Annotated in this window: 51 protein-coding genes, 1 tRNA gene and 3 pseudogenes (1 of these 55 running past the window's edge); 39 read left to right on the top strand and 16 right to left on the bottom strand. The window is 43.2% G+C overall.

Annotation, left to right across the window (positions count from 1 at the left end):
* The 10 genes from VTH8203_RS08140 to VTH8203_RS08095 all read left to right on the top strand — a co-directional run.
* A protein-coding gene (locus VTH8203_RS08140) for an ABC transporter permease (RefSeq protein ID WP_096993219.1) crosses the window boundary here: on the top strand, positions 1–88 show its end. Its footprint begins 902 nt before the window's first position; the window shows 88 of its 990 coding nt (coding positions 903–990); the start codon falls outside the window, past its left edge; the stop codon is at positions 86–88.
* 13 nt (positions 89–101) lie between these two features.
* Positions 102–1040 (top strand): ABC transporter permease, encoded by a 939-nt coding sequence (locus VTH8203_RS08135; protein WP_096993218.1) that lies wholly within the window; start codon positions 102–104, stop codon positions 1038–1040.
* Positions 1033–2040, top strand: a complete 1008-nt coding sequence (locus VTH8203_RS08130; RefSeq protein WP_096993217.1) for an ABC transporter ATP-binding protein — start codon at positions 1033–1035, stop codon at positions 2038–2040. Before VTH8203_RS08135 ends, VTH8203_RS08130 begins: the two co-directional genes overlap by 8 nt.
* Positions 2041–2042: 2 nt before the next feature.
* The gene (locus VTH8203_RS08125) at positions 2043–3071 is read left to right on the top strand and encodes an ABC transporter ATP-binding protein (protein WP_096993216.1); all 1029 of its coding nucleotides are present in this window, start codon (positions 2043–2045) and stop codon (positions 3069–3071) included.
* A gap of 22 nt (positions 3072–3093) precedes the next feature.
* Entirely contained in the window at positions 3094–5661 is a 2568-nt protein-coding gene (locus VTH8203_RS08120) for a glycoside hydrolase family 3 protein (RefSeq protein ID WP_096993215.1), read from the top strand.
* 318 nt (positions 5662–5979) lie between these two features.
* On the top strand, positions 5980–6942 hold the full coding sequence (locus tag VTH8203_RS08115; RefSeq protein ID WP_096993214.1) for a sensor domain-containing diguanylate cyclase: 963 nt from the start codon (positions 5980–5982) through the stop codon (positions 6940–6942).
* A 174-nt stretch (positions 6943–7116) separates the two neighbouring features.
* Positions 7117–8937, top strand: coding sequence for an extracellular solute-binding protein (locus tag VTH8203_RS08110; RefSeq protein WP_096993213.1), 1821 nt, complete (start codon positions 7117–7119; stop codon positions 8935–8937).
* 9 nt (positions 8938–8946) lie between these two features.
* Positions 8947–10035: a microcin C ABC transporter permease YejB gene (locus VTH8203_RS08105; RefSeq protein WP_096993212.1), complete on the top strand. Its 1089-nt coding sequence runs from the start codon at positions 8947–8949 to the stop codon at positions 10033–10035.
* Entirely contained in the window at positions 10036–11058 is a 1023-nt protein-coding gene (locus VTH8203_RS08100; protein WP_096993211.1) for an ABC transporter permease, read from the top strand. It begins immediately after the preceding gene.
* 10 nt (positions 11059–11068) lie between these two features.
* Entirely contained in the window at positions 11069–12673 is a 1605-nt protein-coding gene (locus tag VTH8203_RS08095; RefSeq protein ID WP_096993210.1) for an ABC transporter ATP-binding protein, read from the top strand.
* 74 nt (positions 12674–12747) lie between these two features.
* Here VTH8203_RS08095 and VTH8203_RS08090 read toward each other — a convergent pair whose 3' ends face one another.
* On the bottom strand, positions 12748–13083 hold the full coding sequence (locus VTH8203_RS08090; RefSeq protein ID WP_096993209.1) for a hypothetical protein: 336 nt from the start codon (positions 13081–13083) through the stop codon (positions 12748–12750).
* Between the two features lie 210 nt (positions 13084–13293).
* Here VTH8203_RS08090 and VTH8203_RS08085 point away from each other — a divergent pair, with 210 nt between their 5' ends.
* Entirely contained in the window at positions 13294–15291 is a 1998-nt protein-coding gene (locus VTH8203_RS08085; protein WP_096993208.1) for a methyl-accepting chemotaxis protein, read from the top strand.
* Positions 15292–15367: 76 nt separating this feature from the next.
* Here VTH8203_RS08085 and VTH8203_RS08080 read toward each other — a convergent pair whose 3' ends face one another.
* Positions 15368–15835 carry a YjiG family protein gene (locus tag VTH8203_RS08080; RefSeq protein ID WP_006069530.1) on the bottom strand — a complete coding sequence of 156 codons (468 nt, stop codon included), beginning with the start codon at positions 15833–15835 and terminating at the stop codon, positions 15368–15370.
* The gene (locus tag VTH8203_RS08075) at positions 15832–16569 is read right to left on the bottom strand and encodes a nucleoside recognition domain-containing protein (protein ID WP_096993207.1); all 738 of its coding nucleotides are present in this window, start codon (positions 16567–16569) and stop codon (positions 15832–15834) included. Before VTH8203_RS08075 ends, VTH8203_RS08080 begins: the two co-directional genes overlap by 4 nt.
* 325 nt (positions 16570–16894) lie before the next feature.
* Here VTH8203_RS08075 and VTH8203_RS08070 point away from each other — a divergent pair, with 325 nt between their 5' ends.
* Genes VTH8203_RS08070 through VTH8203_RS08060 form a run of 3 tightly spaced genes read left to right on the top strand, consistent with a single transcriptional unit; the run spans position 16895 to position 18070 of the window.
* On the top strand, positions 16895–17131 hold the full coding sequence (locus tag VTH8203_RS08070) for a hypothetical protein (RefSeq protein ID WP_158296090.1): 237 nt from the start codon (positions 16895–16897) through the stop codon (positions 17129–17131).
* A 20-nt stretch (positions 17132–17151) separates the two neighbouring features.
* The gene (locus VTH8203_RS08065) at positions 17152–17565 is read left to right on the top strand and encodes a hypothetical protein (RefSeq protein ID WP_158296089.1); all 414 of its coding nucleotides are present in this window, start codon (positions 17152–17154) and stop codon (positions 17563–17565) included.
* Positions 17519–18070 (top strand): hypothetical protein, encoded by a 552-nt coding sequence (locus tag VTH8203_RS08060; RefSeq protein WP_158296088.1) that lies wholly within the window; start codon positions 17519–17521, stop codon positions 18068–18070. Before VTH8203_RS08065 ends, VTH8203_RS08060 begins: the two co-directional genes overlap by 47 nt.
* A 54-nt stretch (positions 18071–18124) precedes the next feature.
* Here the strand turns inward: VTH8203_RS08060 and VTH8203_RS08055 are convergent, their stop codons facing one another.
* The 3 genes from VTH8203_RS08055 to VTH8203_RS08045 form a co-directional block, all read right to left on the bottom strand.
* Positions 18125–19270, bottom strand: coding sequence for a ribosomal protein uL16 3-hydroxylase (locus VTH8203_RS08055; protein ID WP_096993203.1), 1146 nt, complete (start codon positions 19268–19270; stop codon positions 18125–18127).
* Between the two features lie 110 nt (positions 19271–19380).
* Positions 19381–20658 (bottom strand): NAD(P)/FAD-dependent oxidoreductase, encoded by a 1278-nt coding sequence (locus tag VTH8203_RS08050; protein ID WP_096993202.1) that lies wholly within the window; start codon positions 20656–20658, stop codon positions 19381–19383.
* A gap of 13 nt (positions 20659–20671) precedes the next feature.
* Complete coding sequence (locus VTH8203_RS08045) at positions 20672–22084, bottom strand: glutamine synthetase family protein (protein WP_096993228.1); 1413 nt, start codon at positions 22082–22084, stop codon at positions 20672–20674.
* A 236-nt stretch (positions 22085–22320) separates the two neighbouring features.
* On the opposite strand from VTH8203_RS08045, the gene VTH8203_RS08040 reads away from it, so the two are divergent.
* Genes VTH8203_RS08040 through VTH8203_RS08010 form a run of 7 tightly spaced genes read left to right on the top strand, consistent with a single transcriptional unit; the run spans position 22321 to position 29787 of the window.
* Positions 22321–23652: a glutamine synthetase family protein gene (locus VTH8203_RS08040; protein WP_096993201.1), complete on the top strand. Its 1332-nt coding sequence runs from the start codon at positions 22321–22323 to the stop codon at positions 23650–23652.
* A gap of 59 nt (positions 23653–23711) precedes the next feature.
* Entirely contained in the window at positions 23712–25076 is a 1365-nt protein-coding gene (locus VTH8203_RS08035; RefSeq protein ID WP_096993200.1) for an aspartate aminotransferase family protein, read from the top strand.
* Between the two features lie 58 nt (positions 25077–25134).
* Positions 25135–26244, top strand: coding sequence for an extracellular solute-binding protein (locus VTH8203_RS08030; protein ID WP_096993199.1), 1110 nt, complete (start codon positions 25135–25137; stop codon positions 26242–26244).
* A gap of 55 nt (positions 26245–26299) precedes the next feature.
* Positions 26300–27442, top strand: a complete 1143-nt coding sequence (potG, locus tag VTH8203_RS08025) for a putrescine ABC transporter ATP-binding subunit PotG (RefSeq protein ID WP_096993198.1) — start codon at positions 26300–26302, stop codon at positions 27440–27442.
* A complete protein-coding gene (gene potH, locus VTH8203_RS08020; protein ID WP_096993197.1) occupies positions 27439–28356 on the top strand; it encodes a putrescine ABC transporter permease PotH in 918 nt (305 codons plus the stop codon). Before potG ends, potH begins: the two co-directional genes overlap by 4 nt.
* Complete coding sequence (locus VTH8203_RS08015; protein ID WP_096993196.1) at positions 28353–29195, top strand: ABC transporter permease subunit; 843 nt, start codon at positions 28353–28355, stop codon at positions 29193–29195. The genes potH and VTH8203_RS08015 overlap by 4 nt, the downstream gene beginning before the upstream one ends.
* Positions 29196–29244: 49 nt before the next feature.
* Positions 29245–29787 (top strand): cupin domain-containing protein, encoded by a 543-nt coding sequence (locus tag VTH8203_RS08010; RefSeq protein WP_096993195.1) that lies wholly within the window; start codon positions 29245–29247, stop codon positions 29785–29787.
* Positions 29788–29850: 63 nt separating this feature from the next.
* On the opposite strand, the gene VTH8203_RS08005 is transcribed toward VTH8203_RS08010, so the two are convergent.
* Positions 29851–31338 (bottom strand): aldehyde dehydrogenase, encoded by a 1488-nt coding sequence (locus VTH8203_RS08005; protein ID WP_096993194.1) that lies wholly within the window; start codon positions 31336–31338, stop codon positions 29851–29853.
* 17 nt (positions 31339–31355) lie between these two features.
* Entirely contained in the window at positions 31356–31904 is a 549-nt protein-coding gene (locus VTH8203_RS08000; protein WP_096993193.1) for a cupin domain-containing protein, read from the bottom strand.
* A 235-nt stretch (positions 31905–32139) separates the two neighbouring features.
* Between VTH8203_RS08000 and aptA the strand changes: the two genes are divergently transcribed.
* Genes aptA through VTH8203_RS07985 form a run of 3 tightly spaced genes read left to right on the top strand, consistent with a single transcriptional unit; the run spans position 32140 to position 35747 of the window.
* Positions 32140–33498, top strand: a complete 1359-nt coding sequence (gene aptA / locus VTH8203_RS07995) for an omega-aminotransferase AptA (RefSeq protein ID WP_096993192.1) — start codon at positions 32140–32142, stop codon at positions 33496–33498.
* A 4-nt stretch (positions 33499–33502) separates the two neighbouring features.
* Positions 33503–34999, top strand: coding sequence for a CoA-acylating methylmalonate-semialdehyde dehydrogenase (locus VTH8203_RS07990; protein ID WP_096993191.1), 1497 nt, complete (start codon positions 33503–33505; stop codon positions 34997–34999).
* A 7-nt stretch (positions 35000–35006) separates the two neighbouring features.
* Positions 35007–35747, top strand: a complete 741-nt coding sequence (locus tag VTH8203_RS07985; RefSeq protein ID WP_096993190.1) for a type 1 glutamine amidotransferase — start codon at positions 35007–35009, stop codon at positions 35745–35747.
* Between the two features lie 86 nt (positions 35748–35833).
* Here VTH8203_RS07985 and VTH8203_RS07980 read toward each other — a convergent pair whose 3' ends face one another.
* The gene (locus VTH8203_RS07980; protein WP_096993189.1) at positions 35834–36193 is read right to left on the bottom strand and encodes a glutaredoxin family protein; all 360 of its coding nucleotides are present in this window, start codon (positions 36191–36193) and stop codon (positions 35834–35836) included.
* 107 nt (positions 36194–36300) lie between these two features.
* Positions 36301–37884: a nitric oxide reductase transcriptional regulator NorR gene (gene norR / locus VTH8203_RS07975; RefSeq protein WP_096993188.1), complete on the bottom strand. Its 1584-nt coding sequence runs from the start codon at positions 37882–37884 to the stop codon at positions 36301–36303.
* 302 nt (positions 37885–38186) lie between these two features.
* On the opposite strand from norR, the gene hmpA reads away from it, so the two are divergent.
* Complete coding sequence (gene hmpA / locus VTH8203_RS07970; protein ID WP_096993187.1) at positions 38187–39386, top strand: NO-inducible flavohemoprotein; 1200 nt, start codon at positions 38187–38189, stop codon at positions 39384–39386.
* Between the two features lie 10 nt (positions 39387–39396).
* Here the strand turns inward: hmpA and VTH8203_RS07965 are convergent, their stop codons facing one another.
* The 4 genes from VTH8203_RS07965 to VTH8203_RS07950 form a co-directional block, all read right to left on the bottom strand.
* The gene (locus VTH8203_RS07965) at positions 39397–39936 is read right to left on the bottom strand and encodes a hypothetical protein (protein ID WP_096993186.1); all 540 of its coding nucleotides are present in this window, start codon (positions 39934–39936) and stop codon (positions 39397–39399) included.
* The gene (locus VTH8203_RS07960; RefSeq protein ID WP_096993185.1) at positions 39933–40469 is read right to left on the bottom strand and encodes a YaeQ family protein; all 537 of its coding nucleotides are present in this window, start codon (positions 40467–40469) and stop codon (positions 39933–39935) included. Before VTH8203_RS07960 ends, VTH8203_RS07965 begins: the two co-directional genes overlap by 4 nt.
* Positions 40470–40613: 144 nt before the next feature.
* Positions 40614–40823 carry a cold-shock protein gene (locus VTH8203_RS07955; protein WP_006069560.1) on the bottom strand — a complete coding sequence of 70 codons (210 nt, stop codon included), beginning with the start codon at positions 40821–40823 and terminating at the stop codon, positions 40614–40616.
* A 434-nt stretch (positions 40824–41257) separates the two neighbouring features.
* Entirely contained in the window at positions 41258–42421 is a 1164-nt protein-coding gene (locus tag VTH8203_RS07950; protein WP_096993184.1) for a threonine/serine exporter family protein, read from the bottom strand.
* Between the two features lie 432 nt (positions 42422–42853).
* Between VTH8203_RS07950 and VTH8203_RS07945 the strand changes: the two genes are divergently transcribed.
* A tRNA-Gly gene (locus tag VTH8203_RS07945) sits at positions 42854–42928 on the top strand.
* Positions 42929–43125: 197 nt separating this feature from the next.
* Here the strand turns inward: VTH8203_RS07945 and VTH8203_RS07940 are convergent.
* The gene (locus VTH8203_RS07940) at positions 43126–43347 is read right to left on the bottom strand and encodes a helix-turn-helix domain-containing protein (protein WP_096993183.1); all 222 of its coding nucleotides are present in this window, start codon (positions 43345–43347) and stop codon (positions 43126–43128) included.
* Positions 43348–43480: 133 nt separating this feature from the next.
* Between VTH8203_RS07940 and VTH8203_RS07935 the strand changes: the two genes are divergently transcribed.
* Genes VTH8203_RS07935 through VTH8203_RS07925 form a run of 3 tightly spaced genes read left to right on the top strand, consistent with a single transcriptional unit; the run spans position 43481 to position 45190 of the window.
* Positions 43481–43693, top strand: coding sequence for a hypothetical protein (locus VTH8203_RS07935; protein WP_096993182.1), 213 nt, complete (start codon positions 43481–43483; stop codon positions 43691–43693).
* A gap of 10 nt (positions 43694–43703) precedes the next feature.
* Positions 43704–44879, top strand: coding sequence for a site-specific integrase (locus tag VTH8203_RS07930; RefSeq protein WP_096993181.1), 1176 nt, complete (start codon positions 43704–43706; stop codon positions 44877–44879).
* Complete coding sequence (locus VTH8203_RS07925) at positions 44879–45190, top strand: hypothetical protein (protein WP_096993180.1); 312 nt, start codon at positions 44879–44881, stop codon at positions 45188–45190. The genes VTH8203_RS07930 and VTH8203_RS07925 overlap by 1 nt, the downstream gene beginning before the upstream one ends.
* A 76-nt stretch (positions 45191–45266) precedes the next feature.
* On the opposite strand, the pseudogene VTH8203_RS07920 reads toward VTH8203_RS07925, so the two are convergent.
* A pseudogene (locus tag VTH8203_RS07920) lies at positions 45267–45377 on the bottom strand (IS3 family transposase); the annotation flags it as partial.
* A gap of 333 nt (positions 45378–45710) precedes the next feature.
* Between VTH8203_RS07920 and VTH8203_RS07915 the strand changes: the two are divergent.
* The 10 genes and pseudogenes from VTH8203_RS07915 to VTH8203_RS07865 all read left to right on the top strand — a co-directional run.
* Positions 45711–45935 (top strand): annotated as a pseudogene (locus tag VTH8203_RS07915) (IS66 family transposase); the annotation flags it as partial.
* A 304-nt stretch (positions 45936–46239) separates the two neighbouring features.
* Positions 46240–47310 (top strand): annotated as a pseudogene (locus VTH8203_RS07910) (ISAs1 family transposase); the annotation flags it as partial.
* A gap of 261 nt (positions 47311–47571) precedes the next feature.
* On the top strand, positions 47572–51549 hold the full coding sequence (locus VTH8203_RS07905) for a hypothetical protein (protein WP_096993179.1): 3978 nt from the start codon (positions 47572–47574) through the stop codon (positions 51547–51549).
* Positions 51550–52005: 456 nt separating this feature from the next.
* Complete coding sequence (locus tag VTH8203_RS07900; protein WP_096993178.1) at positions 52006–52320, top strand: hypothetical protein; 315 nt, start codon at positions 52006–52008, stop codon at positions 52318–52320.
* 172 nt (positions 52321–52492) lie between these two features.
* Complete coding sequence (locus tag VTH8203_RS07895; protein ID WP_096993177.1) at positions 52493–53254, top strand: RHS repeat-associated core domain-containing protein; 762 nt, start codon at positions 52493–52495, stop codon at positions 53252–53254.
* Between the two features lie 363 nt (positions 53255–53617).
* Entirely contained in the window at positions 53618–54070 is a 453-nt protein-coding gene (locus VTH8203_RS07890; protein ID WP_096993176.1) for a hypothetical protein, read from the top strand.
* Positions 54071–54083: 13 nt separating this feature from the next.
* The gene (locus VTH8203_RS24455; RefSeq protein ID WP_158296087.1) at positions 54084–54236 is read left to right on the top strand and encodes a hypothetical protein; all 153 of its coding nucleotides are present in this window, start codon (positions 54084–54086) and stop codon (positions 54234–54236) included.
* Positions 54199–54717, top strand: a complete 519-nt coding sequence (locus VTH8203_RS07885) for a hypothetical protein (protein WP_096993175.1) — start codon at positions 54199–54201, stop codon at positions 54715–54717. Before VTH8203_RS24455 ends, VTH8203_RS07885 begins: the two co-directional genes overlap by 38 nt.
* A gap of 676 nt (positions 54718–55393) precedes the next feature.
* Entirely contained in the window at positions 55394–56167 is a 774-nt protein-coding gene (locus VTH8203_RS07875) for a hypothetical protein (RefSeq protein ID WP_096993173.1), read from the top strand.
* Positions 56168–56521: 354 nt separating this feature from the next.
* Positions 56522–57304: a hypothetical protein gene (locus VTH8203_RS07865; RefSeq protein ID WP_096993171.1), complete on the top strand. Its 783-nt coding sequence runs from the start codon at positions 56522–56524 to the stop codon at positions 57302–57304.
* Positions 57305–57671 lie beyond the last annotated feature (367 nt).

Genomic DNA, 57671 nt, shown 5'->3' with positions numbered 1-57671 from the left:
CATGACTATCATGGTACTGGGCGCTAATTTTATCGCGGATTTACTACTGTTCGTGCTTGACCCACGTCTTCGCACTGAGTTGGGTTAAAGGAGTTAACAGCATGAAATACATAAAAATGGCTAAACAATTTTTCTTGGATAATCCAAAAGCGGCGGTTGGGATCTTCTTAGTCGCAACCGTGGTGTTGATGTGCGTGTTTGCGCCGCTTCTTACCGATGTGCTACCTGGTGCTCGTGTTGGTCGACCACACCAAGCACCAAACCCAGACAATATTTTAGGTACGACACGTATGGGGCGCGATGTCTGGTCTCAGCTCCTTTACGGTGGTCGTGTGTCGCTTATGGTTGGCTTTGTCGCTGGTACGTTTGTGATTGTTATGGCGATGGTTATCGGTATCGCTTCCGGCTACTTTGGTGGAGTAATTGATAACGTATTGTCATTCTTTACTAACCTAGTGATGGTAATTCCAAGCCTACCGTTAATGCTGGTATTGGCGGCGTTCCTCGACCAAGTTTCGCCTCTGGTTATCGCGATAATCATTGGTGCGACGTCATGGCCTTGGGGAGCACGAGTACTGCGTGCGCAGACCTTAGCGATTCGAAATAAGGACTTTGTTCACGCAGCAGAAGTGATGGGTGAGACCAAGCCTAGAATGCTGTTTGCTGAAATTATGCCAAACATGATGTCTATTCTAGCGAGTAGTTTTATTGGAACGGTTATCTACGCCATTATGACGCAAGCTACCTTGGAGTTTATTGGACTAGGCGATCCTCTTGCGGTGACATGGGGCGGCATGTTGTACAACGCCGATCAGACCTCTGCGATACGTATCGGTGCTTGGTGGGAAATTATGGCGCCTTCTGTTGCGCTTGCATCAGTAGCCATTGGTTTAGCTCTTATCAACTTCTCTATTGATGAGATATCAAATCCGAAATTGAAAGCTCAACGAATTATGGCGCGTTACCGTCGTGAAGAGAAAAAAGCAGCGAAAGAAGCTGCGAAGCAACAGCGCTTACAAATGGAGAATGCCAATGGTTAATTTCACACATACAGAAACATCGACGTTGGTAGATGTTCGAAATCTCTGTGTCGACTATGTGACCTTTGATGGCAAAGTTCGTGCGGTTAACAACGTGAGTTTTCATATTAACCGTGGCGAGATTTTGGGCTTGGCAGGTGAGTCAGGTTGCGGTAAATCAACCATTGCTTACTCACTAATGCGCTTACACAGGCCGCCAGCGTTGATCTCAGAAGGTGAAATCCTATTCGAAGGTCAAGATGTACTAAAAATGGACGACGATGAGTTAAGAAACTTCCGCTGGAAGGATACGTCGATGGTTTTTCAAAGCGCAATGAACTGTTTAAATCCAGTCAAAACCATTGAATATCAGTTCTTCGATATTTTTGACGCTCATGGTTTGGTATCGAGCCGAGAGGAGAGCATTGAGAAAGCGAAAGAGTTACTGCGTATCGTAGATATTCCAACAGAGCGTCTGTTTGATTATCCACACCAGTTTTCAGGGGGAATGCGTCAACGTGTCGTTATTGCGATGGCGTTAGCGCTCAATCCAAAGATACTTATTATGGATGAACCTACTACTGCACTTGATGTGGTGGTACAACGCGAAATCTTGCAGAAAGTGTATGAGCTTAAAGAACGTTTTGGTTTCTCAATTTTGTTTATTACCCATGACCTTAGTCTAATGGTGGAGCTGTGTGACCGTATTGGCATCATGTACTCGGGTCAATTAGTGGAACTGGCACCTTCGAAGGTCATATTGCAGCAGCCGAACCATCCTTACGCACATGGCTTGGGTGATTCCTTCCCAACACTAAAAGGTGAATTGCAAGAGATGAAAGGCATTCCGGGATCGCCTTTAGATCTTAAAAAAGTGCCACCAGGTTGTCGTTTTGCGCCTCGCTGCTTTAAAGCGACCACGCAATGCCGAACCCAAGAACCAAAGTTAGTTAGTTTAGGACAGTCGCGCTGGGTGGCTTGTCACACACCACTGCAACTTGAAACCGAAGGAGTGGCGTAATTATGAATGCAAGAAGTCCTCATATTGACCAAGCAGCTTTGAATGCAAAACATCCAGTTATTCTAGAAGCGAAAGATCTTTGTATCGATTTTCGTAAAAAAGGCGCATCGATTTTCTCGCCAAAACAGTACTTACGTGCGGTAAATGGGCTCAATTTCCAACTTCGTGAAGCGCGCTGTGTGGCCGTCGTTGGTGAGTCGGGGTGCGGTAAAAGTACCAGTGCCAAAATAGCCACCAAAATTCACAAGGCGACGGAAGGTGGAATTTACTATCACGGTACTAACATTGATGAGTTTACCTCCGGAGAAGAGCTAGATGCTTATCGACGCGATGTTCAAATGGTCTTCCAAGACCCGTTCAGTTCATTAAACCCATTGCACACGATTCGCTATCACTTGATGCGACCACTGCAGATCTATCATGGATTGAAGCCGGGTAAAGAGATGGAATACCGCTTGGTTAAAATTCTTACTCAGGTCGGCCTGACGCCACCAAAAGAAGTGTTGGATAAGTTTCCACATCAGTTGTCAGGCGGTCAGCGCCAACGGGTTTTCTTAGCGAAAACATTGGCTATCGGAGCGAAGGTGATTTTAGCGGATGAGCCCACCTCTATGTTGGATGTGTCAATTCGTATCGGTGTACTGAACCTAATGAATCGTATGAAGCATGAAATGGGCAAGTCGTTTATGTACATCACCCATGATATTGCGACAGCGCGCTATTTTGCTGAAGACACCATAGTGCTGTACTGCGGTCATATGGTGGAATGGGGGGATACAGAACAAATCACGCAAAACCCACAACACCCGTATACCCAGCTATTGCTTGCGGCCGTGCCGGATCCAAGCCGCAGTATTCACGACAAGCTGCCGACGCATCGTTCGATGGAAACGCCAATGTGGTCACCTGAAAAGAAAGGTTGTCCCTACGCAGGGCGTTGTCCACAGGCGAAAATGGAATGCTCGGAGTATTTACCAGAGCCAGTCGAGATTTCGTCCAATCATTTTACTCGTTGTCATTTATTCACATAGTTTTTGTATTTAGGAATTCACGATGTCTTATCAAACACCTTATTTTAAAGAATGGCCACAAATTAAATCGGCTATCGCCAAGGACACTGCGATAGAAAATGAAGTTGCCAATATTGTGGCTCAGATGACAATCGAAGAGAAACTGGGTCAGATGATCCAGCCAGATCTTCGTGGTGTCACGCCAGCAGAGGCAAAACAGTACAAGTTAGGGTCTATTTTGAATGGTGGCGGAGCGTGGCCAAACGAAAATAAGCACGCCAGCGCGCAAGATTGGAGCGACAAAGCCGATGAATTCTGGCATGCCATCGAAGAAGCTTATGCAGACAGACCATTTCGTATTCCATTTATGTGGGCGACCGATGCAGTACATGGTCACAATAACGTATTCAGTGCGACGGTGTTTCCACACAACATTGGTTTAGGCGCTGCACGCGACCCTGAGTTGATTCAACGAATTGGCAAAATTACTGCGATTGAAGTCGCAGCCACAGGCTTAGACTGGACATTTGCTCCAACAGTAGCAACGCCACGTGATTTACGTTGGGGACGTGTTTACGAAGGTTATTCTGAAGACCCTGAAATTACCTTCGCCTACGCCGCTAAAATGGTGACTGGCCTTCAGGGAACGGCAGACGATCTAAAGGGCGAGCACCATGTGATATCGAATGTAAAACACTGGGTTGGAGACGGTGGCACGCTTACCGGGGTAGACCGAGGCAAAAATGGTTACTCAGAAGATTTGCTCAGAAATATCCATGCTATGGGTTATTTCAGCGGTCTAGAAGCGGGTGCTCAAGTGGTCATGTCGTCATTCAATACTTGGGAAAATGAAGCGAATTATGATCACAATCCTGAAGTCGGTGAACGTTATAACTATAAGATTCATGGGAGCAAGTACCTTTTAAACGATGTGCTCAAAGGCAAAATGGGCTTTGATGGTTTAATTGTCACTGACTGGCATGGGCATGCAGAGGTCAGCAAATGTACCGATGGTGATGCAACGTATGCGATCAATGCGGGCAATGATGTATTGATGGTGCCAGTACATGAGCACTGGATTGCGGTGTACCACAAGGCGTTAGAAGACATTAAGTCAGGCGTCATTCCAATGACGCGCATCGACGATGCGGTGACTCGTATTCTCCGCGTCAAAATGCGTGCTGGTTTATGGCACAAGCCGTCACCCAAAAAGCGAGCGCTAGCAGGCAAGCAATCGTTACTCGGTGCGCCTGAGCATCGAGAGGTAGCACGAGAAGCGGTACGTAAATCCTTGGTGTTACTCAAAAACAAAGACCAGATATTGCCTCTAAACCCTAATCAAAAAGTATTGCTAACGGGCAGTGCAGCGGATGATCTTCAGAAGCAATCAGGCGGTTGGAACTTAACATGGCAGGGTGATGAGAACACGCTAGATGACTTCCCTGGGGCAACCACGTTCAAGATGGCGCTAATCAACGAACTCGTAAGTGACGTTGTCACTTATGACCCGCAGCTTGAGTCAACCATTCAAGCTGGTGATGTGGCGGTTGTTGTCATCGGAGAGGACCCTTACGCGGAAATGATGGGAGATATCAAAGCGTGGCAAACCTTAGAGTTTGGAAAACTTAAGCGTAGCTATAAGGCTGATGTCGAGAAGATTCACAAGTTGCATAAACTGGGCGCTAAAGTCATCACGGTATTCTACAGCGGTCGTCCTTTGTATTTAAATGAAGAGATAGCTAAGTCAGACGCCTTTGTCGCCGCTTGGCTTCCGGGCAGTGAAGGAAAGGGTATCACGGATGTCTTGATCGCGGACACTCAAGGTCGCCCTCGATATGATTTTCAGGGTAAGCTGTCATACAGTTGGCCAAACAAAAAACGCAGTGCGACGGTCAGCCGTATTCCGCAACATATTCCAGATTATCAGGTACCGGAATTGGAGCAGTCTCCATTGGGTGAGCACGCTCCGCTATTTGAATACGGTTATGGACTCAACTACTCAAATGCGCTTCAGCAGACCGACCTTGACCATCTTGAATTAGATAATTCGGGAGCACAGGGCGAAGGTGTTGCGGACAATGCCACTGAGATCTACGGTGTAAAATCGACGATTGGCGATTTCCAATTGAAAGTCGCAGACTTCAATCACTGGATTGGTAGTGATGTCTCGCGCAACAATCCGATGTCGTTAAAAACAATTGATACTAAGCCGTATAACTATCAGCAGCAGCAAGATGCGGTTGAGCTAACGTTTAAAGGTGGTTTTGCCGCAGCGTACATTCAAACGGGCGATGGTGGTATTGAGAACTTATCGGGTTATGGCTCTGCAAAAGGGACGTTGAGTTTTGAGGTTAAGGTGTCTAAAGCCCCTCAGCAGCCTGTTTATTTGTCATTGCAAAAATGGACAGAGAACAAGCTACCCGATGATATTGCCAAAGTTGATATTACCGACAAACTGCAATCTTTGGATCAGTTTGTCACAATTAATATCCCTACCTCTCTCTTTGTCGCTCAAGATGTGGATCTGGCATTTTTGGACACACCGTTCATGCTGTTTAGCGAGGGGGAGTTCAAAACCGTGCTTGCCAATGTACGTTGGCATAACGATTAACAAGAAATGTATTAATCTTTCATCAAAGGCTCTTAATCAGGCTGTCTCTTGTATAGAAATCCCTAAGCTACAGCTTAGGGATTTTTTTTGAGCTAGTTTTATATTTCATTATCTTTGACGTTCGTCCGGTTTTTCTCTCGCTATTTTGTACAAAACATAATCTGCATGGCTTTAAAACTGTGATGTTGGTTCAAAAGTGTGCGGCGCGTACCAAATTTAAACTTTCGGCTCAAAAAAAGGCATATCGTCGAAGCAATATTGTTAGCTAGGGTTTAGACTCTACTAGATATTCAACGTTATGCATTTTTAATACGATTTATGCTTGAACTCATATTGTCAGCACATCAAGGGTCCACGGAAGAACTGCTAGGCTTGTCTGAAGTCTTTGATGCCGTGGATGCTTATATTTTTATTAAAGACAATAAAGGCAAGTACCAGTATGTGAACCGAAAAGTGCTCGACAACTTTGAAATCACGATGAAAGGGATAAAGGGCAAAACGGATTGGCATCTTTTTAATTTCGGGGTGGCCAAGAAAATGCGCCTCAATGATAAAAAGGTGATGAGGACAAAGAAACCGATGCAGCAAAAAATCCCCTTTCATATTGATAATCAGGAGTTGTATCACTTAACGGTTTCTTCGCCCATCATCAAAAATGGCAAGGTGTTAGGTGTAATTGGCTTTGCAGTGGATGTGTCAAAAGATATGGAAGAACGCCAAACCTTGTTGGAAGAGGCGAACACGGATGGTCTTACTGGGTGCTTTAATCGACGTTACCTTCATTTAGCGTTAGAACAACAACGGCAGAATTTCACCCACAATAAAACACCAAGTTCACTACTTATTATTGATGTAGACCGTTTTAAGCCGATTAATGACAAATATGGGCACTCAGTGGGAGATCGAGTGTTAATCGATGTGGTTCAGGTGATTAAACGCTTTACACGCGAAGAGGATATGTTGTGTCGGTATGGTGGCGATGAGTTTGTTCTTTTGCTGCCAGGTAGCAATATTGAACAAGCCTATACGTTGGCGGAACGCCTATCGGAAAAAATTGATAATTTGAGCTTTACCTTTACGAGTAGTAGCGGCAGATCGTTCAGTGTGTCATGTTCTATTGGTGTTGCTACTCACACCATTGAAGAAACTAACATTGTCGAACTGGCTGACAAAGCCTTGTATGTTTCCAAAAAAGGGTGCTCAGGAAAAGTCCATATGCATTGTCCGGATACGCAAAAAATTGTTCATTGTCACTATTGTGATGAAGAAGTGAGCGCCTAAGTCTAACTGTTGCAAAGATTAACCGTTTATTAGCACGCGAGCGGCGTCCTCCCCTTGAAAACCCCGTGAAATACAGCTATTTATATCAGTATAAATACGTTTAAGCATCACGATGATGATTACAAGAGAAAGGACGCTTTAGCTCGGTCTTTCTCTATCTTTGGGGAGAAAGGAATGACGCTATTGAAGAGAGCAGCAACGGCTGTGGGAGTCGGTTTACTCACAAGCAGTGTATGGGCGGCTAATGTTATCGAAACAACGACTCTAGTGGGTTTTGGAACCGCAAAGTACCCTGCAGACTTTAAACACTTCGATTATGTCAACCCAGACGCTCCAAAATACGGAAAAGTGACTTACGGTCAAAACGGCACGTTTGATAACTTTAACCGTTACGCCTCTCGTGGACAGCCAGCTGCAGCGACGGGTAACCTCTACGACACGCTGATGTTTTCTCCTAGCGATGAAATCGATGCCTTTTACCCTTTAATCGCTAAAAAAGTACGTTATTCAGATGATTACTCATGGCTTGAGGTGGATATCAATCCAAAAGCGCGGTTCAACGATGGTGTACCTATTACCGCGAAAGACGTTGAATTTACCTATGCCAAGTTCATTAAAGAGGGCGTGCCGCAATTTCGTGCGTATTACAAAGACGTCAAAAGCGTAAAAGCAATTTCTGATCTCACCGTACGTATTGAAATGTCGGTGCCGAATAAGGAAAAGCTGTTCAGTTTAGCGCAAAGTACTCGCGTGTTGCCGGAGCACTATTGGAAAGATAAGAACTTTTCCGAGCCACTCAACGAGCCACCTGTTGGCAGTGGCGCCTACAAAATCGTCGATTATAAGATGGGGCAATCTCTCACTTACCAACTTGATGAAAACTATTGGGCAAAAGATCTCCCGGTGAACGTGGGACGCAATAACTTCAAAACGATTCAATACGATTACTATCGTGACGAGACGGTTATGTTAGAAGCGTTCAAAGCGGGAGAGTTTGATTTCAGGGAAGAGTCTAGCGCTAAGTTTTGGGCCAGCTCCTATAACGGAGTGAATTTTGACAAAGGCTATATCAAGAAAGAAGAGATTGAACACCACAAACCAATGGCGACTCAGGCATTTGTGTTTAACACTGAGCGTCCTGTATTCAGCGACCCCAAAGTACGCGAAGCTCTAAACTACGCCATGGATTTTGAGTGGATGAACAAGAATATGTTCTATAACCAGTACACTCGAACTCGCAGTTATTTCCAAAACACGGACTATGAAGCGAAGGGTCTACCATCTGAAGCAGAACTTGAGGTCTTAAATAAATATAAAGGTAAGATCCCAGAGCGCGTCTTCACCGATGAATATAATCCACCGGTCACCGACGGATCAGGTCGCATCAGACCACAAATGCGCAAAGCCTTTGCACTGCTAAAAGAAGCCGGCTGGCAGTTAAAGAATAAAGTCATGACTAACATGGAAACGGGTGAGCCGCTGAGCTTTGAACTATTGATTTATAGCCCAACTTCCGAACGATTCGCGATTCCGGTGCAAAAGAACATGCGTGCTATGGGTATCGATATGCGTATTCGTACTGTTGACACTACACAATATTTGAAACGTTGGCGTGATCGAGACTTTGACATGGTCTCATCTCGTTACACAGCACATCCATATCCAAGCTCTGACTTGAAGATTGTTTGGAACTCTAATTTCATCGATTCGACCTATAACCAAGCGGGCGTTAAGGATCCTGTTATTGATGATCTGACTGACTTGATTGAACAAAATCAGCAAAACCCTGAAAACTTATTAGCGTTGGGAAGGTCTTTAGATAGAGTGCTTCAGTGGAACTTTTACATTATCCCTCAGTGGTATATCAAAAAATACCGTGTAGCCACTTGGGATAAATTTGAGCGCCCTGATGTCTTACCTACTTACGACTTAGGTGTCGATACTTGGTGGGTGTCTAAAGAGAAAGCTGAAAAGCTCCCTGCAAAACGTCGATAAGAGGGATAGATGGCGGCTTATATATTCCGGCGCTTGTTGCTGGTGATTCCAACACTCTGGGCAATTATAACCATTAACTTCTTTATTATTCAGATTGCACCTGGAGGGCCTGTAGAACAGGCTCTTGCTCAAATGCAAGGTCTGGAATCTGGAGTCATGGAGCGCTTTAGTGGCGGCGGGAGCGAGGTTGACCTTGATTCAGGCCCTAGTGATGAAGCAACGGGATACAAAGGTTCCCGTGGGCTAGATCCTGAAGTTGTAGAGGCGATTAAAAAGCAGTTTGGTTTTGATAAACCAATGCATGAACGCTATTTTGATATGCTCAAAAACTACGCGATGTTCGACTTTGGAGACAGTTTGTTTCGTGGCGGTAATGTCATAGATCTCATTAAAGAGCGGCTGCCCGTATCGATATCATTGGGGTTATGGAGTACCCTAATTATCTACTTGATATCGATACCATTGGGCATTCTTAAAGCGATACATCATGGATCTCGCTTCGATATTTGGTCGAGCGCAGTTGTCATTGTCGGTTATGCCATCCCGGGCTTTTTGTTCGCTATTATCCTCATCATCTTTTTTGCCAGCGGCAACTATTTCAGTTGGTTCCCATTAAGAGGTTTGGTGTCGAGCAACTTTGATCAATTGACTTGGTATCAGCAAATCGTCGACTATTTTTGGCATTTAACCTTACCGATTCTCGCTATGGTTATTGGCGGTTTTGCTACGCTCAGTATGCTGACCAAAAACTCTTTCCTTGATGAAATTAACAAGCAATATGTGGTGACAGCTAGAGCGAAAGGGCTTGATGAAAGCAGTATTCTCTACAAGCATGTATTCCGAAATGCAATGCTGATCATCATTGCCGGCTTCCCTAGTGCTTTTATCAGCATTTTCTTCACCGGTTCTATGTTGATAGAGGTCATGTTCTCGCTTGAGGGGATAGGGTTACTCGGTTTTGAATCTACTATTCAACGTGATTACCCCGTGGTATTCAGTTCTCTATACATTATGACGTTACTAGGTCTGATCTTGAGTATTATTTCTGACTTAACTTATACGTGGGTTGACCCTCGTATCGATTTCGAGGCGCGATAAATGGCAATGAATCCTCTTACAAGAGCTCGTTGGAAGCGCTTTAAAGCTAATAAACGTGGGTACTGGTCAACATGGGTATTCTTCGTTCTATTTTTCTTGAGTCTGTTTGCCGAGTTTATCGCCAACGATAAACCCTTGCTGGTGGAATACGATAACCAATGGTATTACCCAATCTTTACGCAGTATGCCGAAACCCAGTTTGGTGGTGAATTTGAAACAGAAGCAGATTATACCGATCCATATGTCATTGACCTTATTGAAGAAAACGGCTTTATCATATGGCCATTAATTCGATTTAGTTACGACACGATCAACTACGATATTGTCGCGTCAGTGCCTTCTGCACCAGATAACGTTAACTGGTTGGGTACCGACGACAAAGGTCGGGATGTGTTAGCTCGAATTATCTATGGCTTTCGAATATCGGTATTGTTCGGCTTTATTCTAACCATTGTTTCCAGCGTGATTGGCGTCGCAGTGGGTGCGACACAGGGTTATTACGGTGGTTGGATAGACTTGTTTGGTCAGCGCTTTATCGAAGTGTGGTCAGGCATGCCAACCCTGTTCCTACTGATTATCTTGTCGAGTTTTGTTGAGCCAAACTTCTGGTGGCTACTCGGTATTATGGTGTTGTTCAGCTGGATGAGTTTGGTTGGGGTGGTTAGGGCAGAATTTCTTAGATGTCGAAACTTCGATTATGTGAAAGCCGCACATGCTATGGGCGTAGACGACAAACGAATTATGTTACGACATATGCTACCGAATGCGATGGTTGCGTCACTGACGATGATGCCATTCATACTGTCTGGGTCGGTAACCACGTTAACGTCTTTGGACTTCTTAGGGTTTGGCTTGCCTGCAGGGTCACCTTCTCTTGGTGAGTTGCTGGCGCAAGGTAAAGCTAACTTACAAGCTCCTTGGCTCGGTTTATCGGCGTTTGCTGTACTCTCGATAATGTTGACGCTACTCGTATTTGCTGGTGAAGCTGTACGAGACGCATTTGACCCCCACCAGCAAGGTTAATAGGCAACGTATGACGATAAATGATTCAAAACATGTGCTTGCTATTGAAAACCTGTCAGTTGGATTTGGTAGAGGTAAACAAGTAGAACAAGTGACCTATGATGTCTCTTTGAAAATCCGAAAGGGTGAGACATTAGCGTTAGTTGGCGAGAGTGGTTCAGGTAAGTCGGTAACAGCGAATGCCATTCTTAAGCTGTTACCAAAAGGCTCTAGCCATTATCTCAATGGTCACATTACGTTTGATAATATTGATATGCTTAGCTGCTCTGAGCGACAACTTCGAGGTATTCGTGGTGGTCGTATAGGTATGATCTTTCAAGAACCCATGGTGTCTTTAAATCCACTGCACAAAATAGGTAAACAACTCGTTGAAACATTAGCCATTCACCGAGGCATGAGAACCAGTAAAGCAGAATCATTGGCGATTTCATGGCTTAAGAAAGTTGGCATTCGATATCCAGAACAGAAAATCTTAGCCTATCCACATGAACTTTCTGGTGGTGAACGTCAACGTGTCATGATTGCTATGGCACTGATTAACGAGCCTGAACTTCTTATTGCTGATGAACCGACGACGGCCCTAGACGTGTCGGTGCAAGCTCAGATTCTTGATCTCCTCAAAGTGTTGCAGCAAGAGATGGGTATGGCGATGTTATTTATTACTCATGATTTGAGTATTGTACGCCGTATCGCCGATAGGGTGGCGGTGATGCAAAAAGGGCGTTTGGTCGAAATCGGCGAATGCCAACAAGTATTTAATACCCCTGAACACCCTTATACACAAAAACTCATCAACTCCGATCCTCGAGGTTTACCCGTAGAGGTTTCCCCATTTGCCAAACCACTGTTGGCGGTTGACGATTTGAAAGTGTGGTTTCCTATCACTGGCGGTTTGTTCAAGCGTGTGGTTAGTTATGTTAAAGCCGTGACTAATATGCAGTTTGAACTTAAACAAGGCTACTCGATAGGGTTAGTTGGGGAGAGTGGCTCAGGTAAGTCCACCACTGGCATGGCTATTCTTAAGCTAGTTCAGAGTGAGGGTATCATTGAGTTTGATGGCCAAGATATTCAAACGTTGGATCGCAAAGGTATGCTACCTTTTCGCAGTCGGATGCAGGTAGTGTTTCAAGACCCTTTCTCCGCGTTAAATCCAAGGATGTCTGTGGCACAGGTCATCGGAGAGGGGTTGAGAGTCCATTTTGATTACGACGATGAAACATTAGACAAAATGATTTGCAGCGTGATGCATGAAGTGGATTTGGACCCGGAAACAAGACATCGCTACCCAAATGAGTTTTCTGGTGGGCAAAGACAGCGTATTGCGATCGCAAGGGCGTTGATTCTCAAACCTGAGTTTATCTTATTGGATGAACCCACCTCCTCGCTAGATAGAACGGTACAGGCACAAGTTCTTGATTTGCTCAAAGAGTTGCAAATCAAACACGGGCTGACCTATCTATTTATTAGTCACGACTTAAACGTTGTCAAATCACTTTGCCACTACACTATCGTGATGAAGGACGGTGAAATTGTAGAGCAGGGCGATACACAAACACTGTTCGCTACTCCTCAGAAAGATTACACCAAAACGCTCGTGTCACTATCGGCATTCTGAGTTTATGGAGAGAAAAATCCCCCTACCCAAGATAAGTGGTAGGGGGTGAGCTACCAATGAAACTTGGTAAAAGTCTAAAAGCTCCAACCGATTCGTGTGATGAAGTGAGTAAGTTGTCCATTGTGAGAGTCTACCAAACTGGTTTCAAACCCACCCGATAAAGTCAAACCAAAATCGAAAGTTGCGAGCACACCAGTCCCTAATGCTAGTGCTCTGTTGTCGTTATTTTTATAGCGATAATCACCAATTCCTCCGGAAAAATAGAAGGCAACATTGTCAGTAAATCCATACGATGCGCCGAGCATGTACGTTTGAAGTAAAGGTTTATGTCCTCGCACTTCCGAGTATTTTAAGTGTTGGTAACTTAATAATGGTGCCCAACCATCTTTATCGGGTGTTTTACTTAGCACTATAATAATAAGGTTTGCTTGTGAGTAGCCTTTGGCATTAAATATGTGAGCATTAAATTACGTGCCAATACTGTTTAGTTTTATTCAATACCGAATGTACATTCTTACCTTAGCAAAGGGTTATTAACAAATAGTAAAACAAAAGATGGAGTTTTTTAGAAAGGTGTCGATATAGTTATAAATTAGTTTGTATTTTATAGAGGTTTAAGGATGAAGCTCTCGATATCGGGTAAGCTCAGAACAAGTTTTCTGGGGCTTGGCGTACTTTTTATCGTCTCATCACTTTTGGTGTATCGCAGTGTAGAAAGCGTGCAAGTAGACACCAAGTCTTTGTTATTACATGACCTTCCAACGGTCGATGCCAGTCGGCAACTTGGTCAGTCTATTCAAGAAACCGTTTCAGAATTGCGAGGCTTCCTGCTCTTAGTGGGCTCTGAAGAGCAAGTCGAAAGCTATCGTGGAGAGGTTCTTGCAAAAATAGATCAGGTTGATATCCAGCTTATTAGTTTGGAGTCACTGATTTCTTTTCAGCAATACCAAGTTATCAATGATGAATGGAGCACTATTAAAGAAACTTCAGCTGATATTTTAGCAATAAGCCATACCGATGAAAATTTACCGGCGCACTCTCTATTTATTAATGAAGCCGCTCCTATTGCGGAAGTGGCTCTCGATCAGTTACAAGGACTGATCAATGATGAAGCCGGAAAAACGGAAGGTGGAGAGAGAAAGCGACTCTTTAAGCTTTATGCCGATGGTTATAACTCTCTCGCAAATGCATTAGCAGCGCTACGTGACTACTTGCAATATGGTGCGCAAGATTATCTGGATAAGTATGCGGACTTGATGAAATTCCACGATCAACTCGTGACCCAAATTGATTACAAGCAATCGTTCATGAGTGACAGTGACCAGAGCTTATGGTCTCTATTTAACGAAATGAAAGCGTTGTATGTTCCGCTCGCAAAGCAAGTTATTGAGATACGCCAATCGGATGGTTGGAATCGCTCGAATAGTCTGATGTCTGACGCCTTGCTGCCTGCGATTAATGTGGTTCAAAATGAACTGAATGGTATCGTTAGCGCACAACAACAAAAAGCGTCATCGACAGAACAGAGTATCAGCAGTAGCGTAACCGCACTTATTACTATGTTAGGTATCAGCTGTATTGCGGTACTTGTTGCAGCGTTTGTCATTTCTAATATTATGGGACGCCAAATAGGAGGGCGTATTTCCCTTATTGTTAAACGAGCTCAAATTATCGCGGAAGGTAACGTCTCCAGTAAACCACTGGCGGTGTCTGGCAGTGATGAGCTTGCTGATTTGACCAAATCTATTAACGCTATGAATCATGCGCTGGCAACATTAGTTGGTCAAGTGACCAATAGTGTAGAAGCTGTTGAACTGAGGATGGGCGATTTAACTCAAAACAGCCGTGAAAGTTTGACTAAAGTGGAACAGCAGTCACAACATGTCGATGAAATAGGTCACTCTTTGTCTGAGGTTGCGGTAGGGTCTGAGCAAACGGCCAGTCAAGTACAGTTATCGTCCTCTGCATTGGTTGATGCGAAACAAGAACTGGTTTCTGGTGAGGACGTGTTGACCGAAAACCATACCAACATGACTTCGTTAGTCACAACCATTAAAACAACTCAGCAGTTAGTTGAACAATTAAGTAACGAGAGTCAAGCGATCGGTAAAGTGACAGAGGTCATCGAAGGGCTAGCAGAGCAAACCAACTTACTGGCACTGAACGCAGCGATAGAAGCAGCGAGGGCTGGAGAGCAAGGGCGAGGCTTTGCCGTTGTTGCTGACGAGGTGCGAATGCTGGCTAGTAGAACGACGGAATCGACAACGGAAATTAACACTATCATTCAAGCTATTCGAACTTCCACAAGTAAAGTTGTAGAGCAAATCAATGTCGGCACCACCATAGCATCCGAAGCTATGGAACAAACTAGTGGCGCATTGAGTCGAATTCAATCATCTGGTGAACAGGTAGAGCTCGTAAATGACCAGATGGCAAGCTTGGTGGCAACTGCGGAGCAGCAGGCGCTAGCCACTCAGTCTATTTCGAAGCTTGTTAACGAGATTAATGAATCGCTTAAATTAGTAGCGGAACAATCTCGCACAACAAACCATGTAACGGAGCAAGTCACTAATAACGTAGGGGAGCTGCACGCCCAGGTCGCTAAATTCAAGGTCTAGCAAACAAAAAATGCCCTTCATCCTTCATATGAAGGATTGAAGGGCATTTTTATTACGTATATTAAGCGCTGCTGAGTTAAACCAAAATGTTCATTAGGAACATAGCGCCAAACGCGTTTAAGACAGAAATTGCAATCATTACTGGGATATAACGACCCTCTGTACCGATTGGTCCCATGATACGTCCCATATATTGAATTTGAGAACCCATCAAATAGATAGCTGGAGCTAGGATGGCAATGTGGGTGCCGTTTAGAATGCCTTGGTCGAATAACGTGATTACTACACCGACGGCACCGCCCATAGACATCCAAGCACCGATAAGTACAGCAGCAGCTTCACCCGGTAGGCCAAATACAGCCATCACAGGAGAGAATAAAGCGCCCATTGCATCCAATGCGCCCGTTATCTGTAGCGCTTTAATAATGACAAACGCCATTAGAACGTTAGGAACTGTAGATGTGGTCGCAATAACCCAACCTTTCTTAGCACCTTCAACAAAGATGTCCGTCACCATAGGTTTTTTCGCTTTTACTTCACTCATGATGTCGCCTCTTGTTTCGTCATAGTTTCGTCGTCTTTATTCGACTTGTCTTCTTTACCTTCAGTGATATTTAGGTAAACACGGAATAGATTGGCACCAACAAACTTAAATAGGAACATAACGGCTACCGCTAAACCGATTGATGAAGAAACAGCTAGTGAGCCATCCATCATCGTTAACGTAAACAGTACCGCGCCAGAAGAGAAGAAGTTAACGATAGCAGCGCCTGCGGTGAACTGGAACATAGTGAAAACGTCAGTTTCGCGTTTGGTTAAGTGACCTTCATCCTTGAGCTGACGTGTCATTGCCGCACCTGCATCAGTACTTTGTAGTGAAGCGATAAGCGCTAAACCAGAGTTACCTGGAATGCCCATCAGAGGACGTAGAAGAGGAGAAAGAAGCTTACGAGCGGCATCGAGTGCGCCGTAGTGTTCTAACACATTGATCATACCTAGTGCGAACATGACAGTTGGAATTAATGTGAGTGCGAAAATGAAACCGTCACGAGCACCGCTACCACCCACACCTCTAAACGAAGTGGAAGCAACTTGTACGCCAGCTTCTGTTTCAGTTACGTTGTGGGCGACTTGTCCGAATGCGCCGTTTAGCGTTGTAAAATCGAACACTCCATACCATTCATTCGATTGGAGTAATCCTGAAAAAAATACGATAGCGAAAGCTAGCGCAATGTAGCTTCCTATCGTTACCTTACGTTCTTTAGTTGAATCAGTCATATGACAGCCTTGAGATAGTGGAACAGTGTTAATATTTTGAGGAGTTTGATGTGCTAGAGAGATGATCCGGGTCAATTAGGATATGTATTTATATGAAGTGACTGTAACAAAATATATATCTGTGAAATGGCTTAGAAATTAGATTTAGCTCTGTTAATCAAAAGGTTAAATTTTCTAATGTGAGTATGGGATCTTGACTCGATTTCGTTAAAAAACAGCGTAGCGCTTGGTTGAAGTATGTTACCTAACTATCCTGTGTTTTACTTATCTTGAGACAGGGATGTTGAGACACTTGGGCATACTTACAAAAAATAGCTTCCCAGCTATGATGGAAAAACAAGGTATGGCTTACTGGTATGCAGCTGCGTTTATGTTTGGTGCTGTTCAGTTGGTCGCACTACCCATTCTGATCCCAAGTTATATATTCACGATAACGGGCTCGATGACGCATACTGGTGCTGCCTTCGCCTTTGTCGGTTTAAGTGGTTTTATGGCGCCAATCTTAGGGAGAGTGATTGACCGTTTTAAGTCACACGCTCAGCACAGAAGCTGGCCCTGTTAAGTTATATTGTTGCCATGGCGATGTTTGCCTTCATTTCTCAAACATGGGCAATGTATTTGGCGACGTTTCTTGTCGGCTTGGGCTCCATTACTCTGATGACAGTCAACCCAACATTTATCGTAGCGGCAGGGTATAGCGATGAACAGCAGGCGTTGCGCCTTACTCGAATGAATCAAAGCATCTTTGCGGGGGCGGTAGTAATGGGGGCGGTTCTGGCACTCAGTGAAGCCTTGTGTGCGCACGGTGCTTTTGTCGTCGTGGGTATTAGCGCGCTACTTGCATTATTGGTGACCAGAATAGATAGCCAAAAAAGCCGCAGCCCGTATGCAATTAATAACACCGTCTGCTCAGGAGTCGTCGGGAAAAGGGCGCTGGAATACGACGTTCTTGACATTTTTACTGGCGGTGTTCGTCGCGATGATTGCGAGTTCTAATCAGGTAGCTCAAGGCCCTAATTTGTTTGAAAGCCTGTTTTTAATCGACAAATCAGCCACGGCATTATTACTGTCGTTATCTTCGGTAGTTAGCTTACTAACGTTGGATATCGCCGGTCTGGCCTTTACCAAATTTAGCGCGGCTAAGGTGTGGATCGTCGGTTTAGTCGGTTATATTGCTGTTGGATTGGTATTGTCTTTGTTGGTGAGCGGAGATGGGCGCTTGTTCTATCTACCTTTAGTTATGCACTTATTGTTTATGCAATGTTTATCTATGGTCGATATGGTTAAACCGGCAATTGTCGCCAAAGTGACCACATTGCCTGCGGCGTTTACGCAAGGCTTGCTGCTGTTTGCTATCGCAGGCGGTTACGCTGTTGGTACCATGGTAGGTGGCATCTGTGCAGAATGGTTTGGTATGGCGAGTGTGTTTAATCTAGTTATATACGCGGCAATGATTGCCTTGCTGTTTGCTGTGATTATGGAATCTAAAATCAAATCTTAAATGAAAAATTGGCGTGTCAACGGCAAACGTAAACACGCCAATAGCAAGAGCGGCTTATTCGATGAACCAATAGCCTTTGTTGATTAAATCGGTGATCAGCGATATCACGGCTGAATTCTGTGTCAGCCATTCGCCGCTGTTTTTAAGGCAGATAACATCATGGCTAGTCATCAATAATGCAACGTCCGTTAATTCTTCAGGAATTTTGAACATTTCACCGTTTACGTAGACGATGTTTGGCTCGCTTTCATGCGCTAGTGCTCTTAGTCCTGAAACTTTGAGGATATTACCACCATTATCTAGGTGTTGATACACATCTTCACTGCTCCATTTTGAACTGGGCTCGATGATGTTTAATTGGTGTCGAGATTGGCTCAACATACATCCCATGAAATCTTTGAGCGTCTCTTCGTTATCTAAAGTAGCTTTTAACATGCCAACGAGAGAGTGTAGATCGCTTGTTGAAATCTGCCCGAAGTTGTTTTGAGTGCGAAGCTCGGGTTTGTGGAGGTGCTCATCACCATAATCATGCGCCAGAACATAATCCGCAAAGTTACTGATCAGTTCTTGTTCTTTTGGAGAGCGGAATCCAACAGAGTAGCTCATTGAAGGCTCAAGGGCATAGCCATCGTGTGGGAAGCCTGGTGGAATGTAAAGAATGTCACCAGGTTCTAAAATGTCATCAATTTCTGCTTCGAAAGATTCGATTTGGCGAAGAGCTTGATGACGCTGAGTCTCTTTATACTGTCCTACGTCTTTGGCGCCTACTCGCCAATGGCGTTTTCCCATACCCTGAATAATAAAGACATCGTATTGGTCAATATGAGGACCGACACCACCACCCTCAACAGAGAAGCTAATCATCAAGTCATCGAACAGCCACTGCGGCATCGTTTGAAACGGTTTCACAAGCTGTGCTGCGCCGTCATGCCAATGGTTCGCTGCTTGCACAATAAAAGACCAATTGCGTTCTGGTAGTGTGGCAAACTTGTCGTCGTCAAAAGGTCCGTGTTCAGCTTGCCAGTTGTTGTCGAGATTCGATACAAAACGTGAGTCGACCACCTCTTCCATCGTCAGTCCCGCAAGTTCTTCCGGGGTGATGGGGTCTTGGAATTCGGCGAACCCTCCTTTGATGATCGTTGGTTGCTTTTGCCAATACTGGCGGAGGAATTCGTCGAGAGAGAGGGTCAATTGATACATGGTTTTACCTAGTCTTCATTAGATTGCGAGGGGATTCTAACAAAAATGACCAGTAACACCCATGATAATCACGACGGTTAATGTTTTCCTCCACAAGGCCAATGAGGCGCTTAAAGTAGATCTCGAACTCTAAAATAAGACATCGCTAAAACGAGTGCTGGAGTTCTAAACATTCGACCACCAGGGAAGGGCATATGGTTTATTTTATCAAAGATAGAAAATCGTTCTGCTGTCGTTGCAATACACTCAGCCATTAAGGTCCCGGCCATACCCGTAGCCGCGATACCATGCCCGGAAAAACCTTGAGCAAAATAGACGTTGGGTTTTAGGCGGCCAAAGTGTGGGGCTCGATTCATGGTGATAGCAACATTTCCGCCCCACGCGTAGTCAATTTTGGTGTCTTTGAGCTGAGGAAAAATATCTAGCATACGAGCGCGCATGGATTTCTCTAAATTAAACGGTGCAACGCCTGAATAACTCACCCGTCCACCAAATAACATACGATGATCCCCAGAGCATCGATAATAATCGAGGACAAAGTTGATGTCGCAAGCGGAAATATGATCTTGCATCAACGCTCCTGTGACTTCTTCGCCTAATGGTTCGGTCGCACAAATGTAAGTGCCTACGGGCATGACTTTATTTTCGAGCTTAGATTCCAAGCCTTCCATATAAGCATTGCAAGCTAGGACCACGTGATTTGCTTTTACTTTTCCATCTTCAGTCAACAGTGTTGCTGGGTCACCGTGTTCTATTTTCTTGACCACACTGTCCTCATAAAACTCTGCCCCGGCGAGTTTGGCTGCGTTCACCAAACCAAGGGTGTAATTTAGAGGGTGTAAGTGACCGCTGTTACTATCGAACATTCCAGAGGTGTACTTGTTGCTGGCAATTCGACTTGCGACCTCTTCCTTATCCCACATCTCTAACGATTCGTAACCATAGTTTTCAGTTAAGTCGTCATACCATGCTTGCAGTTCTTTGTCGTGACGAGGCTTCATACCCACATGAACCATACCATCACGCCAGTCGCAATCGATGTTGTATTTATTGATGTTTGATTTTGTTAGCGCTAGCGATTCAACAGAGATGTCCCAGAGCTTCTTGGCATCAGATTTCCCAACGAGTTTCTCTAGCGTGTCTTGCTCCGAGGCCCAACCGAAGATCGCTTGGCCCCCACTGCGTCCAGATGCGCCCCAACCAACGCGGTTGGCTTCCAGTACAATGACTTTAAAACCTCTATTAGCCAGCTCTAATGCGGCTGTGGCTCCGGTGATGCCGGAGCCTATCACACAGACGTCGGCAACATGTTCTCCCATAAGTTTGGGGAAATCAAAATGCTGATTTCTTGATGCTGCGTAGTAAGAGTCTGTGTGTTTGACTTTCATTTTGTATCCTTACTTATTTATACCACTGATATTCTAATGGAGAGACTTGAGCGGAAAAGCGTTCCTGTTCATGTTTTTTATTGGCGAGATAGACTTTGCAAAACTCTTCGCCAAAACTGTTTTTCATAAATTGACTGTTCTCAAACTCATGCAAAGACAGATCCCAAGAGATAGGAAGCATGGGCATTTCTAATAGTGTTGCATCACCTTCGATAGGTGCTGGTGGTGTTAATTGGTTATCTATTCCGTCTATTATCGATGCCAGTAATACTGCAACGGTGAGGTAGGGGTTAACGTCTGCGCCCGAGAGTCGGTGTTCAATCCTTTTATCCTCAGTACCACTAGCGGGAATTCTGACGGCTACGGTTCGGTTATCCCAGCCCCAGGTTGCGTGAAGCGGAACAAACATATTAGGTTGAAGTCGACGATAGGAATTGGCATTGGGGGCAAATATCGCCATGCTATCTTCCAAATGAGCAAGAACCCCAGCAATGGCATTGAGCAACACCGATTCGTTTTCACCAAACACATTGTTACCGATTTCATCTTGTAGGCTGATATGCACATGACAGCCATTCCCAGCATACTCGGTATAAGGTTTTGCCATGAAATTGGCGTAAAAGCCGTGTTTTTTTGCCACTGCCCTGACGACGCGTTTTAGCAGCATCGCTTGGTCACAAGCCAAAAGAACGTCACTAGTATGTTTGAGGTTGACCTCGAATTGTCCAGGGGCGTATTCGGCGGTGATATTATCTGCAGGAATATTTTGCGCCTGACAGGTTTCAATCACTTCATCAAGAAACGCTTTGAACTCATCCAATTCTTCAAGCGAGTACACTTGCGTTTGTGTCATTCTTTCACCACTGATTGGCATCAATGGTGGCTGCGGGTTACCGGTCTCGTCAGGTTCGAGGTCTTGTAAATAGAACTCAAGCTCTACCGCAATGCACGGTTTAAACCCTTTGGTCGCTAATTTGTCTAATTGGACCTCTAGAACATGGCGTGGATCGGCAAAAAAAGGCTGATGAGATGTTGGTTCATACATAGTGACAATGGCTTGAGCACTGTTTTCTTGCCATGGGGTAGCAACTAAAGAACTGGTGACCATACGACATATTCTATCGCCATCGCCTTTTTCGAATCCTAATCCCGTTTCTTCAACGGTTTCGCCGCAAATATCCAAAGCAAATACGGAAGCGGGAAGACAAATACCTTTTTCTAACACTTTGTTAAGCTGTGATACAGGGACGCGCTTACCCCTAACCACACCGTTCATATCGAAGAGTATGAGGTCTAAGGTGGTGATGTCGGGATGGTGCTCAATAAATCGTTCAATTGTTAGCTTATCGTGACTGCCTTGTATTGGTTCTATATTGTCAGCATTGTTTGAAAGTTGACTTGTTGCCACTGTGGTTCCTCCACTTATCTTCAACCTATCCATGTATAGCAAGCCCTTGCTCTATTTTTACATCGCTGGTTGCTTTTTAACCATAGACATAATGTTCAGTAAAAGACAACATAAATGTATATAAAATGTTAACCATTATCTCAAAAATTACAAAATAATTAACACAATTGTTTGACTTTTAAACAGCTAACTGCCAATGCTAAATGGAGCTTATTGACAAACTCATTGAGCAAATCTGAATTTAAGAAGGACGTATGGAAACGATTAGGAAATGGATAGAAGAGAACCGTATTACTGAAGTTGAGTGTCTGATTCCCGATATTACGGGCAATGCACGAGGCAAGATTATGCCAGCGAAAAAATTCCTTCGAGAAGGGGGCATGCGTCTTCCAGAAGTGGTTTTTTTTCAGACCGTAACCGGAGACTGGCCAGACGACGAAAGTATGATCGATCTGACAGAGAAGGATATGACCCTGGAGCCTGACCAAAACACCATCCGCTTTGTTCCGTGGACAAAAGAACCGACCGCGCAAGTTATTCATGACTGCTTGACTGTCGATGGAGACCCGGTAGACATCTCACCCAGAGCTGTACTGCGCAGGGTGTTGAGTCTTTATGAGCAAGAAGGTTGGCAACCTGTTGTGGCTCCAGAGCTCGAGTTCTTTTTAGTTCAGAAAAACCTCGATTGGGACTATCCATTAGAGCCACCAATTGGACGCAATGGCCGACCAGAGACCGCTCGACAATCATTCAGTATTGATGCTGTGAACGAGTTTGACCCGATTTTCGAAGACATGTACGACTATTGCGAGGCGCAGGAATTAGATGTCGATACCTTGGTACACGAGTCGGGTGCGGCGCAAATGGAGCTGAATTTTGATCATGGCGAACCGTTGGACAGAGCTGACCAAGTGTTCCTGTTTAAACGCACCGTGCGCGAAGCGGCATTGAGGCATGATGTGTATGCGACCTTTATGGCAAAACCCATGGAAGATGAGCCAGGTAGTGCGATGCACATTCACCAAAGCTTGGTGGATAAGAACGGTAAAAACCTGTTTGCGAATGACGATGGAACGAATAGTGAGCTTTTCCTGAACTATATCGGGGGTATGCAGAAATACACACCAGCAGCTATCGCGTTTTTCGCACCTAATGTGAACTCTTATCGCCGTTTAGTATTTGGTGACTCAGCACCCACGAATGTGGCTTGGGGTGAAGATAATCGTACGGTTGGTTTACGCGTGCCTATCTCAGATAAAGAGTCTCGCCGTCTTGAAAATCGTTACGCTGGTGCGGATGCAAACCCGTATCTTGCCATGGCCCTAACACTAGCATGCGGCTATTTGGGTATGAAAGAAAAGTTGTCTCCAACGGAAAAAAGTACCGGTGATATGACAACCGAACCCTATTCACTGCCTCACAACCTCGAAGATGCTCTGGTGCTACTAGAAAACAGTGATGAACTGAGGGAAATCTTAGGTGACCGATTTGTATCTGCTTACGTGGCGATTAAACGTAAGGAGTACAGAACGTATTTCCAAGTTATTAGTTCTTGGGAGAGAGAGTTCTTATTATTGAACGTTTAATACAGGCAACGCTGTAGAGAAAGCAAACCCGTTAATACAGCGATAAATGGAATTAAGTTATGTCAAAACAAACTGGGTCTAAATGGATTGAACAAGACAGTGCCCACTGCTTGCACCCATTTACCAACTTTAAAGCACTCAACAATAAAGGTTCACGCGTCATTACTCGTGCAGAAGGCGTTTATATTTACGATGAAGATGACAACAAAATCCTCGATGGGATGGCGGGGTTATGGTGCGTGAATATGGGCTACAACTGCCAGCCACTCATCGAAGCGGCAACGAACCAACTGCAAGAGCTGCCTTACTACAATTTGTTTTTCCAAACCACTCATCCACCTGCTGTAGAGCTTTCAACTTTACTTGCTGAAGTGGCACCTGAAGGCATGAATCACGTGTTCTTTACCGGCTCTGGTTCGGAGTGTAACGACACGGTGGTGAGAATGGTACGTCATTACTGGGCAAGTCTTGGCCAGCCAAATAAGCAGACGATCATCAGTCGCCACAATGCCTATCACGGCAGCACGATGGCCGGAGCCAGTCTAGGTGGTATGGCATTTATGCATGCACAAGGCGGTTTACCGCTGCCGAATATCGTTCATATTGATCAACCTTATCACTTTGGCGAAGGCCAGGGGAGAGACGCGAACGAGTTTGGTCTAGAACGTGCGCAGCAGCTCGAAGCCAAAATCCTAGAACTGGGTGAAGATAATGTTGCCGCATTCATTGCAGAACCCATTCAAGGGGCGGGTGGCGTTATCATTCCGCCAGACAGTTATTGGCCAGAAATCCAGCGTATTTGTGATAAATACGAAGTCTTACTCATTGTCGATGAGGTGATTTGTGGCTTTGGGCGTACCGGTGAGTGGTTCGCAAGCCAAACATTCAACATTAAACCTGATCTGATGTGTATGGCGAAAGGCATTACTTCAGGCTACTTACCACTTGGCGGTGTCATGGTGAGAGACCATGTCGCTCAGGTGCTGACTGATGCAGACACTGAGTTCGCTCATGGCTTTACCTACTCGGGCCATCCCGCGGCGTGCGCGGTTGCTATCGCTAATATCAAAGAGATGCAAAAACACAATATTGTCAACCGCGTACGTGAGGATATTGCACCGTACTTTGCCTCCCGTTGGAGCGAGCTGCTTGCACACCCAATGGTCGCAGAAGCCCGAACGAAAGGTCTGGTGGGAGCGATTGAATTGGTAAAAAACAAAGCCACCAATGAACGTTTCGATAAAGAGCTTGATGTGGGAACCAAGTGCCGCGAGCACTGTTTTGCCGCTGGCATTGTGTTACGCGCTGTCGGAGACACGATGATCTGTTCACCACCGCTGATTATTACTCGTGAAGAAATTGATGAATTTATCGATAAGGCAAAAATAGCTTTAGACAACACACTCGCCGACGTTTCGCAGTAGCCGACGAGAGACATACCCATAGGTATTAACCAAAGAGCAAACAGGAACGGAGATCCAAATGGAGAAAACAAAAGCATGCTTTGGCATCGCGTTAGGGATGACGCTAGGATTTAGCTCAATGACATCCTTTGCAGCCGAAGAAAAAGTGCTCAATATCTATAACTGGTCAGACTATATCGCAGAAGACACGATCAAAAAGTTTGAAGAAGAGACAGGCATCAAGGTGGTTTACGATGTGTTCGATTCAAACGAAGTGCTAGAAGCGAAAATACTATCAGGTAACACTGGGTTTGATTTAGTTGTGCCGAGTAATGACTTCCTAGGGCGTCAAGCGAAAGCGGGGGCTTTCCAAAAACTTGATAAGTCGAAACTGTCGAACTACAACAACCTAGACCCGAAATTGATGGGCATCTTAGCGGACACCGTCGATCCAGATAATGCCTACTCAGTACCTTATTTATGGGGCACAACGGGAATTGGTTATAACGTCGCCAAAGTAAAAGAAGTACTTGGCGAAGATGCTCCGGTTGATAGTTGGGATCTGGTGTTCAAACCAGAAAATATGGAGAAGCTATCGAAGTGTGGTGTTGGTTTCTTAAATGCACCAACGGAAATCATGGCAGCGGCACTGAACTATATCGGTAAAGATCCAAATAGTACTAATCCGGATGACTATAAAAAAGATGCGCTTACACTACTTAAGCAAGTCCGTCCTTACGTGACGTACTTCCATTCCTCACAGTACATCAATGACCTTGCTAACGGCGATATATGTGTAGCTATTGGTTGGTCAGGAGATGTACTACAAGCGGCAGATCGTGCAGCTGAAGCAGATAATGGTGTAGAAGTGGCGTACTCAATTCCAAAAGAGGGAGCGTTGGCTTGGTTTGATTTAATGGCGATTCCGAAAGATGCTAAGCATCCAGAAAATGCTCACTTGTTCATCAACTACCTACTTCGTCCTGAAGTCATTGCTGAAATCAGCAATTACGTTTGGTATGCGAATCCAAACCCACCATCACGTGAGTTCATTGATGCAGAAATCTTGGAAGATCCAGGTATTTACCCAACGGAAGAAACTCAAGCGAAGCTATATAGTTCAAAGATGTTACCGCATAAAACATCACGTGCTATGACTCGCGCTTGGACCGATTTCATTAAGAACTGATCAAACCCTAATTTGGCGACTCGCATTGGGTCGCCAATTTTGCTTGGAGACTACCATGACAGTGATGTCACTTGATACAGAACTCAATCACCAACATAGTTCGCCGGTGCCACCAAAACCATTACTAGAAATCCGAGGGTTAACCAAAGACTTCGGCGGCCATCTTGCGGTAGATAACATCGACCTTACGATTAATCAGGGTGAACTGTTTGCGCTATTAGGCGCATCGGGCTGTGGGAAATCAACCTTGTTACGAATGCTCGCTGGATTTGAACAACCAAGCGCGGGACAGATTATTCTTGATGGCGAAGATCTTGCCAATATCCCTCCATATAAACGACCAGTTAATATGATGTTTCAGTCGTACGCGCTGTTCCCCCACATGACGGTAGAAAAGAACATTGCCTTCGGGTTAAAGCAAGACGGTATGCCTAGCCAAGAAATTGCCAGCACGGTTAAGCACATGCTCGAATTGGTTCGAATGACAGACTTTGCGAAACGCAAACCGCACCAACTATCGGGTGGCCAAAAACAGCGTGTCGCACTGGCCAGAAGCTTAGCGAAAAAGCCGAAATTACTCCTACTTGATGAGCCAATGGGAGCACTCGATAAAAACTTACGTGAAAAAATGCAACTTGAAGTGGTCGACATACTAGAGAGTGTCGGGGTTACCTGCGTGATGGTGACACACGACCAAGAAGAAGCGATGACCATGGCAACACGTATCGCCATAATGAACAAAGGCCAGTTTGTGCAAATTGGTTCTCCAGAAGCTATTTACGAGCATCCGAACTCGAAGTTTGCAGCGAAATTTATCGGTTCAGTCAATATTTTTGAGGGTGTTCTAGAAACCAATCTCAGTGACAAATCGACAGTTCGAACTCCAGATTTAAGCAATGTCATTACCATTAATCATGGTATTTCTGGTGCACCGGGAATTCCATTAATGATAGCGGTTCGGCCAGAGAAAATGACATTGTGTGATCATACCCATCATGCCAGTAATTCGTGTAGCGGGGTAGTGGAAGACATCGCCTATATGGGTAACCAATCTATCTACCATGTTCGCTTAGATTCAGGGAAATTGGTCACGGCGACATTACAGAACACGAGTCGTGTGAGAAAAGGCATGCCGACATGGGAGCAAAGAGTCAATCTTTGCTGGGAAATGGAAAGTTGTGTGGTACTGAAACTATGAAGAAACAAGCCAAACTCAATATTTGGCGTGTTGTGCCCACGCCAAAGTGCTTATTGCTTGCTATCCCCTACGGGTGGTTACTGCTGTTCTTTCTATTGCCATTTCTGATCGTATTCAAAATTAGTTTTGCTGAAGCGCAAATATCGATTCCACCTTATTCTGAATTGCTTACTTATGCTGAGCAGCAATTGCAACTGTTACTCAACGTTGGCAACTATCAATATCTGATAGAAGATGACTTATACGCGTCGTCTTATTTACAGTCGATTCGTATCGCACTTATCTCTACATTGCTTTGCTTAGTGATTGGTTTTCCGATTGCATGGGCTATAGTTCATTCGAAGCCGTCAACACGAAATGTATTGCTAATGCTTGTCATCCTGCCGTCATGGACGAGTTTTTTGATTCGGGTTTATGCTTGGATAGGCATTCTCAAGAACAACGGTCTGTTGAACAATATGTTACTGACCTTGGGCGTTATTGAAGAGCCTCTAAAAATACTGCACACAGATACTGCGGTTTATATCGGTATTATCTACACCTATTTACCTTTTATGGTTCTGCCACTTTATACCGCATTGATGCGAGTGGATTATTCCTTACTAGAAGCAGCAAGTGATCTTGGCGCTAAGCCAGTAACAACACTATTCACGGTGCTCGTACCATTAACACGTGCCGGTATTATTGCGGGCTCAATGTTGGTGTTTATTCCTGCGGTTGGAGAGTTTGTTATTCCAGAGTTGCTTGGTGGACCAGATACGGTATTGATCGGTAAAGTTCTATGGCAAGAGTTCTTTAATAACCGAGATTGGCCAGTTGCTTCGGCGGTTGCTATCGTAATGTTGCTTATTCTGATGTTGCCTATTCTGTGGTTTCATCGTTATCAAAAACGTGAATTGGAGGCACAATCATGAACGACATTCCGGTCTATAACAGCAAACTGAAGTGGTGTATTTTAGCGGTGGGTTTTACCTTTCTCTATTTGCCAATTCTGATTTTGATTGTCTATTCATTTAACGAAAATCGACTGGTTACCGTCTGGTCTGGGTTCTCGTTTAAATGGTATTTTGAGCTGTTAGAAGATAATCTTTTGATGGGAGGGGTAAAGCTCAGCCTGATAATCGGCTTTTTGTCAGCCAGTGCCGCCGTTATTCTTGGGACGATTGCTGCGTTTGTATTGAACCGCTTTGGTAAGTTTAAAGGTGAAACAGGGTTTGCCTTTATGATCACGGCGCCTTTGGTGATGCCAGAGGTGATAACAGGCCTTTCGCTATTGCTGCTATTTATCGCGATGGGTCAGGTGTTTGACCTCTTTAGCCAGCGAGGCATGATGACCATTTGGATTGCACATGTAACATTTTGTACCGCTTACGTCACGGTGGTGGTGAGTTCTCGACTTCAAGAGGTCGATCGGTCTATCGAAGAAGCCGCTATGGATCTTGGAGCACCGCCTTGGAAAGTGTTTTTTCAGATCACGTTACCTTCGATTGCGCCAGCCATTTTAGCTGGGTGGTTATTGGCCTTTACCTTGTCATTAGATGATTTAGTGATTGCAAGCTTCGTATCCGGTCCAAGCGCGACGACATTGCCGATGGTGGTGTTCTCAAGTGTACGTTTAGGTGTTAGCCCTAAAATCAATGCCTTGGCAACACTGACGATAGTAGCGGTATCTTGTGCCACGTTTATTGCGTGGTGGTTGATGGCAAAGGCAGAAAAGCGTCGGTTGCTTGAGATGAAAATGAGTCAGCAATAGCAAAGCATTGGTGGGTGTTGAGTCTTCAGTTCTAATTTGGGAGAGAGAGATGGATGTAGGTAAGCAGTTAAAAACAATCCGCACCATGCGCGGGCTGTCGCAACGTGAGCTCGCTAAACGGAGCGGAGTCACCAACTCCATGATCTCTCAGATAGAACAGAACCTAGTCAATCCATCCGTCGGCTCTTTGAAAAAGATCCTTGATGCAATACCTATCTCAATGGGGGAGTTTTTTACCCTCGATGTTGAACCTAAAGATGATATCTTTTTTAGTGCTCAGCAGATGGCGGATCTTGGCGATGGGAAGATAAAAATGCTGCTGGTAGGCGCAAAACGAGAAGGCCGTCAACTTGCGGTTTTGAGAGAGGTTTATCCGCCAGGCTCTGATACGGGGACAGACTTTATTGAACATGACGGAGAAGAGGGTGGAGTCATTATTCGCGGGGAAATTGAGATCACGGTAGGCAGTCAGACAAGAGTGTTGAAAGCGGGCGATTCGTATTACTTTGAAACGCGCAAACCACATCGTTTCCGTAACAAGGGGAAAGTCGAATGTGAGCTCATTAGTGCAGCGACCCCGCCAACATTCTAAATGTCTTTCAATGAAAAAATAGCGAAGCATGAGCTTCGCTATTTTTTATATTGAAGTATCGCGCTAGTCTAATTCAATCCATGTCGATTTTACTTCAGTGTATTTATGTAGAGCATGTAGTGACTTGTCACGACCATTACCACTTTGCTTATAGCCGCCAAACGGCATGGTCATGTCCCCTCCATCCCAGTTGTTCACAAATACAGTTCCTGCCCTTAACGCGCGAGAGCATTTAATGGCTGTTGACATGTCTGATGTCCAGATACCTGCCGCCAAACCGTACTCGCTATCGTTAGCAAGTTGAATCGCTTCATCAATCGAATCAAAACTGGTTACGCATAAAACAGGGCCAAAAATCTCTTCTTTGTATATGCTCATATCGGGGGTGACATCAGTAAATAGCGCAGGTTGAATAAAGAAGCCATCAGTGTGTCCCATCACTGGTTTACCACCATAAGCAAGTGTTGCTCCTTCGCTCTGCCCAATATTGATGTAACTAAGTACACGTTCATACTGAGTGGCATCGACAATAGCACCTACTCGTGTATCGCTTTCAAGTGGGTCGGCAGGTTGCCAATTCGCCATGTACTTTTTAACTAATTCAATGAACTCATCTTTGATTGAGGAGTGAACGAGAAGACGTGATCCCGCTGTACACACTTCCCCTTGGTTGTAACAGATAGCAGAAGCGGCGGTTGCTGCGGCTTTTTCCATGTCTTTAACATCATGATGCACAATGTGCGGGCTTTTGCCGCCACATTCCATAAATGCCCGTTTCAGGTTTGACTCGCCAGCAAAAGACAGCAGCTTTTTACCAACAGCGGTAGAGCCAGTGAAAGTAATGCAGTCGACATCGTTATGCAGTGCTAATGCTTGACCTGCTTCGTGACCAAACCCGGGCAAGACCTGAAATACGCCAGCAGGGATGCCTGCTTGTTTGGCCAAATCAGCAAGTAATATCGCGGTGAGAGGTGATTTCTCAGAAGGTTTAACGATAACCGAATTCCCCGTTGCTAGAGCAGGCCCTATCTTCCAAGCAGCCATCACCGTAGGGAAGTTCCAAGGCACGATAGCAGCGACGACGCCCAGTGCCTCACGGGTAACCAGTGCCAATGCTCCTTCTGTAACGGGGGCAACTTCATCGTACACCTTGTCAATGGCTTCGGCGTTCCATTGTACGCATCGAGCCGTTGCGGGAGCATCGTATCCCATAGCATCTGATATAGGTTTGCCCATATCGAGCGATTCGAGAAGAGCAAATTCTTCTTTATGTTCGTCAATAAGCTTGGCGTAGTTAAGTAGGATAGCTTTGCGCTCAGCGGGTGGCAAACCACACCAAACTCGGTTCTCAAATGCTTGACGAGCCGCTCGCACGGCTAGCTCAACATCTTGATCTGTACATCGGGCAACATGAGCTAACAGATGCCCTGTTGCGGGATTAATGATTTCAAAGGTTTCGCCTGAGGCTGAATCAACAAAATGTCCGTTAATAAACGCCTGAGTACGAAAACTCAATGCTTCGGCTTTATCATGCCAAGTCATAGTATCCATAGTGATGACCTTCTTCCTTAAAAACTGGCAGGTGAGTTTGCACTGACAATGATGCAATCAATGTCAGAAGTATTTCTAAATCGGTGAGTACGCGTACTGTCGAAATAATAGCTGTCTCCTTCATATAAGGTGACGACTTCGTTATCGACGGTAAGCTCTAATTCTCCTTGCACAATAACGCCACATTCTTGCCCTTCGTGAGCGAGCATCTCATCGCCGGTATCAGCCCCTGGCGCGAGGGTTTCTCTTAACATGCCAATTTGTCGGTCATCATGATAGTGACCTATCTGACGATAACTAATCTTTCCTCGGCCTATTTCAGGCTGTTGTTGCTTACGCGAGAAAAACTGATCCGGTCTTGGCTCATCAACAGCAAAGAATTCCGCCATCGATGAAGGAATCTTACTAAGTAGCTTACTTAGCGAGGCGACAGAGGGGCTAACCGCGTTACTTTCGATCTGAGAAATGAATCCATTGGTCACGCCGGCCCTTTTCGCTAACTCACGCTGCGATAAACCTGCGTGCTCTCTTAATGCTTTAAACCTTGGTCCTATTTCCGTTTCCATTGGGTACAATCTCCAACTCTTCCCTTTGTGATTAGTAAACTAAACACAATCCTAGCTCACTAAATATAAAAAACCAGCAAATGTTTATAATTTAATCATTGAATAGGCAAATAAAACGTTCTATAGTCAATCTTGTTTAATATTTAATAACATTGCATTTACATGTTGTGGTTCGAGTGTTTAGCGGTGTTTAGTAAAAAAAACAATGCTGTTCAGTGTTTAGTTGGAGTGCACAATGCAAGGTATAAACAAGCAAGGTACTACTCGTTCAGGAAATCATTCGGGAAATATGGAATCTTTTTGGATGCCGTTTACTGCTAACTCGCAGTTTAAATCAGCACCACGCATATTAGTTTCTGCAGAAGGGATGTACTACACGTCAGAAGATAAACGTCAGATTCTTGATGGCACCGCAGGTCTTTGGTGCTGCAATGCAGGTCATGGCCGTCATGAAATCAGTGAAGCAGTTGCAAGTCAGATACATAATTTAGACTTTGCGCCAACCTTTCAAATGGGTCATCCGTTGCCATTTGAGCTGGCAGAATCGCTCTCTGAAATCGCCCCGTCAGGTTTGAATCGTGTGTTTTTTACCAATTCAGGCTCAGAATCTGTTGATACCGCATTAAAAATTGCGTTGGCCTATCAAAGATGTATTGGTCAGGGGACCCGTACTCGTCTCATTGGCCGAGAGCGTGGTTATCATGGTGTCGGCTTTGGAGGGATCTCGGTTGGCGGCATCGTTAATAACCGCAAGGCATTCGGGAGTTTATTAACTGGTGTTGACCATCTACCACATACGTTAAGTATCGAAAATAGCGGTTTTAGTAAAGGGTTGCCAGATTATGATCCCGGTTGGGCGGAAAGTTTAAACAATATAGTTACCTTGCACGATGCAAGCAATATTGCAGCAGTGATTGTCGAGCCGATTGCAGGCTCTACGGGTGTCATTCTGCCGCCTGAAGGTTACTTGAAACGCCTTCGTGAGATCTGCACGCAACATGGGATCCTGTTGATATTTGACGAAGTGATTACCGGATTTGGTCGTATTGGGAGCCCGTTTGCTGCCCAAGAATTCGACGTTAAGCCTGACATTATTACCACCGCTAAAGGGTTAACTAATGGCGCGATCCCAATGGGCGCGGTGTTTGTCAGCGATGAAATTTATCAAGCGATGGTGGCGCCGGAGAGTCAGGCTATCGAGCTGTTTCATGGCTATACCTATTCCGGCCATCCTGTTGCTGCGGCTGCGGGTCTGGCGACACTCAATATTTATCGTAATGAAAATCTCTACACACGAGCGGCTGAACTCTCGGATTATTGGGAACAGGCGGTACATAGCTTAAAAGGACTTCCTCATGTCAAAGACCTGCGTAACTATGGTTTGATTGCGGGTATCGAGCTAGAGGGAATTGCGGGGAAACCGGGATCGCGAGCGTTCCAAGTATTTACTCAGTGTTTCGAGAAAGGGGCACTAATCCGCGTTACGGGTGACATTATTGCGCTGTCTCCACCTTTGATTATTGAGAAGCAGCACATTGACGATTTATTTACTCTGATAGCAGACGTTTTGCAGAATATTGAATACAAGGAATAAGACTATGTCAGTTTTGGTATCTAATTTTATCAACGGCCAAGTAGTACAGAGCCAAAGTGGAAGAAGCGCAGATCTATTTAATCCAGCAAATGGAGATCTGCGAGGGCAAGTTCAATTATCAAGTGCCGATGAAGCCCTAGCAGCGGTAACGGTGGCGAAACAGGCACAAGAGGCATGGCAAGCTACACCGCCACTGCAACGAGCTCGAGTTATGTTTAAATTCAAAGCACTGCTTGAAGAAAATGCCGATGAGCTTGCAACGTTAATTTCAACCGAACATGGCAAAGTGCACAGCGATGCACTGGGCGAGCTGACCCGTGGTTTAGAAGTTGTTGAGTTCTCTTGTGGTATTCCACACCTGTTAAAAGGTGAACATTCGCTTAATGTTGGACGTGAGATAGACAGCTACTCATTGATGCAGCCTGTTGGGGTTTGCGTCGGTATTACACCGTTCAACTTCCCAGTTATGGTGCCACTTTGGATGATCCCCGTGGCGCTCGCGTGCGGAAACAGTTTTATTTTGAAACCCTCTGAAAAAGATCCAAGTGTATCGCTGAAACTGGCAGAGCTACTTAAACAAGCCGGTCTTCCGGATGGTGTCTTTAATGTTATTCAGGGGGATAAAGAGGTGGTAGATGCACTGCTTGAGTCTCCAGACGTTGCGGCAGTGAGTTTCGTTGGATCAACGCCCATTGCCGAAGCTATCTACAGTAAAGGAAGCGCCAATGGTAAACGGGTTCAAGCACTGGGTGGCGCTAAGAACCATTTAGTTGTGATGCCGGATGCTGACCTTGAAGGCGCAACTAACGCCATTATGGGCGCAGCGTACGGTGCAGCAGGCGAACGCTGCATGGCGATTTCAGTGGCGGTGGCGGTTGGCGATGAAACGGCCGATAAGTTGGTTGCAATGCTCAAAGAAAAAGTTGAGGCGTTGCGGGTAGGTCCCGGGCTTGGTGTATCCCCTGAAAATGAAATGGGGCCATTGGTGAGCGAACCTCACATGAATAAGGTAACCGAGTACATTCAAAGTGGTGTAGATCAAGGCGCGACACTCGTCGTAGACGGGCGCGGTATTAATACTTCAGCACTCGGTTACTTTGTTGGAGGCACATTGTTCGACAATGTGACTCCTGATATGACCATTTACAACGAAGAGATTTTTGGCCCAGTATTGTCGGTGGTACGTGCAAAAGATTATCAGCAAGCCTTACAGCTCATTAATGAGCATGAGTTTGGTAATGGTACTGCGATCTTTACTCGTGATGGTGACACGGCGCGCGACTTCTCGGAAAAAGTAGAAATTGGCATGGTAGGTATTAATGTGCCAATCCCAGTGCCAATGGCGTTTCATAGCTTTGGCGGTTGGAAACGTTCTATTTTTGGACCACTTAATGTTCATGGCAATGATGGCGTGCGCTTCTATACTCGTATGAAGACAGTGACAGCTCGCTGGCCTAAAGGGCAAAGAGAAAGTGAATTTGTAATGCCAACGATGAAATAGGTGATAGATGAAGATAGGGATATTAACGTGCGGCCATGTGGACTCGCCATTATCAGATGACCATGGACAATATGCGGATATGATCGAGGCCTCTTTAGTCGAGATCAACAATGAATTCACTTTTGAGAACTTTGATGCGACCGAAGGAGAGTTGCCTCATCATGATGAATGCCATGGGTTTATTATCACTGGTAGTGTTCACAACGCTTACGATAATCATCCCTGGATTTTGCAGCTTATGGATTGGATCGTGCGTTGCGAGGCGCGCAGACGTCCATTGGTCGGCATCTGTTTTGGGCATCAAATCATTGCGCGAGCACTTGGTGGAGCGGTGCAGAAATCGGAGAAAGGCTGGGGACTTGGCAGCTATGAGGTTCAGATTAGCGCACAAAAAAAGTGGATGAATTTGTCCGTAGATTCCGCGCGTCTTTTGGTAAGCCATCAAGACCAAGTCACCATTGTGCCCAATGGTGTCAAAGTGATTGGCAGTAATGATTTTTGTCCCAATTTTATGTTGGTCAAGGATAATCACGTATTCACAGTACAAGGACATCCTGAATTTAACCCTGGTTTTACTGAAAAACTGGTTGAGAAGCGTAAACATCTCATCTCTCCACAGCATTACCAACAAGCCTTTATTGAGGTAAATAAAGCGCAAGACTCGGCTTTGATACGTCATTGGATTGCTAGTTTTTTTGTAATGGCGCAACAAGGAAAATCGGCTGAAAACTTGCAACAAGCGGTGTAAATACCTCGTGAAAACCAAAAAGAGCTCATTTAGAGCTCTTTTTAACTGGATGCATTCAGTAACGAAGAGAAAGAGAAGCTGAATGCTTAAGCAAACTCTTTTTGCAGATAAGACACAATATCCGATGACTCGTACATCCATCTCTCTTCACCATTTTGAGTGATTTTAAGACAAGGTACTTTCACTTTGCCACCACCTGTTAATAACTCGTCACGAGCGACGGCATCATTTTTCGCATCTTTCAATTCGATGTTGACCGACTGACGCTTCATTTCTCTTCTTACTTTGACACAAAAAGGACAAGCTTCAAATTGATACAGCTGCATGGATTGAGCTTTTTTATCGGCTAGTTGCTGAGCTTCAGGAGTGCGTTTAACGCCGCGGGGAGAGAAGACAAAATTTAATAACAGTATGATTTTACCAAGAATAATACGTATGAACTTCATAAATAACCTGTTGAGCAGTCTTGTTGTTTTTAGAAAATTATAATAACGGTATGCGAAACATACCGTCGAATATTAACATTTTATTTACCGTTCTGATACGGCTAACATTAACTGCGAGATAGGGAGTGGCTTTTGGACACACTAATACCCAGCCGTTTCGATAGTCGAATCAGGTTGGCACGGTCCGTTTTTAGGATCCGACTTGCCTTGGCCCAGTTATAGTCGCATTCAATGAGGGCATCCGAAATTAAATGTCTTTGATATTCCTCGGTGGACTCGCGAATACCCTTCGAATGATCAACGATAGGGTAACTGGCCTTGCTTTGCTTTGTTGGGGTAATTTGACTGTCATCATCGAAATGGCCACAGTCCTCAATACTCACGGTGACCACTTTCTTATCAAACAATCTCGCTCTCGCTTTGAGTGCTGCCCGGTTTATAACATGCTCCAGCTCTCGTACATTACCCGGCCATGAGTAGCGGTTTAGGTGAGAAACGACATTGGGGCTTAATTTGATTTGATTGATACCTAACTTACGACGAACTTGCTCTAAGAAGAACCCCGCCAATAACTCGATATCCCCATTTCTTTTGCGCAATGGGGGGACGGAAATAGGGTAAACGCTGAGTCGATGATAAAGGTCTGCTCGAAATTTACCTTGTTCAACCTCTTCTTTAAGTTCACGGTTGGTTGCGGCAAGAACTCGAACATTGATTTTCTGAATCTCATCCTTACCCACGGGTTGAATTTCGTTATTCTGAAGTGCTCGTAACAGCTTGCTCTGCGCCGCTAAAGGAAGCTCCCCAATTTCATCCAGAAATAATGTCCCACCATCCGCTAATGCAAATTTGCCCATGCGATTTTTATCGGCACCAGTGAATGCGCCTTTGACGTGACCGAAGAGTTCACTTTCGATAAGGTTTTCAGGGATCGCTGCACAGTTCACGTATACCAAGGGGTTTTGTCGGCGAGTTGACTGATAGTGAAGATTACGTGCCACCAACTCTTTACCGACACCAGTCTCACCATGAATCAAAATATTAAAATCTGATGGGGCGACAATTTCGATATCAGATTTGAGCACGCGCATTAGCTCGCTGTCGCCAATCATATCGCTGCTATCACGTTCCCATGCTTCGACGTTGAGCTCTTCAAGCAGTTGTTTGGACTGTTTGGCTTGATATTCCAGTTGTGAGAACGTTAGCGCCATTTTTAATGTCGACGCTGCAATAGCGGATAAGACTTCGAGGCTGCGTGTTGGAATGTCATCAAAAGCATTTGTACCAAGACTATCTAGAGTGAGTGCACCTAGCATTTTATCGCCAAAAATTAGCGGTAGACCCATACACGAGTGCATTGGAAGATCGCCATGGTGATCGATAAGTAAGCCATCAAATGGGTCGGGAAGCTCGGAATCGGCATCAAAAATAACGGGAGACGTTGAGGCACAAATTTGCGCAAACCTTGGATGCTCGCTGATGACAAACCGTCTACCTAACGTATCACGGCCTAGCCCCTGCATCGCAAGAGGGACAAGTGTATCCCCTTGCAGTGACAACAGGGCGACACAATCACACCGAATGGTTTTTCTGATGGTGTTAATCAATGAATCGAAGCGTTCTTGATCATTATTGCTGCTGGCGAGGCCAATCGTCAGCTCCATTAAGCTGGAAGGAGAAATATCTTGCATGAGGGTAAATAACTTATGCCAATGGGTATACTTGTCATTATAGAGTCATTTTGACACAAATTAAAGCGGTCATTTTGACTGCTAAACAACAGCTAACTGCCGAATAAGTTAGGGTTTTTAAGGTTTTTGGAATTGGCATGCTCTGTGCAAAGTAGGGAACAGTTGAAAAACAAATAAGTGTGATACTCAACTCGCATGACATCTAAGAGAGCTATCTCAAGGGATGCAACGAAAACTATAAAAAACAATATGAGACAGTCGAATTTCGTACTGTAAAAGTCTAAGCCTTCTAGGGAGCGTATATGCTAAATAACAACCATATCGAAATCATCAAGAGCACTATCCCGTTACTTGAGTCCGCAGGCCCTGCATTAACCCAGCATTTTTATCAAAGAATGTTCTCTCATAATCCTGAGCTTAAGGACATCTTCAATATGACGCACCAAAAGACAGGTCGTCAAAGTGTTGCTCTATTCGAAGCCGTTGCTGCGTATGTTAAGAATATAGAAAATTTGGCAGCGCTTACTACTGCCGTCGAGCGTATTGCCCACAAACACACCAGTTTTAATATCAAAGCTGAACATTATCAAATCGTAGGACACCATCTTATCGAGACCCTACGAGAACTTGCGCCAGATGCTTTTACTAAAGAGGTGGAAGACGCTTGGACTGAGGCATACTTGTTCTTAGCGCAAATTTTTATAGACCGTGAAGAAGAGCTTTATCAGTTGCGTGAAAAGGCAACGGGCGGTTGGCGTGGTACTCGTCGATTTGTCGTTACCGATAAAAAGCCGGAATCTGAATTGGTGATGAGCTTTGTTCTGACACCTGAAGACGGGGGTAAAGTTCTTGATTACCAGGTAGGACAGTACCTAGGTGTACAAGTAAAGCCTTCAAAAGGTGAGAATGTAGAGATTCGCCAATATTCACTTTCTCAAGCTCCAAATGGTGAAAACTACCGCATTTCTGTGAAAAAGGAAGGAAATACCAGTGAGCAACAGGGCTTGGTCTCTCACTATCTACACGATGAAGTGGAAATTGGTGCGGTGATCGAAATTTTGCCTCCAGCGGGAGACTTCTTCTACAAAGAAATGAATAAGCCAGTGGTACTGATTTCTGCTGGTGTAGGTTGTACGCCAATGCAAGCGATGCTTCAACAGTTAGCAAAAGATGGCAAGACCGACCCGGTGACCTATTTGCACGCCTGTGAAAACGAGCAACAACATTCATTTATCGATGAGGTTGACACCATTGTATCAGCGAAGGGTTGGAATCATAAAGTGTGGTACCGCAAACCACTCAATGCAGAAGATAGTAACAAATCGAATGTAGGTCTTATGGACCTAGCACAAATGAAAGATGCTCTGCCGACGAATTTTGGCCACTTCTATACTTGTGGCCCGGTAGTCTTCATGGATCATGTGGTGAAGCAACTAGAGTCGATTGGCGTTGAGCGCGACAGGATTCATTATGAGGTGTTTGGTCCTCACGCCAACCTGTAATGACACCTAATTAGTTAAGCCATTTCTCAAACCACCGTTTCCATCCGAGAGACGGTGGTTTGTTTGCTTCAAACTCTCTAAAACCAAGGTAATAACTTTGATTAAAATCAGTGCGTAGCACGTCAGCATTTTGATCGAGCAAGCCACTTATTGCGTCACTGGTTTGTGTGGCGTGATCGTTGGCTAAACTATAATCCATGCCCAAGTAGCCCTGAATGTACAGCCATATGTGTGTAACGAGTTGCAATTCTTCCAACACTGGCAGGCGAAATGCTTTGGCATGTTTCTCTTCAAGCTGTTGGTCGAATACCGACTTCATTTCAGATAGCTGTACTGCATGCGATTCAATTGAGGATAGAGCTTCAACGTTTAACTTAGTGAAAAGGCCTAGAAGTAGGTGAGTGGGACTCGATTCTGGCTTATTTTCTTGAGCTGTTGCGTACAGTAAGTTTTCGCGTTCGCATAAGTTATCCAGCGCTTCAGAGTGAGTGCCGACCAGGTGAATTTGATTAACTCCAATACGGTTGAGCGCTTCCCTCAATTCGATCATTTGTCTTGCAGCTCCTCAACCGTCACTTCTGCTGAGCCAGTCTCTGTGTCCACAAACAATGAAGTGCCTGTAATCATGACCGAAAGATCCATAGTGCGAGTAACGAGCGCTGACAGGGCTTCAATCGAGTCATTGTCAAAACGATAGATGCAGGCATCAAGGTAACCAAACTTACCTTGGTTTTGTTTCCACCAAACATCGCTCTTGGTGTTGAAGCTGTAGACTTTGGTCTTTTTAGCCAAACGTGTCGATTTTTTGACGCGCTCCACGTCAGGCTCACCGATATCAATCCAAAGTAAGGTTTGATCGTCTAGAGATTTTTCCCAAATATCAGGTTCTTCAATGGTCGATAGCCCCTTTGTGAACTGGAGATCAGGAGAGGCATTGAGACAATAAGCCATAAGCCTTGCCATCATACGTTGATGGTTTTCGGAAGGGTGTAGAGCGACGGTCAAGTTAAGAGAATCGTAATAATCTCGATTCATATCCGTCAATGCTACGCGAAACTTATAAATGGTTGGTTTTAGTGCCATGGGAGTGTCTAATTGTTAGGATAATGGTGTCTATAGTACGCTTCTGGGCGCAAAAGGGTATAAACAATAAGTGGACTGAGCTTTAAGTGATATAAAAATAGCCAGCTAGGCTGGCTATTCATCGAAGGTATTGCTTACTGGCAGTTAAACCAAAGTAATCTCTTCAGCTTGAGGACCTTTTTGGCCTTGTGTCACTTTGAATGCGACCTTTTGACCTTCAGCAAGCGTACGGAAACCGTCTGCTTTGATGTTGCTGAAGTGTGCGAACACGTCAGGACCGTTTTCTTGTTGGATGAAGCCAAAGCCTTTAGTTTCGTTGAACCACTTAACTGTACCAGTAACTGTGTTAGACATATCTCTATCCTAAATTTTACAATCTTTTATTTCTTGTTTGCCAATCCGGCAGGTATAGCGTGGAAAAGTAAATTGCTATTGCGTACAACGCGTCGGGGGAATTCCAAGAATTCAACGAATGCCTTGTGTAAACAATGGAACTTTTTTTCTAGCCAGTCATGAATATAAGACAGTTCTTATCCAAGTCAAAGATAGTTACTAGGAAACTTGCTGAATATTTGAAGTTAAGCTCGTTTTTAAGTGTCAATTACATGACATTTCAAACAAGTGCTCTTATTTTTATGATCTTAATCAATAGTATTGGTGGGTTATAACTTGTTGATATAAAACATTATTTAGATTAATAAATTAATAGTTTTGTAAAGATTCTGCAAACAAATTCATTATTATGAAGTATGTTGGAGTTCTATAAAATAGACCGCTTATTAAGTGTTTTATCGTTCAATTTTTGGTGAGTAGATAGAATATGCCGTTATTTGCCCAGCGACAATAGCAGAGAACATAAATAGTGCGGATAAACCGATGTTTGGTATCGGAAGAATCGATTGTTCAAATACAGATTGGCTTGCGCTAACAAGAACACGACTACCGGGAACGAGAATAATAATACCTTGCACAATATAAATAGACCCGGTTAAGTCAAGCCGTTTTGCTACCCACGTACCGTATAAGGTGATCAAAACCGTCGTCACCCATGTTCCTACGATCCAGCCACTATCGAATCCAAGATAAAATGGCCCCCACATCCCCAATACCGCTACAGGGAGTCCTAACAAGATATCTTTGGGTCTCGCGTTAAAGATCACACCAATGGAGGTGGAAATAAGCAGTAATCCGAAGCAGTGCAACCAAAGCGGAACTTCGTTGGTGTAGGACAAGGATTCTGTTTGGCCCCATAAGGCTTCACCAATATTCAACCCCATTATCACGCCAATAAAGAGCTTAATAAGGGTAAGTGCACTTTGCCCAAGCAATGCGGTACCGGAAACTAAATCATTAAAGGCTAAGCATTCAAGGGAGTTTGCAATGGATAGGCCGGGAACAAAAAGAACCACTGATGCAATACACAGCGCCCAAATGGGAATGGCCGCACCTGTGCTGGCAATAAATGCTACCAATACGCCAGTCAATAACGCTGAGACAAATTCAACGGCAATCGAGTTGCGACCCTTATAGATAAGTTGGCAAACCCAAACCATAAAACCCAATAAAACGGAAAAACCGATAGCTTCTAGTGTGCTTCCTACCAACATTAGATAAGCTGGTGGAATACCCATATTGGCAAGAGCCACCACCCACTTGGGGTAGCCAACTGGTTCAGGAAGAGGTTCATTGCTGGGCTGATTGATACGAATGATGGTATTGGCGAGTAAGCTTAGGTTAATCGAAGCGGGCTTTAAACGCTTCATTACTACGGTGTTGTTCTTGTCTGGAAACTGATAATTGATGGCTGTCGGCGTAGCTTGGACCATAACATCAAGACCGTGCTTTTGGGCATAGTACTGAGCGTACTTTTCTACCTTGTATGGCGCACAGCCACTTCTTTGCAGAGTGTCGCCAATTTCTACGATTTTCTTAATGGTTTGTGGAGAAGGCATAGTTCTGTCTAATCAATTACAAGCACCTGATTTAATGGCGTAAAGGTAACAGAGCTTAATAGAATTATCGAGAGTGAATATTCGAAATACTGTCAATTCTATGCAGCTTTGTAATGTGATCGTGATACAGGTGCAAGCGATTGCGCTTTCTACATAGCTCAAACGTACATTTTTTATAGGTGACTGCAATTAACACAAAAGTATGCATAGATGTCGTTACCTCGCAAAACGGATAACGTTATTAACCAATAGCGACTAACAATGATTGGGCAATGGTTTGTGCGGCATATCACAGTTTAAAACAACGTAGGGAACAGAAGCGTTTAAGAATTGCTCGTTAAGAATAAAAAATGTGCAAACAAACACTTAAGTCATAATTAGTGCTTTTCTTTTCTCTCAGATGTGGCATATTAACTCTCGTCCCACGATGATGCGTGCATCGTATAATGGCTATTACCTCAGCCTTCCAAGCTGATGATGCGGGTTCGATTCCCGCTGCACGCTCCAATTTCTTCTCTAGTTTTGAAAATCCCAACCTTCTGAAATGACACGCTTAATATCGTGGTTTTTTGTGTCTGAAATTCAAGCTCAAGACGTTGTCTACTATGTCGGTGGCCAAATGGTGGCCAATTTGGTGTCCACCATTGCTAGGGGGTACTAAGTGTCGTTAAATGTGCTTTAGCCTATTAGTCGTCAGCTCGTCATTACTTTTTCTGATTATTGTTTTGAGACACCCGTTCGAATAGCTCTGCGACAGAGATATCAAAGTAGCCACACAGTGTGTCAATCACTTCTAATTCTACACGGGTTGCAGTTTCATTATACAAACGCGTAATAGTGCCTCTATTGATGCCCGTATCGCGTGATACATCTGAAATTTTTAGCTTTCTCTCGCCCATGATTTTTGACAAGTGGCACTTCAGCATGGTCTTCTCCTGTTAAAAATGACCTCCTGCAGATTAAAAATGCTTGCAAAAGAGAATTCTTATGATACATTTTGTTCTGCAGGAGAGCATTAAGCTCTTTTGAAAGATAATTAGTTCAGTAGGAGATTGTACGATGGATAATACCTATTTGACAACGTCAGAGCTCTCAAAGCGAATCAAGTATGACGAAAGAGTGATTAGAGAGCAGCTGAAGGACAGTGTACTGTTTGAAGGAGTACATTACATCCGTCCGTTCGGTGGTAGAAAAATACTCTTTATTTGGGAAAGAGTAGAAGAGGAAATGCTTAGCGGTGTTTCGATGCAATCATTAATCACTGGTTTGTAAGGGGGACAATATGGGGGTATTGAACGTTCGAAATGGCAAGCTTGTTCTTCAGTTTCGTTATCGTGGTCAGCGTTGCCGAGAACAAACGCAACTGCCTGACAATAAGGCCAATCGAAACCGATTGGATCGCTTACTCAAAAGAATAGAGGCGGAAATTGTACTCGATACCTTTGACTATTCCGCTTACTTTCCAAAAAGCTCAATGGCAAAGCGTTTCGCTGAGGTAAAACGAAGAGAGGAAACGGCAAAAAGTTACTTTGAAGCGCCAGAGTCACCAAAGTTTCAGGAATTCGCTGAAATATGGTTAGCCGAGATGAAAGTCGAATGGAGTCACGGTCACCTAGTAGATGTTGAAGGCGTCTTGAATAAATACCTACTACCGACGTTCGGCAGTAAAAGGATCAGCGCCATCAATAAGGCTCAAATCATGCAATTTCGCTCCTTCCTCGCCAAAGTACCGGGACGAAATGCGCAGTTCTTAAGTCCATCACGGATAAATCACATAATGACACCGCTTAGGATGATTCTTAATGAAGCCGCTGATCGTTATGACTTTACCCCAGCCTGGAAGAATATCAAAGCCTTAAAAGTAGGTCGCACGGAAGTTGACCCATTCTCATTAGAGGAAGTGGAGCGATTCCTCAAATATGTTGATGAGGAGTACCACGCTTATTACGTTACTCGCTTTTTTACTGGTATGAGAACCGGTGAAGTTGATGGGTTGATGTGGGAAGCCGTAGATCTAGAGAACAAAACCATTACGGTTAGTCAAAGTATTGTGCGTGGCCGATTGAAAGGGCTCAAAACCGATGGTTCATATCGCGTGATTCAGCTTACAGATAGGGTGGTGGAAGCTCTTGAAAAGCATTGTGTTTGCGCCGATAAAAAACTGAAATATGTGTTTACTAACGCACAAAATCGTCACCTCAATTACGCTGTAGTTGCTCGTTCCGTTTGGTATCCGGCTATTGAAAGAGCAGGGTTAAAACGACGTAATCCGTATCAAACCCGCCATACCTTCGCAACGTTACTCTTGGCAGCAGGTGAATCTCCAGAATGGATCGCGAATCAGATGGGTCACACCACGACTACGATGCTATTTCGTGTGTATTCCCGTTACGTGCCCAACTTAACACGTCGAGATGGCAGTGCATTTGCCGCTTTCTTAAATGCAGGGGGTAACTGATGCGTTATTCACCATTAGCTATACATTGCACAAGTCTTTGCTTCGATGTAATCCAAAGTTATTACTTTGATGAAATGACGGTTGAAGATATCAAACGATCTAAAGCAGAGATCTACCTTCTACTTAAAGGCCGAACGTACATGCTTCCACACCAGTATTGGCGAGAAGACCTGTTTCTAGACGTGGTAGCAAATAGCGTTGTGGAGGTGTTATACCAATGTCGTCATCACCGTTCAAAGCGAGATGTGGATTGGGTGTTAAATTTTGTGGAGCGCCACATTGAATTGGCAGTAGACAGGGCAAAGCATTAGGTCAAATAGTGTGAGCTACTGTTCAATGAGCTAGTTATTTGACTAGTGATCTGCACCAGCTAGACTGGACACTTCATTAAGCGACATTTTGATTTTCAAAGTTAACTGGGCTCAGATACCCACGAGCACTGTGCCTTCTTGTCCGATTATAATCAACCTCTATATATTCAAAGATCGTTTGACGCATCTCACTGTACTGATGACTGGGATGAAATAAGCCTAGATACCTAAGTTGAAGCCCGCATCATGCGGGCTTTTTAATGCGCCGCTTGCGGCGTTTTTCAAGATAGCTGTCATCATTCGCTTATTTATTAAGCTGCTTCTCTTTCTGGATTTAAATGAACCTCACCAACAGGCTCACAGTTCCTAATCCTGCCTGACCACACACAAATAGGGTCAGGTCTTGCCTTTTGCTATTTTAAGGAAATGCTCTAGCTTTTAGTTAGGCCATTTTTTGTAGGGAAAGCAATGAGTAGACCTTTACGGATAGAGTTCCCGGGAGCGCTGTATCATGTGACCTCTCCCCTTAACCAATAATGAAGCTGAGCGATGTATTAGAGGCTTTGTCATTCAAAGGAAAATCAGCTTCGGAACGACCTCGGATGCAGGCGATAAATTCCGTAGCCGTATCCATACACTTATCGAAACCTGAAAAAAGCGGGGTCTATCAGCAATGTCAGTGTTGAGTGAGATCATCACGTCAGTCGTTGAGAAGAAACCGTACCCAAACGTCTTTAATCTTTAAGGCGTACCCGTCCTTTTTAATAAATCAAACTATCCTGGTGAACGTGTACAAAAAACTTAATAAAAATGTAAAGGTAGGTGGGTATGATGATTCTAAATTTTATCGACTGAGTAGATAAGGTTAAGAATATTAACAAATTCTTTAGGTATATTAATATAACTTTAATTTTGCAGCTAATGAGAAGTTAATCTTCTAAAGAAAGAGCGGATTCTAATTTTAATTATTGAAAATTAATTATTTTGCAGAGAGCTTTTTTAAAAATCATGATCTAATCATTTAGTTAACAAAAATGAGAATGTCGCAAATGATTATCATTGAACAGCTAAAAAAGTGAAATATACCCGTTCGCACATCAACCAAGTATATCCTGTTATGGAAGTGGTTTTCTTGGTCATAACAGCGATGATTTGTGGTCAAAATAAGTGGGCTGATATTAAGGATTTCGGCGAAGGAGATATCGAGTGGTTACGTGAGTATTTTCCCTACAAAAATAGTCTTCCCACTCGACATAATATAGCTGCGATCATGCGCTCCGTCGTGCCAGAGACGCTATTGGAAGCTATGGTGGGCTGGGTCAATTTGCACAGAGAAAAGAATGCTCAGCCTATAATCAGTGTTGATGGGAAGGTTCTAAAAGGGGCGAAAGCAAGCAAACAACAGCACCCCCTCTATATGGTTTCGGCATTTGATGTCGACGAAGGTTTGGCTCTTACACACCAACCTTGTGACGGCAAAGGTATGGAGCTACTAGCAATAAGAAACATGCTAAACGCTTCAGATATCAAAGGATGTTTATTAACTGCTGAACGCCCTGCATTGTCAGGTTGAAACACTGAATAAAGTGGTTGATAAAGGTGGAGATATCCTAGTACAAGCTAAACTGAATCAACCAAGTTTATTAGCAGAAATTGATGTGCAATTCCAAGACTATTGGGCTTTGCCTGAAGATAAACAGGAATCCTACATCACGGAAGATAAAGGGCATAATAGAAAAGAGGTTCGAGAGGTTTACGTGCTTCCTGCAGTCTTCAGCGAAGCACTCAGAGAGAAGTGGTGTCTCGCAAAAAGCATTATTGCAGTTGTAAGAGATGGGAGTATCAAAGGGAAAAGAAGTTATGAAACTTCGTACTATATTTGCACAGACCATTTATCTTTAGAGTTAGCCTCAAAGGCAACAAGAAAGCACTGGCACATAGAGAATCAGCAGCACTGGGCGTTGGACGTTATTTTCAAAGAAGACGAGCAGAGAATTTACGCCGGGGATGCGGCGTTAAATATGGCCTGTTGTCGCTTTCTGCAGAAACTATTCAGAAAGTCAGGGGGCAGCTTGTCTGTACTGGTGAAGATAAATAAAGCCGTTTGGGTTAAAAACTACTGGGCAACTATTTTTTTACATAAGCCTAACAAAGTACATTTGGGCCCTTGCGGTAAGTCAAAACTAAATTCATATAAAAATTTAATGCTAATTAATCAATTAAAAAGGAACGATATCATAAAAGCTTAAATTTTTCGTCGATAAAGATTACAAAACATATGATTTTTATATGTGTTGATTTTGTATCATATGAAGCAAAATATTGTTTCTTTTTTATAAGAGTAATAAATTATCCAGTTGAATTTAAAAGGGTTAGCATTGATGATTAAAAAAAAATTCTTGCCGATTTTTTGCATGATGATTTTTTCATTTGTTAAAGAAGTATATGCAGAGACAACATGGATACCAATTTCAAATGGTGGTATAAATTTAATTGTTCCTTATGTAAATGGTAAGCAATTTCAAGCGCCTATAAATATAGAGAAAACAAAAGAAGATGGAAGGAGTATTGTTTCATGGGACGATATTGAACACGCTAGTCAATATCAAGTTCAAGGTCAAAATGCTAATGGTAATTGGATTACAATTTTAACTGTTAAGTCAAGCTCATTTGAAATAAATTCCTTATTTGATTGGTTTAATAAAATAAGAATTATCGCTTGTAATTATTACTCTTGCGATAAAACAGGGCTGGCTTCAATATCCTTTCTGAAATCTAACTTTGAATCTTTAGATGTAAAAAGAGTTATTTCCACATTTGATAATCAAGGATTTCTTTATAGTGTTATGCCAAAATCAAATAGAATCGGCTTACTAAGTTATGATAAAGAAAATACGATTGATATTTCGATATCAGACTTAAATTTCGATGCTCTTCAAATTATAGAGTGTGGAAGTAGCAACGGATTTATTGAAAGAACTTCAGTACATAATCATGAAAATCTTACAGGTGATACAGGCTATGAGAGGTTCAAGTACCCTTGCCATATTGCCAGAAACAATGAATTTAAATGGTTCTACAACTCCACTAACGGTAGGAGTACGTGGTACTCAAAAAATCTTAATGGTGATTTACAGTGTTATTCAACTGATGGTAGAAATTGTATTTTGAAGCCAGATTATTCAAAAAAAATCATAATCAATTCAAAAGGCACGCTCAGGAATTTAGAAGAAAATCCAGAAGGAATATCAGAATATTTAAAACAATTTAATGAGGTGGTAATTAAAACAAGAAATGGGGCATGGACTGGGAATATCACATTGCCTAAGACTGCCACACAGGGAAGAAGGGTTTCATTCGATGTTAACTCAACTTGGCCTGTTACAGTTCAGTTACCTAACGAAGTTAAATATAAAATATATAATGGTGAAAGTAAATCATATATTTATTTAGGCTTGACATGGATTCAAGAGGGGGAGAATATTAATGACACTCCAGATATAGTTCAATGGGCTAAACCTCTTAGTTGTGGTGTCGAGCATAAAAAGCACTATGGAGTAACGGGATATGATACAGAAGGACATTGGTGTGAGATGTTTATCAAACCTGAACAATCATATTCTAAACTAACTCTTCAATCTATCATTGACTCAAAACTTTCTCACATGAACAAGCTGTTTACTCAAATGGAAAGTTATGAAACACTCAAAGTAAATAATAATTATTCTTATCGAATTTCAGAAGCTCAACAGAAAATGAATTCTAAGTTTAAACAAAAAGAGGTTGCATGTGGAGATTTCTGGTGGAATATAGTTGGTCTCATTATGTGTGGAGTTTATAATGATGAATATCAGGATTTAAAAAAACAATATGAATTATTGGTAAAACAAAAGGATAGTGCTCTAAAGTCAGTAATAGAGAAAGTTGAATCAGGTCGTAATAGTAAATTTTATGAACTCCATAAAAATTGGGCTCAGAATGATAATACTCATTTTTCTGTATTGTTAAAGGAAGAAAGTACCAAATTAAATGAACTAAATGAATTGAAAAATGAATATGATAAGGGATCTATCCAAGCACATTCTGATTATCTGAAAGCTGTAGAAGATTATATGAATGATACTAAACCTGAAAATATCCTAACCAAATCATTAGAAGACTTACCATTGATTGGACCTGAAATTAAAAATATTGTTGACTATTCTGATAATCCTTCAAAAACTAACCTTAGAAAAATGCTATTGGGAGCAGCTGGTCCTCTTGGTCAAGAGCTAGAGGGAATAATTGAAGTCAGTACTGAGGACAGCAGTTTAGATAATGCAACATTAAAATTCTTAACAGATGTGTTGACTGATTTGAATAATGATACTGAAATTAGTGAGACTTTAGAAGATATTGTATCCGATGCTATCAATGACTTAGGTGATGAGGCCATAGAAAGTATTCGTCAGGCCGGTTTATGGAGAGATAATCAAGCAGAAGAAAATATCAAAAAGTTAAACTATAAAAGTTTAATTGACCTACAGAGTAAATTAGATCGCATTGAGTATGATTTTTGGTCTGGTTCTAGTGAACAGGAAATAACTGCACAAAACAAATTTACTCCCGATGACTTTAATTATACGGATTTTATAAGTGACCCTCTTAGTTATGATCCAAGTTCACTAATAGATATTGAATATGCAAGTGGCGGTGCTAAATTTGAGAACAGATTGTCTTCAATTTTCACACATGCATTTGGAAAAGCTTATAAAGAAATATTTAAGTTGAGTAATAGTAATTCTGGCTTATGGAAAATGTCTGATGTAAATGAAGAACTTTATAATGTCATCGCGAATCCTGCCTATTATGACCAACGTATTCCATACTGGGTGGATTCATCTATTATAGGTCATCGTCCTGCCGGGTTTATATATAACGATAAGTTTTCTTTTATTGTGATTAATCGAGATTTGGTTGACCTTAATAGTGATGATTTCTATAAATTTTATTTTGAAGAGTTAGGGCATATGCTCAACTGGTGGCGCTGTAAAATTTTTGACGTAAATATTAGTAACTGTCAAATAAGTGGAGACGCTGGCGCTCGCTTTAGGGACGCGGTACTTATTGAAGAACGTCTCCATACTGTCCCACTTGAAATACTTTTAACTGAGCTACCAAGCTATCAAGATGTAGATTCAAATGTATTAAAATTTAAAGACAACAGTATTGCTACGCTTGATGGTTGGCCAAATTACTATACAATGAATGACCATATTGCAGCAGATGGAAGTTTTTCTTTTCTATTTCGCCTTGGTTTAGACATTAATAGTGAAGAATTTCAGTCTGTAAGTGATGAGTTTGACCTTGAAGTCACAATTAACGCTCCCAAACCGGCACTGAAAAATGACCCGTGGAAAAAATCTGCTAATGGCTATTGTAAATCGGATGATGAAATAGATTGCAACATGCCAACTATGTGGGTTTCAATATCATTTCGGGATGCTTTAAAAAGCTCTGTTGTCAAAATGCCAAAAGTGAAAGCTAGCAAATATTCAAACGTTGGCTTTGACTTATCACCAAGGTTAGTAAGAAAACACATAGGGAAATTACCTTTTCAGCTACACTCCGTAAGTAGTACTAGCTGGAAACATAAACAAGAATTCAATATCTATGCTAAGAAGTTTACTACTGCACTAGAAGCAAAATTAGATTTATGGAAAATGGGTCATGCTCTTAAAGGAATATCAGCTAGTAAAATACATAAACCTGAATTATCATTAAAATCTACACCAGCTTCAGGAAGCTATTTAGTAGAAATAGCCTCTAGAGACACAAAAGACTTTGCCGGCTGGTTAGCTGCCGACATTGTATCTGATGTGGCAGGATGTGCTGCTGGTTTTGCCATTGGAGTTTTTGTTGAAACTGATCCAGCAGTCCTTTGTCATACAATGTCTGACACTGTAGAAGCTATTGAATCAGCATTCCAAGGCTTGGACAAAGATCCTACTATGATCTTTGAGGCTGATAGTAACGTATCGATTCCACTATCATTAGAATATAAGTATGCCACAAGTGGTTCTAAAGTGGCTGGTAATACAAGCCCTTCATCAGATACCTTCAATTCAGGCAGAGTAACTACTTTTCCAGAAGATAGTACAGAGCTATCTGAATTAGGTAATCAAATGCCCGCAACAAGTGTTACTGGAAACCCTCAAATTTCATCTCTATCAGATAAAGCAAGTCGAGCTTTTTCAAAACTAGCAAAAAGTACAATTTCCCCAATAGCAGTATTCCGCTCTAGAGTTGGGTTTACTTATGGTGAAAAAATAATACAAAAAGGGGAGTATGCTTTACCATCAGTAATTGTTTCAGATTGAGTTAAAGGAGGCCGTATGGCCTCCGTTTGGTTATGTTGCAATTTGTGGACAATTATTGAGTAAAAAACACATATTCGATATATCTCGGAAACTCGGTTTTTATAGACTTAAGGAATTCATTTGTTCCATATAATGGGAATCTGAAGTGTGATTGGAATTTAGGTGATGGCACTGAAATTACTAAAGGAAATTGATATATAAGCCATCTTTATGAAAATAGGGGGAATTACAATGTGACGTTAACGGCTTTTGATCAAGATGGAAATATGGGGCAACTTAGTGTTCCTGCCGTAGTGTATGGTTTTGACGCAACTTTGTCTGCTATAAACTTATATCTACTAAACTAATTTGCACATAACAATGCGAATTCACTCGGACAAATTTACTCAACGTTAAGATTGTTCCAATTTTCCGGTGATTTGCAGGGCTATAAATATTATGACCTATGGAGATATTATGAAAAAAATATTACTGATGATATTAGCATCACTCATGGCCTCTCAAAGTTACGCTGTTGATTGTGGGCCTGTAGAAATTAAAGCGATACAATCACAAAAAGAAGATGTGCTGGTGCTAATTAAGGGAAATGGTTTGGAAGCCTGGAAGTCATTAGGCTTGCATTCACAACAGAGCACATCATCATTTCAGTCAATTGCGCAGCAAGCATTAGCTACAAGAGTTTCTGTCATATTGAGGTTTCCGGACGGCGAAAACTGCGGAGAAACTGATTATTCTACATCCGCTCAAGCGATTAGGATATACGGATATTAATTGGGTGTAGATCTTTTAGATAGACGAATCTTCAGATAATAACCTTTTAGATCAGATAGATAGATTTTGCTCAAGATGTAAAGGGAGCCATTTTGTGGTACTTATCAGTTCTCACACAGAACAAGTGCACAAAAGGCCCCCTTAATCACTCTAGCTTACTCAAATACAAAAAATGAACGCTCGACTTTACGACCCAGCCATTGGTCGATTCTTGAGTGCGGATACATTTGTCCCAGACCCAAGTTTAAGTCAAAGTTATAATCGTTATTCTTATGTATTGAATAACCCAATGAAGTACAACGACCCGACTGGCCACTTTTGGCAGATTGTCGTCGGGCTAGCCATGCTGATCACTTCACAAACGTTTGCAGACCCTGCAATACAGCAAATAGGTGCTATTGTGGGTACCGCTTTCATGGGGTTTGGAGCGGCTGGTATTTTTGGAACCGAAACTGTAGGCGCAGTGATGGCCTCAGGGGCGAGTACCTCATTTACCACAAGTTACATCATGACAGGCGACTTTGGTGAAGCGATGCAAGCTGGCGTGTTAGGAGGGCTATCTGCGGGTGTGACCTATGGGATTGCCCATGGTGAAGGGAGCGTATTCAATGCCGATACAGGAAGTTTAAAAGGGGCATTACCGCTTGCTCATGGTGTGGCTCAAGGTGGCTTCCATACGCTTCGAGGTGGCAGCTTCAAGCAAGGCTTTATCAGTGGTGTCATTGGTAAGCTTGGCGGTGGCATTGTTCATGACGGTGATAAAACGCTGACGCTTCAGGAAGCAGGCGGCATGGTGATAGTGTCGGGTATTGCTGCGGCAGCCAGTGGGGCCAATAGTCGAGATGCAGTGATGCGTTCTACTGTTAGTGTGATTACGATTTATTTATATAATGATGTTATGATTCAGAAGGAAAGAGCAAAAAAAGAAGAATAGTTAATGGTAAGGGAGTTTATCAAAGACGACCTATCTCAGCTGAGTGGAAGGACATAGATGGGTTTGGAGATGCGTTTGATAATGCCTATAAATTTAAAAGAGTTTTGACGTATGGGTTGAAAGCTCAGCTATTGGTTGAGAAGTCAGATCTTTTTGAAGAGTTTCAGGTGGTTGAAAGAACGGTCACATACGATATATCAAGGGAAGGGCCTTGGGACTATCAAACGGAGGTTCTCTCTATTAGTGACGCGTACCCTATTGGTTCATACTCCTATGAGCCATTGGGAGTTATTCAATACTCAATTACTGATTTCCGGATATGTCTATTTTCATGTGATTCATATAATGGAGGGGTATTAGGTAATGACTCGTATTAAGCCTATTTTTGCATGTGTATTGCTTTTTATTATCTCTGTTACTTTCTATAACTGGGTTGAAAATTACGCTATAGATTCATCTTATTCAGAAAATGAATATAGAACCATTTATGAAAAACATACATCTGATGGAGTAATTACCAATCAAGAAGATGTTGAGTTAAAACGTCTGTATGAAGAGCATATGAATTCTGGAAGCTTTGATGATAATGTTGGAAGATACTATTTATATTTAATATCTTCTTTGCTATTTCACGCTCTATTCATTGTTAGCATGTGTCTGGATAAAGTGCTTCAAAGAAATCTAATTGTAACAATTTCAATATTCTCATTGCTTTATGTCGGTTATCAATGGGAATTAATATTGCTTTGGGTGCTTTTGTTTTATATTTCTTGTTTTTTTAGGGGAAATATTCTCGATAAATTCATGGGTAATTGAAAGAACAATTAATATGAATAATTATTATGTATTAATCTCGTTGCTACTTGCTGGCTGTGGTGGTGGAGATGGTGGTAGCTCTGCCACCTCAAACCCAGACTCAAATGTAACTCGCTACAGTAGTGATTATGCAGCTTCTGATTTACAAGGGGATTGCCCATGGTGAAGGGAGCGTATTCAATGCAGATACAGGAAGTTTAAAAGGGGCGCTACCTCTTGCTCATGGTGTGGCTCAAGGCGGTTTCCATGAGCTTCGAGGTGGCAGCTTCAAGCAAGGCTTTATCAGCGGTGTTATTGGTAAGCTTGGTGGCTCAGTGGTTCATAAGAATATCGACGACCCAATAGGCCAGATGGCAGGTATGGTTGCAGTTTCAGGCATTGCGGCCGCAGCCAGTGGAGCGAATAGCCGAGATGCGGTGATGCGATCTGCTGTAAGTGTGATTACTATTTACTTATACAATGACATTCAAGTAGAAAAATACTCATCGAGGTCACAAATGGTAAAACGCGATGATGGTATTTGGCAACATCGGGAAAATGCTGCTTTGAAAGCTGCAGGGTTAAGCCCTGATACTTCATATGGTTGCAATTCTTTCAGTGAATGCCTGCGCGGTATCAGGCACTCTTGCTGGCAAAGGTGGCAATGAAGTCACGGATTTAATAGAGCAATTTCATGAGGTTGGAGGGGAGTTAATGGAGTTGAAGGATGTTGAATTACCAAAGCAAATCGAAGCTATGATTTATTTAGGCACATTTACTTCGCGCTTTGAAAATAATTACCAGTATTGCTCGATAGTTTGTAATATGCAGAGTTTCCAAAGGGAAAGTATTGATTGGGATTGAAGATGATTAAGATTTATAAAGTATCGTTTGTGCTTTTTTCACTCTTTGTAATCTTGAATTTAGCACTATTAATTTTTTCTGTTGGTGTTACCACAAGTTTTCTTAGTGTAGTAGTGACATATATCGTAATTTTTGGTTACTACCAACATGTACTCACTTCGAGAAAAATAAGTGTGTTTTTTACTCTGATTTTTACAGTTTTGTGTTTTTGTTACATCACTGGAGGAGATTTGGGAAATATAACTCAGTCATTAATTACATTAACAGTGTATATAGTGTTGGTGCTTCCCTTTCCTATTATGGCTATCTCTTTAGCTTGGAGAAAGTCGAAGTCTGTTGGGTGGGTGATTTTTAGGTAAAAATATGATCAAGAGAACCAAACATGGCTTAACCATAGTCTCGCTCTTACTAGCAGGCTGTGGTGGTGGGGATAGTGATGGTTCCACTCCACCACTTCAAACACTGACTCAAATGTAGCTCGTGACAGCAGTGATTATACAGCTTCTGATTTACAAGGGGATTGCCCATGGTGAGGGGAGCATATTCAATGCCGATACAGGAAGTTTAAAAGGGGCGTTACCGCTTGCTCATGGTGTGGCTCAAGGCGGCTTCCATGAGCTTCGAGGTGGCAGCTTCAAGCAAGGCTTTATCAGTGGTGTTATTGGTAAGCTTGGAGGCTCAGTGGTTCATGAGAATATTGACAACTCAATAGGCCAGATGGCAGGTATGGTTGCAGTTTCAGGCATTGCGGCCGCAGCCAGTGGGGCCAATAGCCGAGATGCAGTGATGCGTTCTGCTGTGAGTGTGATTACTATTTACTTATACAACGACTTAAGCGGTATGAATGGCATAGCTAAAATGAGCGAAGCTAAAAGCATAATGCAAGACGCTGACGCTGTAGCGACAGAGCAAACAGTGGAGTTTTTTAAAAAAGAAGGAGTGGGTCTTGCTATTGATGCCGCTACTATTGTAGCGGGCGGTATTGACTGTGTAGCAGGTTACAAAGTGGGATGTGGGCCTGCGCTTTGGGCTGCGGCAAATATTGATGCTAGGTTCAATCAGCAACCGCATATTGTTGAAAAAGGTCTTACACAGTTGAATGTACCAAGCGCTAATATGGTTTCAGATGGAATTGGCGCTTTGTTATCAGTTAAAGGTACAGGCAACTTTATACAAGGTTCAAGATCTATTAATGATACTGTAGATGCTATAGGTGTTGGGGTCTTTACATATGAGCAAAGTCATAAGCATTAGAGGTTTAGCTACGACTCTTATGGTAGCGTTGGTATGGTATTTTTTTACTATATCTGGAACAGAAGGGGAGCTAGTAAAGGTTAATACAACACTGGAATTTATAGGCGAGAAGAGTATGCGCTCATCGGGAACCTATTATTATTATGTGACCGAAGGTGGAGTAAAGTTAGAGACTAGGACTATTAGAGGTAATTACGAACGGCTAGAGAGTTTAAAGTATATGACTGATGTTAGATGTGATGTGATTTATTTTAGGAACGAAAGCCTTGTTTTCAATGAATACCAGACTGTGAAGTCTATCCAATGTGATGGACGCAATCTCTATTCTCTATCTCAGTAATTATGGAAGATTTTATGAAATTATATTTAGCTTCCGCTTTAGCACTTCTGGCGGGCTGTGGCGGCGGAGATGGTAGCAGCTCTTCTTCTGCAAACTCAGAGGATAGTGTCACTCGTTACAGTAGTGATTACGCAGCTTCTGATCTACAAGCGTTCTTCAACTTATCAGCAACGAGTTCATCTGAGGCAGAGGTCACAGGGTATGTTCTTGGTAACGATGATTTATATGTGACTTTAGCCGATGGCGATGAATTAGTGATCACAGTAAACAATATATCTCAACCTCTGATCTTATCAAAAGATGAGGTGGTGGAGGGAAGTGGTAGTTATGGCGGTGAGTATTACGCTGCAACGACTTCCGCTTCAGCAACTGAGTATAAAGTTAGCTTTGTTCGGGGTGGCGTTGAAATTTCTCAGTTAACGGCCAATGAACTTCCTCTTCCTTTTGACCCTATCGTGAGTTTGACAAATGAAGTTGTTGATGTGTCATTTTCGCCAGAGGCAGGTTACACATACTCATACTCAGGTGAAAAACTAAGTTGCTCAAATGGTGTAGAGACCAACGTAAGAATGGTCGTACCAGATATTAACAATGGTGAGCATCTACTTAATTCAGGTTCTTATAATAAAACCCTGAATGAAATATTTGGTCAGACTCAAGCTCAACTAACTCAAGGTTTTGATAGCTGTATATTTGAGATTGATATTATAGCGAGCAAGGACTCGTTACCACCTCAAACCAATGGACAATTAACTCTTGATGTTGCTCAAAAGAGAAAGATAAAAATAGAGCTTTAATCTTGTTAAAGAAAACCTGTCTAGTAATCAAGCGCCTTTCTCTTTGTTGAATGATTTAACAAAGAGAAAGGCGTCATTGTTTGAATAAAGATTCATTTCAGGATTGTATCTATTCCCGTGCTAGTCTAACTTTGAAGTTAATGCTCTAAGTAATAAATGTCCGTGCGACCTGAAGTCGTATGAAGCGTTGTTCACCACGATAAGAGTGAACCATCTGTATCACCAGATGACCCTAAGTTCCTGAATAAAGCAGCGGAACTGACAATGTAACGAAACTCAGGCATTAGGCTGAGTGGGAACGGAATCGTGAGAAGATGTTCCTCCTGAGAACCACAGCTCGGGTGAGTGCTAGGGAGTCAATATGATG

Origin of the sequence: Vibrio thalassae (genome assembly GCF_900089835.1) — a bacterium.
Classification (GTDB): Bacteria; Pseudomonadota; Gammaproteobacteria; order Enterobacterales; family Vibrionaceae; genus Vibrio; species Vibrio thalassae.
This window is presented reverse-complemented; position numbering and strand designations above follow the sequence as displayed.

Excerpts from the sequence above, each read along its gene's own strand:
- VTH8203_RS08135 (WP_096993218.1), top strand. The coding sequence starts at position 102 with ATGAAATACATAAAAATGGCTAAACAATTTTTCTTGGATAATCCAAAA.
- VTH8203_RS08035 (WP_096993200.1), top strand. The coding sequence starts at position 23,712 with ATGTCAAAACAAACTGGGTCTAAATGGATTGAACAAGACAGTGCCCAC.
- VTH8203_RS08050 (WP_096993202.1), bottom strand. The coding sequence starts at position 20,658 with ATGAAAGTCAAACACACAGACTCTTACTACGCAGCATCAAGAAATCAG.
- VTH8203_RS07960 (WP_096993185.1), bottom strand. The coding sequence starts at position 40,469 with ATGGCACTAAAACCAACCATTTATAAGTTTCGCGTAGCATTGACGGAT.
- VTH8203_RS08065 (WP_158296089.1), top strand. The coding sequence starts at position 17,152 with ATGTTTGCCTTCATTTCTCAAACATGGGCAATGTATTTGGCGACGTTT.
- VTH8203_RS08000 (WP_096993193.1), bottom strand. The coding sequence starts at position 31,904 with ATGGAAACGGAAATAGGACCAAGGTTTAAAGCATTAAGAGAGCACGCA.
- VTH8203_RS07940 (WP_096993183.1), bottom strand. The coding sequence starts at position 43,347 with ATGCTGAAGTGCCACTTGTCAAAAATCATGGGCGAGAGAAAGCTAAAA.
- VTH8203_RS08105 (WP_096993212.1), top strand. The coding sequence starts at position 8,947 with ATGGCGGCTTATATATTCCGGCGCTTGTTGCTGGTGATTCCAACACTC.
- VTH8203_RS08030 (WP_096993199.1), top strand. The coding sequence starts at position 25,135 with ATGGAGAAAACAAAAGCATGCTTTGGCATCGCGTTAGGGATGACGCTA.
- VTH8203_RS08110 (WP_096993213.1), top strand. The coding sequence starts at position 7,117 with ATGACGCTATTGAAGAGAGCAGCAACGGCTGTGGGAGTCGGTTTACTC.
- VTH8203_RS08005 (WP_096993194.1), bottom strand. The coding sequence starts at position 31,338 with ATGGATACTATGACTTGGCATGATAAAGCCGAAGCATTGAGTTTTCGT.
- VTH8203_RS08095 (WP_096993210.1), top strand. The coding sequence starts at position 11,069 with ATGACGATAAATGATTCAAAACATGTGCTTGCTATTGAAAACCTGTCA.
- VTH8203_RS08130 (WP_096993217.1), top strand. The coding sequence starts at position 1,033 with ATGGTTAATTTCACACATACAGAAACATCGACGTTGGTAGATGTTCGA.
- potH (WP_096993197.1), top strand. The coding sequence starts at position 27,439 with ATGAAGAAACAAGCCAAACTCAATATTTGGCGTGTTGTGCCCACGCCA.
- VTH8203_RS08120 (WP_096993215.1), top strand. The coding sequence starts at position 3,094 with ATGTCTTATCAAACACCTTATTTTAAAGAATGGCCACAAATTAAATCG.
- aptA (WP_096993192.1), top strand. The coding sequence starts at position 32,140 with ATGCAAGGTATAAACAAGCAAGGTACTACTCGTTCAGGAAATCATTCG.
- VTH8203_RS07885 (WP_096993175.1), top strand. The coding sequence starts at position 54,199 with ATGCAGCTTCTGATTTACAAGGGGATTGCCCATGGTGAAGGGAGCGTA.
- norR (WP_096993188.1), bottom strand. The coding sequence starts at position 37,884 with ATGCAAGATATTTCTCCTTCCAGCTTAATGGAGCTGACGATTGGCCTC.
- VTH8203_RS07925 (WP_096993180.1), top strand. The coding sequence starts at position 44,879 with ATGCGTTATTCACCATTAGCTATACATTGCACAAGTCTTTGCTTCGAT.
- VTH8203_RS08015 (WP_096993196.1), top strand. The coding sequence starts at position 28,353 with ATGAACGACATTCCGGTCTATAACAGCAAACTGAAGTGGTGTATTTTA.
- hmpA (WP_096993187.1), top strand. The coding sequence starts at position 38,187 with ATGCTAAATAACAACCATATCGAAATCATCAAGAGCACTATCCCGTTA.
- VTH8203_RS24455 (WP_158296087.1), top strand. The coding sequence starts at position 54,084 with ATGAATAATTATTATGTATTAATCTCGTTGCTACTTGCTGGCTGTGGT.
- VTH8203_RS08125 (WP_096993216.1), top strand. The coding sequence starts at position 2,043 with ATGAATGCAAGAAGTCCTCATATTGACCAAGCAGCTTTGAATGCAAAA.
- VTH8203_RS07890 (WP_096993176.1), top strand. The coding sequence starts at position 53,618 with ATGACTCGTATTAAGCCTATTTTTGCATGTGTATTGCTTTTTATTATC.
- VTH8203_RS08055 (WP_096993203.1), bottom strand. The coding sequence starts at position 19,270 with ATGTATCAATTGACCCTCTCTCTCGACGAATTCCTCCGCCAGTATTGG.
- VTH8203_RS07950 (WP_096993184.1), bottom strand. The coding sequence starts at position 42,421 with ATGCCTTCTCCACAAACCATTAAGAAAATCGTAGAAATTGGCGACACT.
- VTH8203_RS07935 (WP_096993182.1), top strand. The coding sequence starts at position 43,481 with ATGGATAATACCTATTTGACAACGTCAGAGCTCTCAAAGCGAATCAAG.
- VTH8203_RS08085 (WP_096993208.1), top strand. The coding sequence starts at position 13,294 with ATGAAGCTCTCGATATCGGGTAAGCTCAGAACAAGTTTTCTGGGGCTT.
- VTH8203_RS07865 (WP_096993171.1), top strand. The coding sequence starts at position 56,522 with ATGAAATTATATTTAGCTTCCGCTTTAGCACTTCTGGCGGGCTGTGGC.
- VTH8203_RS08010 (WP_096993195.1), top strand. The coding sequence starts at position 29,245 with ATGGATGTAGGTAAGCAGTTAAAAACAATCCGCACCATGCGCGGGCTG.
- VTH8203_RS07930 (WP_096993181.1), top strand. The coding sequence starts at position 43,704 with ATGGGGGTATTGAACGTTCGAAATGGCAAGCTTGTTCTTCAGTTTCGT.
- VTH8203_RS07980 (WP_096993189.1), bottom strand. The coding sequence starts at position 36,193 with ATGAAGTTCATACGTATTATTCTTGGTAAAATCATACTGTTATTAAAT.
- VTH8203_RS08040 (WP_096993201.1), top strand. The coding sequence starts at position 22,321 with ATGGAAACGATTAGGAAATGGATAGAAGAGAACCGTATTACTGAAGTT.
- VTH8203_RS08070 (WP_158296090.1), top strand. The coding sequence starts at position 16,895 with ATGATGGAAAAACAAGGTATGGCTTACTGGTATGCAGCTGCGTTTATG.
- VTH8203_RS07905 (WP_096993179.1), top strand. The coding sequence starts at position 47,572 with ATGATTAAAAAAAAATTCTTGCCGATTTTTTGCATGATGATTTTTTCA.
- VTH8203_RS08100 (WP_096993211.1), top strand. The coding sequence starts at position 10,036 with ATGGCAATGAATCCTCTTACAAGAGCTCGTTGGAAGCGCTTTAAAGCT.
- VTH8203_RS07965 (WP_096993186.1), bottom strand. The coding sequence starts at position 39,936 with ATGATCGAATTGAGGGAAGCGCTCAACCGTATTGGAGTTAATCAAATT.
- VTH8203_RS07895 (WP_096993177.1), top strand. The coding sequence starts at position 52,493 with ATGAACGCTCGACTTTACGACCCAGCCATTGGTCGATTCTTGAGTGCG.
- VTH8203_RS07955 (WP_006069560.1), bottom strand. The coding sequence starts at position 40,823 with ATGTCTAACACAGTTACTGGTACAGTTAAGTGGTTCAACGAAACTAAA.
- VTH8203_RS08080 (WP_006069530.1), bottom strand. The coding sequence starts at position 15,835 with ATGAGTGAAGTAAAAGCGAAAAAACCTATGGTGACGGACATCTTTGTT.
- VTH8203_RS07985 (WP_096993190.1), top strand. The coding sequence starts at position 35,007 with ATGAAGATAGGGATATTAACGTGCGGCCATGTGGACTCGCCATTATCA.
- VTH8203_RS08075 (WP_096993207.1), bottom strand. The coding sequence starts at position 16,569 with ATGACTGATTCAACTAAAGAACGTAAGGTAACGATAGGAAGCTACATT.
- VTH8203_RS07900 (WP_096993178.1), top strand. The coding sequence starts at position 52,006 with ATGAAAAAAATATTACTGATGATATTAGCATCACTCATGGCCTCTCAA.
- VTH8203_RS07990 (WP_096993191.1), top strand. The coding sequence starts at position 33,503 with ATGTCAGTTTTGGTATCTAATTTTATCAACGGCCAAGTAGTACAGAGC.
- VTH8203_RS08115 (WP_096993214.1), top strand. The coding sequence starts at position 5,980 with ATGCTTGAACTCATATTGTCAGCACATCAAGGGTCCACGGAAGAACTG.
- potG (WP_096993198.1), top strand. The coding sequence starts at position 26,300 with ATGACAGTGATGTCACTTGATACAGAACTCAATCACCAACATAGTTCG.